This window comes from Streptomyces sp. NPDC050161 (assembly GCF_044460025.1).
Taxonomy (GTDB): Bacteria; Actinomycetota; Actinomycetes; order Streptomycetales; family Streptomycetaceae; genus Streptomyces.
Genome location: NZ_JBITJM010000017.1, coordinates 1 through 55,881 on the forward strand (window position 1 = coordinate 1; position 55,881 = coordinate 55,881).

52 protein-coding genes and 1 pseudogene (1 of these 53 only partly in view) are annotated in these 55,881 nt (G+C 71.3%); 27 read left to right on the plus strand and 26 right to left on the minus strand.

Annotation, left to right across the window (positions count from 1 at the left end; all coding sequences use genetic code 11):
- The first annotated feature begins 158 nt into the window (after positions 1-158).
- The 3 genes from ACIBK8_RS25085 to ACIBK8_RS25095 all read left to right on the plus strand — a co-directional run bounded on the left by ACIBK8_RS25085 (position 159) and on the right by ACIBK8_RS25095 (position 3,961).
- A complete protein-coding gene (locus tag ACIBK8_RS25085) occupies positions 159-1,391 on the plus strand; it encodes a protein phosphatase 2C domain-containing protein (RefSeq protein ID WP_399044103.1) in 1,233 nt (410 codons plus the stop codon).
- Between the two features lie 176 nt (positions 1,392-1,567).
- Positions 1,568-3,310, plus strand: coding sequence for a pyruvate dehydrogenase (locus ACIBK8_RS25090; RefSeq protein ID WP_399044104.1), 1,743 nt, complete (start codon positions 1,568-1,570; stop codon positions 3,308-3,310).
- Between the two features lie 276 nt (positions 3,311-3,586).
- Complete coding sequence (locus ACIBK8_RS25095; protein ID WP_399044105.1) at positions 3,587-3,961, plus strand: ATP-binding protein; 375 nt, start codon at positions 3,587-3,589, stop codon at positions 3,959-3,961.
- A 36-nt stretch (positions 3,962-3,997) separates the two neighbouring features.
- On the opposite strand, the gene ACIBK8_RS25100 is transcribed toward ACIBK8_RS25095, so the two are convergent.
- The 6 genes from ACIBK8_RS25100 to ACIBK8_RS25125 form a co-directional block, all read right to left on the minus strand.
- Positions 3,998-5,083: a DUF2637 domain-containing protein gene (locus ACIBK8_RS25100; protein ID WP_399044106.1), complete on the minus strand. Its 1,086-nt coding sequence runs from the start codon at positions 5,081-5,083 to the stop codon at positions 3,998-4,000.
- 221 nt (positions 5,084-5,304) lie between these two features.
- Entirely contained in the window at positions 5,305-6,213 is a 909-nt protein-coding gene (locus tag ACIBK8_RS25105) for a universal stress protein (RefSeq protein ID WP_399044107.1), read from the minus strand.
- Between the two features lie 179 nt (positions 6,214-6,392).
- Positions 6,393-7,262: a universal stress protein gene (locus ACIBK8_RS25110; protein ID WP_399044108.1), complete on the minus strand. Its 870-nt coding sequence runs from the start codon at positions 7,260-7,262 to the stop codon at positions 6,393-6,395.
- A 184-nt stretch (positions 7,263-7,446) separates the two neighbouring features.
- A complete protein-coding gene (locus tag ACIBK8_RS25115; protein ID WP_399044109.1) occupies positions 7,447-8,619 on the minus strand; it encodes a cytochrome P450 in 1,173 nt (390 codons plus the stop codon).
- A gap of 397 nt (positions 8,620-9,016) precedes the next feature.
- A complete protein-coding gene (gene trpS / locus ACIBK8_RS25120; RefSeq protein ID WP_399044110.1) occupies positions 9,017-10,129 on the minus strand; it encodes a tryptophan--tRNA ligase in 1,113 nt (370 codons plus the stop codon).
- A 219-nt stretch (positions 10,130-10,348) separates the two neighbouring features.
- Positions 10,349-10,738, minus strand: coding sequence for an ArsR/SmtB family transcription factor (locus ACIBK8_RS25125; RefSeq protein ID WP_399044111.1), 390 nt, complete (start codon positions 10,736-10,738; stop codon positions 10,349-10,351).
- A gap of 206 nt (positions 10,739-10,944) precedes the next feature.
- Between ACIBK8_RS25125 and ACIBK8_RS25130 the strand changes: the two genes are divergently transcribed.
- A complete protein-coding gene (locus ACIBK8_RS25130) occupies positions 10,945-12,102 on the plus strand; it encodes an MFS transporter (protein WP_399044112.1) in 1,158 nt (385 codons plus the stop codon).
- A gap of 96 nt (positions 12,103-12,198) precedes the next feature.
- On the opposite strand, the gene ACIBK8_RS25135 is transcribed toward ACIBK8_RS25130, so the two are convergent.
- Positions 12,199-13,038, minus strand: coding sequence for a (2Fe-2S)-binding protein (locus ACIBK8_RS25135; protein ID WP_399044113.1), 840 nt, complete (start codon positions 13,036-13,038; stop codon positions 12,199-12,201).
- Positions 13,039-13,168: 130 nt separating this feature from the next.
- On the opposite strand from ACIBK8_RS25135, the gene ACIBK8_RS25140 reads away from it, so the two are divergent.
- On the plus strand, positions 13,169-13,957 hold the full coding sequence (locus tag ACIBK8_RS25140) for a GntR family transcriptional regulator (RefSeq protein ID WP_399044114.1): 789 nt from the start codon (positions 13,169-13,171) through the stop codon (positions 13,955-13,957).
- A gap of 346 nt (positions 13,958-14,303) precedes the next feature.
- Positions 14,304-15,098: an SDR family oxidoreductase gene (locus ACIBK8_RS25145; RefSeq protein ID WP_399044115.1), complete on the plus strand. Its 795-nt coding sequence runs from the start codon at positions 14,304-14,306 to the stop codon at positions 15,096-15,098.
- A gap of 250 nt (positions 15,099-15,348) precedes the next feature.
- Here ACIBK8_RS25145 and ACIBK8_RS25150 read toward each other — a convergent pair whose 3' ends face one another.
- From ACIBK8_RS25150 to ACIBK8_RS25160, 3 genes are all read right to left on the minus strand, one after another.
- On the minus strand, positions 15,349-16,215 hold the full coding sequence (locus tag ACIBK8_RS25150) for a hypothetical protein (RefSeq protein ID WP_399044116.1): 867 nt from the start codon (positions 16,213-16,215) through the stop codon (positions 15,349-15,351).
- A 319-nt stretch (positions 16,216-16,534) separates the two neighbouring features.
- Positions 16,535-17,359 (minus strand): hypothetical protein, encoded by an 825-nt coding sequence (locus ACIBK8_RS25155; protein ID WP_399044117.1) that lies wholly within the window; start codon positions 17,357-17,359, stop codon positions 16,535-16,537.
- 369 nt (positions 17,360-17,728) lie between these two features.
- Positions 17,729-19,393, minus strand: a complete 1,665-nt coding sequence (locus ACIBK8_RS25160; protein ID WP_399044118.1) for a PucR family transcriptional regulator — start codon at positions 19,391-19,393, stop codon at positions 17,729-17,731.
- Between the two features lie 273 nt (positions 19,394-19,666).
- Between ACIBK8_RS25160 and ACIBK8_RS25165 the strand changes: the two genes are divergently transcribed.
- The 5 genes from ACIBK8_RS25165 (at position 19,667) to ACIBK8_RS25185 (ending at position 26,520) form a co-directional block, all read left to right on the plus strand.
- Entirely contained in the window at positions 19,667-20,554 is an 888-nt protein-coding gene (locus ACIBK8_RS25165) for an FAD binding domain-containing protein (protein WP_399044119.1), read from the plus strand.
- Complete coding sequence (locus ACIBK8_RS25170; protein WP_399044120.1) at positions 20,545-21,150, plus strand: (2Fe-2S)-binding protein; 606 nt, start codon at positions 20,545-20,547, stop codon at positions 21,148-21,150. Before ACIBK8_RS25165 ends, ACIBK8_RS25170 begins: the two co-directional genes overlap by 10 nt.
- 5 nt (positions 21,151-21,155) lie before the next feature.
- Positions 21,156-23,540, plus strand: coding sequence for a xanthine dehydrogenase family protein molybdopterin-binding subunit (locus ACIBK8_RS25175; RefSeq protein ID WP_399044121.1), 2,385 nt, complete (start codon positions 21,156-21,158; stop codon positions 23,538-23,540).
- 284 nt (positions 23,541-23,824) lie between these two features.
- Positions 23,825-25,282 (plus strand): NCS2 family permease, encoded by a 1,458-nt coding sequence (locus ACIBK8_RS25180; protein WP_399044122.1) that lies wholly within the window; start codon positions 23,825-23,827, stop codon positions 25,280-25,282.
- Positions 25,283-25,326: 44 nt separating this feature from the next.
- Positions 25,327-26,520 (plus strand): XdhC family protein, encoded by a 1,194-nt coding sequence (locus ACIBK8_RS25185; protein ID WP_399044123.1) that lies wholly within the window; start codon positions 25,327-25,329, stop codon positions 26,518-26,520.
- A 199-nt stretch (positions 26,521-26,719) separates the two neighbouring features.
- Here ACIBK8_RS25185 and ACIBK8_RS25190 read toward each other — a convergent pair whose 3' ends face one another.
- Together ACIBK8_RS25190 and ACIBK8_RS25195 are read right to left on the minus strand one after the other, a co-directional pair.
- Positions 26,720-27,178, minus strand: coding sequence for a hypothetical protein (locus tag ACIBK8_RS25190; RefSeq protein WP_399044124.1), 459 nt, complete (start codon positions 27,176-27,178; stop codon positions 26,720-26,722).
- A gap of 224 nt (positions 27,179-27,402) precedes the next feature.
- On the minus strand, positions 27,403-27,813 hold the full coding sequence (locus tag ACIBK8_RS25195) for a DUF6415 family natural product biosynthesis protein (protein WP_399044125.1): 411 nt from the start codon (positions 27,811-27,813) through the stop codon (positions 27,403-27,405).
- A gap of 63 nt (positions 27,814-27,876) precedes the next feature.
- Between ACIBK8_RS25195 and ACIBK8_RS25200 the strand changes: the two genes are divergently transcribed.
- Positions 27,877-28,335, plus strand: coding sequence for a DNA-processing protein DprA (locus tag ACIBK8_RS25200; protein ID WP_399044126.1), 459 nt, complete (start codon positions 27,877-27,879; stop codon positions 28,333-28,335).
- 25 nt (positions 28,336-28,360) lie between these two features.
- On the plus strand, positions 28,361-29,707 hold the full coding sequence (locus ACIBK8_RS25205; RefSeq protein WP_399044127.1) for a hypothetical protein: 1,347 nt from the start codon (positions 28,361-28,363) through the stop codon (positions 29,705-29,707).
- Between the two features lie 39 nt (positions 29,708-29,746).
- Here ACIBK8_RS25205 and ACIBK8_RS25210 read toward each other — a convergent pair whose 3' ends face one another.
- On the minus strand, positions 29,747-30,118 hold the full coding sequence (locus ACIBK8_RS25210; protein WP_399044128.1) for an OsmC family protein: 372 nt from the start codon (positions 30,116-30,118) through the stop codon (positions 29,747-29,749).
- A gap of 160 nt (positions 30,119-30,278) precedes the next feature.
- A complete protein-coding gene (locus ACIBK8_RS25215) occupies positions 30,279-30,698 on the minus strand; it encodes a MarR family winged helix-turn-helix transcriptional regulator (RefSeq protein ID WP_399044129.1) in 420 nt (139 codons plus the stop codon).
- Between the two features lie 58 nt (positions 30,699-30,756).
- On the opposite strand from ACIBK8_RS25215, the gene ACIBK8_RS25220 reads away from it, so the two are divergent.
- Positions 30,757-31,281: a DUF6790 family protein gene (locus tag ACIBK8_RS25220; RefSeq protein WP_399044130.1), complete on the plus strand. Its 525-nt coding sequence runs from the start codon at positions 30,757-30,759 to the stop codon at positions 31,279-31,281.
- A gap of 22 nt (positions 31,282-31,303) precedes the next feature.
- Positions 31,304-31,957, plus strand: a complete 654-nt coding sequence (locus tag ACIBK8_RS25225) for a TMEM175 family protein (RefSeq protein WP_399044131.1) — start codon at positions 31,304-31,306, stop codon at positions 31,955-31,957.
- Between the two features lie 399 nt (positions 31,958-32,356).
- Here ACIBK8_RS25225 and ACIBK8_RS25230 read toward each other — a convergent pair whose 3' ends face one another.
- Both ACIBK8_RS25230 and ACIBK8_RS25235 read right to left on the minus strand, forming a co-directional pair.
- Positions 32,357-34,354, minus strand: coding sequence for a protease pro-enzyme activation domain-containing protein (locus ACIBK8_RS25230; RefSeq protein ID WP_399044132.1), 1,998 nt, complete (start codon positions 34,352-34,354; stop codon positions 32,357-32,359).
- Positions 34,355-34,756: 402 nt separating this feature from the next.
- Positions 34,757-34,984: a hypothetical protein gene (locus ACIBK8_RS25235; protein ID WP_399044133.1), complete on the minus strand. Its 228-nt coding sequence runs from the start codon at positions 34,982-34,984 to the stop codon at positions 34,757-34,759.
- A gap of 421 nt (positions 34,985-35,405) precedes the next feature.
- On the opposite strand from ACIBK8_RS25235, the gene ACIBK8_RS25240 reads away from it, so the two are divergent.
- Genes ACIBK8_RS25240 through ACIBK8_RS25250 form a run of 3 tightly spaced genes read left to right on the plus strand, consistent with a single transcriptional unit; the run spans position 35,406 to position 38,678 of the window.
- Entirely contained in the window at positions 35,406-35,675 is a 270-nt protein-coding gene (locus ACIBK8_RS25240) for a hypothetical protein (protein ID WP_399044134.1), read from the plus strand.
- Between the two features lie 28 nt (positions 35,676-35,703).
- On the plus strand, positions 35,704-36,282 hold the full coding sequence (locus ACIBK8_RS25245; protein WP_399044135.1) for a DUF6879 family protein: 579 nt from the start codon (positions 35,704-35,706) through the stop codon (positions 36,280-36,282).
- A 2-nt stretch (positions 36,283-36,284) separates the two neighbouring features.
- A complete protein-coding gene (locus tag ACIBK8_RS25250) occupies positions 36,285-38,678 on the plus strand; it encodes an ATP-binding protein (protein WP_399044136.1) in 2,394 nt (797 codons plus the stop codon).
- Here ACIBK8_RS25250 and ACIBK8_RS25255 read toward each other — a convergent pair.
- Together ACIBK8_RS25255 and ACIBK8_RS25260 are read right to left on the minus strand one after the other, a co-directional pair.
- A complete protein-coding gene (locus tag ACIBK8_RS25255) occupies positions 38,675-39,532 on the minus strand; it encodes a methionyl-tRNA formyltransferase (protein ID WP_399044137.1) in 858 nt (285 codons plus the stop codon). The two genes, ACIBK8_RS25250 and ACIBK8_RS25255, sit on opposite strands and share 4 nt — an antisense overlap.
- A gap of 74 nt (positions 39,533-39,606) precedes the next feature.
- Positions 39,607-40,158, minus strand: coding sequence for a GNAT family N-acetyltransferase (locus ACIBK8_RS25260; RefSeq protein WP_399044138.1), 552 nt, complete (start codon positions 40,156-40,158; stop codon positions 39,607-39,609).
- A 133-nt stretch (positions 40,159-40,291) separates the two neighbouring features.
- Between ACIBK8_RS25260 and ACIBK8_RS25265 the strand changes: the two genes are divergently transcribed.
- Positions 40,292-41,269, plus strand: coding sequence for a LysR substrate-binding domain-containing protein (locus tag ACIBK8_RS25265; protein WP_399044139.1), 978 nt, complete (start codon positions 40,292-40,294; stop codon positions 41,267-41,269).
- Here ACIBK8_RS25265 and ACIBK8_RS25270 read toward each other — a convergent pair.
- The gene (locus tag ACIBK8_RS25270) at positions 41,235-42,080 is read right to left on the minus strand and encodes a response regulator transcription factor (RefSeq protein ID WP_399044140.1); all 846 of its coding nucleotides are present in this window, start codon (positions 42,078-42,080) and stop codon (positions 41,235-41,237) included. The genes ACIBK8_RS25265 and ACIBK8_RS25270 overlap by 35 nt on opposite strands.
- A 93-nt stretch (positions 42,081-42,173) precedes the next feature.
- Here ACIBK8_RS25270 and ACIBK8_RS25275 point away from each other — a divergent pair, with 93 nt between their 5' ends.
- Together ACIBK8_RS25275 and ACIBK8_RS25280 are read left to right on the plus strand one after the other, a co-directional pair.
- On the plus strand, positions 42,174-43,877 hold the full coding sequence (locus tag ACIBK8_RS25275; protein ID WP_399044141.1) for an AMP-binding protein: 1,704 nt from the start codon (positions 42,174-42,176) through the stop codon (positions 43,875-43,877).
- The gene (locus tag ACIBK8_RS25280; RefSeq protein ID WP_399044142.1) at positions 43,874-45,511 is read left to right on the plus strand and encodes an AMP-binding protein; all 1,638 of its coding nucleotides are present in this window, start codon (positions 43,874-43,876) and stop codon (positions 45,509-45,511) included. Before ACIBK8_RS25275 ends, ACIBK8_RS25280 begins: the two co-directional genes overlap by 4 nt.
- A gap of 20 nt (positions 45,512-45,531) precedes the next feature.
- On the opposite strand, the gene ACIBK8_RS25285 is transcribed toward ACIBK8_RS25280, so the two are convergent.
- From ACIBK8_RS25285 to ACIBK8_RS25315, 7 genes and pseudogenes are all read right to left on the minus strand, one after another.
- On the minus strand, positions 45,532-45,906 hold the full coding sequence (locus ACIBK8_RS25285) for an MmcQ/YjbR family DNA-binding protein (protein WP_399044143.1): 375 nt from the start codon (positions 45,904-45,906) through the stop codon (positions 45,532-45,534).
- Between the two features lie 119 nt (positions 45,907-46,025).
- A pseudogene (locus tag ACIBK8_RS25290) lies at positions 46,026-46,550 on the minus strand (GNAT family N-acetyltransferase); the annotation flags it as partial.
- A 45-nt stretch (positions 46,551-46,595) separates the two neighbouring features.
- Complete coding sequence (locus ACIBK8_RS25295) at positions 46,596-47,333, minus strand: hypothetical protein (RefSeq protein ID WP_399044144.1); 738 nt, start codon at positions 47,331-47,333, stop codon at positions 46,596-46,598.
- A gap of 507 nt (positions 47,334-47,840) precedes the next feature.
- Positions 47,841-49,298: a catalase gene (locus tag ACIBK8_RS25300; protein ID WP_399044268.1), complete on the minus strand. Its 1,458-nt coding sequence runs from the start codon at positions 49,296-49,298 to the stop codon at positions 47,841-47,843.
- Between the two features lie 215 nt (positions 49,299-49,513).
- The gene (locus ACIBK8_RS25305) at positions 49,514-50,686 is read right to left on the minus strand and encodes a thiamine pyrophosphate-binding protein (RefSeq protein WP_399044145.1); all 1,173 of its coding nucleotides are present in this window, start codon (positions 50,684-50,686) and stop codon (positions 49,514-49,516) included.
- Positions 50,687-50,691: 5 nt separating this feature from the next.
- Positions 50,692-51,588 carry a 2-hydroxy-3-oxopropionate reductase gene (locus ACIBK8_RS25310; RefSeq protein WP_399044146.1) on the minus strand — a complete coding sequence of 299 codons (897 nt, stop codon included), beginning with the start codon at positions 51,586-51,588 and terminating at the stop codon, positions 50,692-50,694.
- A gap of 68 nt (positions 51,589-51,656) precedes the next feature.
- Complete coding sequence (locus tag ACIBK8_RS25315; protein WP_399044147.1) at positions 51,657-52,496, minus strand: TIM barrel protein; 840 nt, start codon at positions 52,494-52,496, stop codon at positions 51,657-51,659.
- A 136-nt stretch (positions 52,497-52,632) separates the two neighbouring features.
- Here ACIBK8_RS25315 and ACIBK8_RS25320 point away from each other — a divergent pair, with 136 nt between their 5' ends.
- From ACIBK8_RS25320 to ACIBK8_RS25345, 6 genes are all read left to right on the plus strand, one after another.
- A complete protein-coding gene (locus ACIBK8_RS25320) occupies positions 52,633-52,911 on the plus strand; it encodes a hypothetical protein (RefSeq protein WP_399044148.1) in 279 nt (92 codons plus the stop codon).
- Positions 52,908-53,288 carry a helix-turn-helix domain-containing protein gene (locus ACIBK8_RS25325; protein ID WP_393682086.1) on the plus strand — a complete coding sequence of 127 codons (381 nt, stop codon included), beginning with the start codon at positions 52,908-52,910 and terminating at the stop codon, positions 53,286-53,288. Before ACIBK8_RS25320 ends, ACIBK8_RS25325 begins: the two co-directional genes overlap by 4 nt.
- A gap of 167 nt (positions 53,289-53,455) precedes the next feature.
- Positions 53,456-53,977 (plus strand): 2-oxo-4-hydroxy-4-carboxy-5-ureidoimidazoline decarboxylase, encoded by a 522-nt coding sequence (gene uraD, locus ACIBK8_RS25330; protein WP_399044149.1) that lies wholly within the window; start codon positions 53,456-53,458, stop codon positions 53,975-53,977.
- Positions 53,974-54,405 carry a hydroxyisourate hydrolase gene (locus ACIBK8_RS25335; protein WP_399044150.1) on the plus strand — a complete coding sequence of 144 codons (432 nt, stop codon included), beginning with the start codon at positions 53,974-53,976 and terminating at the stop codon, positions 54,403-54,405. The genes uraD and ACIBK8_RS25335 overlap by 4 nt, the downstream gene beginning before the upstream one ends.
- 7 nt (positions 54,406-54,412) lie before the next feature.
- Positions 54,413-55,369, plus strand: a complete 957-nt coding sequence (gene pucL / locus ACIBK8_RS25340) for a factor-independent urate hydroxylase (RefSeq protein ID WP_399044151.1) — start codon at positions 54,413-54,415, stop codon at positions 55,367-55,369.
- 84 nt (positions 55,370-55,453) lie between these two features.
- Positions 55,454-55,881 carry the beginning of a nucleobase:cation symporter-2 family protein gene (locus tag ACIBK8_RS25345; protein ID WP_399044152.1) on the plus strand. The gene runs 970 nt beyond the window's last position, so only the first 428 of its 1,398 coding nucleotides appear in the window; the start codon lies at positions 55,454-55,456; its stop codon lies off the right edge, out of view.

Genomic DNA, 55,881 nt, shown 5'->3' on the forward strand with positions numbered 1-55,881 from the left:
ACCCCCCCCCCCCCCCGCGCCCCCGCCCCGCGGCCCCCGCCCGGGGGGCCCCCCCCCCGCGGCCCCCCGCCGGGGCGGCCGGGGGGGGGGGCCCCCCCCCGGCGGAATGCGCCCGCACGCCCCGTTTCCCGGGCCGCCCCGCTGCGCAGAATCCGTCCATGAACCAGCAGGGTGCACGACGTGGCCACGAGGACCACTGGTGGCGGCAGCTGTACGGCGAAGCCGACACCGGCAGGGGCGCCGCCCCCGGAGCCCCGAACGGCCACGCCCCGCACCCGCCGCCCCGCGACACCGGTCCAGGCAAGTCCCCCGACACCCTGGACGAACGGGTCAACTCCGCACTCCGGGCGGTCGGTTGCCCACCGCGACCCGCCCCGCCGCCCGCGCCCGCCTCGCCCGCACCCGCCGCACCCCGGGCAGCCCCGCCCCGAGCCGCCTCCGCCGCCGCCCCGCAGGCGAGCCCGCTCCCCGCCCCCCGCCGCACACCGCCCCCGCATCCGGCCGTCGGCTTCATCGGGGACCGGCCGCCGACCTACGCACCCGAGCCGGTGGCGCTGCCGCCCGCCGACCCGGAGGCGCTCGGCGAGCTGGTACCCGACACGGTCCTGGACGGTGCCCAGTACGGCTCGCTCACCCTCAGAGCCGCATCGCAGCGCGGGGACTCCGCCCGCTACCGGGGCGAACCCCGCCGCGACGCACTGCTCGTCACCCGCTTCGGCACCGGCCGGCACACCCTGATCCTGGTCGCCGTCGGCACCGGCACACCCGCCGTCGCCGGCGCCCACCGCGCCGCGCACGACGCCTGCGCCTGGATCGGCGGCGCGGTCGGCCGCAGCTGCACCCATCTGGCCGATGACCTGCGCACCGACAACCGCAGCGCACTCAAGTCCGGGCTGCAACGGCTCACCGACCGCAGCTACGGCAGGCTGCGGTCCCGCGCCGCCGAGCTGGACCGCGCCCCGCAGGAGTACACGGCGTCGCTGCGCTGCCTGCTGCTGCCCGCCGACCCGGAGTGCCGGCTGCGGGTCTTCTTCGGCGTGGGCGAGGGCGGCACCCTACGGCTGGACGGCGACGGCTGGCAGGACCTGGAGCCCACACCCTCGGACCCCGGTGCGCCGCCCGCCGAAGCCCCTTCCTCCGGCGCCCCCGAGCCCGCGCGCCCCGACCCGTTCGTCTTCGGCACCGTCACCGCCCGCCGCGGTGACACCCTGCTGCTGTGCAGCGCCGGTCTCGCCGAGCCGCTCGCCGACGAGCCCGCCTTCGCCTCCCGCCTCGCCACCGACTGGTCGGCCCCGGAACCGCCCGGCCTCACCGCCTTCCTCGCCACCGCACAGATACGCGTCAAGGGCCACGCCAAGGACCGCACGGCCGTCGCCGTGTGGGACACCTAGGACGCACGAGCGGCTCAGACCAGGGAACGACGGCGACGCCATACGGGTGAGCCGCCCCGGCGCGGGTACCCGGCGATGGCGGGCGGGCCGCGCGGCCAGCGGAGGCGGAGCGCGGACGCTCGTGGGTTGATGAGGAGGGAACCGCCCACCGAAGGCGTCGAAGGAGCGAGCGCGACATGGCGAAGCAGACCGTGGCCGAGCAATTCGTGGACATCCTGGTGCGGGCCGGCGTGCAGCGGCTGTACGGGGTCGTCGGCGACAGCCTGAACCCCGTCGTCGACGCCATCCGCCGCACACCCGACCTCGACTGGATCCAGGTCAGACACGAGGAGACCGCCGCGTTCGCCGCCGGGGCCGAGGCGCAGATCACCGGCAGACTCGCGGCCTGCGCCGGCTCCTGCGGGCCGGGCAACCTGCACCTGATCAACGGCCTCTACGACGCCCACCGGTCCATGGCCCCGGTGCTCGCCCTCGCCTCGCAGATCCCGTCGAGCGAGATCGGCACCGGCTACTTCCAGGAGACCCACCCCGACCGGCTGTTCGCCGAATGCAGCCACTACAGCGAGCTGATCTCCAGCAGGCAGCAGATGCCGCGGGTCCTCCAGACCGCCATCCAGCACGCCGTCGGGCAGAGCGGCGTCGCGGTCGTCTCGCTGCCCGGCGACATCGCTGCCGAGGCCGCACCCGACCGCGCCGTCGAGCACGCCCTGGTCACCTCGCGCCCCTCGGTACGCCCCGGCGACGCCGAGATCGACCGGCTCGCCGAGATGATCGACGCGGCCGGCAAGGTCACCCTGTTCTGCGGCAGCGGCACGGCGGGCGCACACACCGAGGTGATGGATTTCGCCGAGCGGATCAAGGCCCCGGTCGGGCACGCGCTGCGCGGCAAGGAGTGGATCCAGTACGACAACCCGTACGACGTCGGCATGAGCGGCCTGCTGGGCTACGGCGCGGCGTACGAGGCGACCCACGAGTGCGATCTGCTGATCCTGCTCGGCACGGACTTCCCTTACAACGCGTTCCTGCCGGACGACGTCAAGATCGTCCAGGTCGATGTCCGCCCCGAACACCTGGGCAGGCGCTCCAAACTCGACCTCGCCGTCTGGGGAGACGTCCGCGAGACGCTGCGCTGCCTGACACCCAAGGTGCAGATCAAGTCACAGCGCACCTTCCTGGACCGGATGCTCAAGAAGCACGCCGACGCCCTGGAAGGCGTGGTCAGCGCCTACACCCGCAAGGTCGAGAAGCACATCCCGATCCACCCCGAATTCGTGGCGTCGGTCCTGGACGAAGAGGCCGCCGACGACGCGGTGTTCACCGTCGACACCGGTATGTGCAACGTCTGGGCGGCCCGCTATCTGAGCCCCAACGGCCGCCGCAGGGTGATCGGTTCGTTCACCCACGGATCGATGGCGAACGCGCTGCCGCAGGCCATCGGCGCCCAGTTCATCGACCGCGGGCGGCAGGTCGTGTCGATGTCGGGCGACGGCGGATTCACCATGCTGATGGGCGACTTCCTGACCCTGGTCCAGTACGACCTGCCGGTCAAGGTCGTGCTGTTCAACAACTCATCGCTGGGCATGGTGGAGCTGGAGATGCTGGTCGCCGGGCTCCCCTCGTACGGCACCACCAACCACAACCCGGACTTCGCGGCGCTCGCCCGTGCGGCCGGCGCGCACGGCGTGCGGGTGGAGAAGCCCAAACAGCTGCGCGGCGCGCTGCGGGACGCGTTCGCGCACAAGGGCCCGGCGCTGGTCGACATCGTCACCGACCCCAACGCGCTGTCCATCCCGCCGAAGATCAGCGCCGAGATGGTGTCCGGCTTCGCGCTGTCGGCCGGCAAGATCGTGCTGGACGGCGGAGTCGGCCGGATGCTCCAGATGGCACGCTCCAACCTCCGGAATATTCCCCGGAGATGACGTCCGGCATACCGCGATCCGGCCTGCTGATGGCCGGATCCGGCGCCTCTCCGCGTGCCCCGCGGCCCGCCGCCGCAGAACCGTGAAACCGCAAGCATGTCGCCTTGCCCCGTGGGCATGCATCACCGTGAGGCTGTTCGAGAGAGCGGTTCTGAGGGGACGTTCGGGGCGGGGGAGATGATGCGGCACCCTGTGTGGCGCCAGGAGCGGGACGGACGGGAACGGACGACCGGGGGGAGCCGGGGGACGGCAGTTGCCGCACGCGAACCGTGGGTGATGGAACGCAAGGTCCAGGAGGCCGACCTGAGCGCGGTGGCCGACGTACGCAGGGAGCTGCGCCGGATGCTGAGTCGCTGGGACGCACCCTCGCACGGCGATATATCGGACGTCGCGTCGTTATTGATCAGCGAGTTGGTCACCAACGCCCTCGTGCACACCACGGGCGGCGCCGTCGTCACCGCGACGGTCACCGACCGGCTGCGCGTCGAGGTCCGCGACTGCGCCACCACCCGCCCGGAGCCGCGGGCGCCGACCGGCGACGGTACGTCGGGCCGTGGCCTGTTCCTGGTCCGCACCCTCGCCGACGCCTGGGGTGTACGCACCCACGGCCTCGGCAAAAGCGTCTGGTTCGAGCTGGGCGGACCGGCCTGACCCGGTGACGTGAGGGCCGGGCGGGCCCGCCGTGTCTCAGCCGAACTGCCGCTCGATCGCGGCGAGTTTCTCCTCCAGCGAGTCCAGCCGGGGGAGGGTCTGGGTGTCGTCCTCCGCCGTGAGGTCGAAGGACTGCGGACGGGCGGCGGCGGGGTCGCCGTCGGCGCCGCTCACCGCCTTGAGGGCAGGCCGGGAACGCAACGGCAACTCCCCCGCGGGCAGCGAGGGCGGTCCGTCGGTTATGGCGGGGTCAGGACCCGGCACCTCCGCGGTCGCGGTGGCCGTCGCGCCCTGGGGAACCGCCAGCTGACGCCCCTGCCTGCCGACGCCCCAGGAGCGGTGCTGCCGGTTGATGGCCTTGATCCTGGCCCGGTCGAGCTTGCCCTGCTCCCGCCTGCGCAGCCGGTTCCGCTCCTTCTCCTTGCGGTCCTCCCTGACCTCTTCGACGGCCTCGTCCAGCGACCGCACCCCCTCCAGCAGCATCAGCGACCAGGCGGCGAACGTCTCCCGAGGGGCCCGCAGCCAGCGCACGATCCGGATCTGCGGCAGCGGGCGGGGCACCAGACCCTGCTCGCGCAGCGCCGCCCGCCGGGTCTGCTTCAGCGCCCGGTCGAAGAGCACCGCGGCCGACAGCGACATCCCGGCGAAGAACTGCGGCGCGCCCGCGTGGTCGAGCCCCCGGGGCGCGTGCACCCAGTTGAACCAGGCAGCCGCACCGGCGAACGTCCACACCAGCAGACGCGAGCCGAGCGCCGCGTCACCGTGGCTGGCCTCGCGCACGGCGAGCACCGAGCAGAACATCGCCGCGCCGTCGAGCCCGAACGGCACCAAGTACTCCCAGCCTCCGGAGAGGTTGAGGTTCTGCACGCCGAAGCCGACCAGACCGTGGAAGGACAGTGCCGCGGCGACCGCGGCACAGCAGAACAGCAGCAGGTACGAGGCCATGGCGTAGACGGCTTCCTTGCGGCGCCTGCGATCCTCGCTGCGCTCCCAGGAGTCGTCGCCGGACGGACGGCCCGCCGAGCGCCTGCCGCGCGCGACCACCGCGACGGCCACCAGGATGCCGACGAGCAGCAGCGCCGCCGGGACCAGCCAATCCAGCGATATGTCGGTTGTTCTCATGCCGGGATTCCTTGCCTCGCGTTCCGCGCTTCCGCGCGCCATCCTGGCGGAACGCCCGGCCGGTACAGGGGGATTCGGCACAAGAGAACGCCAATGAGCGCGATGCGGCGGGCATGCACCACTTTGGCGTCGAACTGCTGGACGTGGCAGGTGAGTTGAGTTCGAAGGAAGTCACCCTGACGGGTGGGTGCGTGGGCCGCCCCGGACCCCGGGCCCCCACCTCAGCTGTACGGAACCACCGCCACAGGACAGGTCACGTGATGGATGGCGGCGTGTGCGACGGGGCCGATACGGGGTGCGGGAAGCGGGTGGTGCAGCCGTCGGCCGACCGCCACCAGCTCGGCTCCGGCGGTGGTTCCGACCAGGGCGTGCGAGGGGCTCTCCGGCAGCACCGTCAGCTGGAGCGGTACATCGGGGAAGCGCTCCCGCCATGGGGCCATGGCCTGCTGCAGCTCCTTCTCGGCGTCCTCGGTGACCTCCGCCGCGACGTCCGGCTCGATTCCCCAGGGCACGTAGGCGTGGACGGGGAGCGGGCGTCCGTGCAGGACCTGGAGCGGAACGCCGCGGCTCGCCGCGGCGTCGAAGGCGAAGGTGAGCAGCGCGTCGCACGGCCTTTTGAGGCCGACGCAGACGACGACCCTCGGCCCGGCCGACTTCGGCGTGCCGCGCGCGGATTCGGTCCGTGCCTCCGCCGCCGCTGCCTTTGCCGACCAACTGCCGCGGACCAGCACGACGGGCCGCTCCGCCCGGCCGATCACGTCCCAGCCGACATCGCCCAGTACGTAGCCCTCCCACGCCGTGAGGGCGCGCGACCCGAGCACCACCATCCGCGACGTGTCCGCCGCGCGCAGCAGGGCCGGCACCGCTTCGGATCCCACCAGCTCCTCCATGATCCCGAGGCCGGGGTGGCGCGTACGTACCTCCTCCACGGCCCGGCGCACGATCTGCCGGGCGCCGGCGTTCTGGTCGCGCTCCGGGGGTGTGTCCTGGGCCTCGGCAGCCAGCAGTATCCAGGCGTGCAGCAGCCGCAGCACCGCCTGGCGCCGGTCTGCTTCATCGGCCGCCCACCGTGCCGCGGCAAGGCTCTCCACCGACCCGTCGAGGCCCACAGCGATCGTTTCCGGCTCCATGGTGACCTTCTTCCGGTACAGGGCGAGGCGCGCAGGCCCGGCGGACCCGCCCCGGGCACGTCAAGCCTGCGCGTCGCCCCGCCCGGTGCTCAATGAGCCGACCAGCGCTGCCGGGGACCGAACGGCCCCTACGGCCGACGGCCGCCCGGCCCCTCGGACGCGTCGTGCCGCGCCCGCGCTCACCCCCGCCACGGCACGATGGCCACGGGGCACGCCGCATGAAAGAGCGCGGTACGGGCCACCCGCCCGAGATGCGGTTCGCCGTGAGCGCGGCGATGCCCGCCGATGACGAGGACATCAGCGGTGGTCGAGCGGTGCATCAGCGCCTTGTGCGCGGGCCCTTCGACCGCGAGGCGATGCACCGGTACCTCGGGCTGCTCGCCTGCCACGTCGTCGCGGAGACCGTCCAGCAGCCGCCACGCGTCCTGCTCGTGGCGGCTTAGGGCCTCCCGGTGGAGCGAAGGACCACCCGGCTCGTGCGCGGGGTGCTGCCAGGCGTGGACGGCCTCCAGCGCACAGCCGCGGGCCGCCGCCTCGCGCACGGCGAAGCTCACCGCGTCCGGCGCGTCGGCCGCCTTCGCCACACCGAGCAGCACCCGCGCGTGCGCCCCCGCGACGGCGGCGGGCTCTCCCCGCACCACGACCACCGGGCACGGCGCCCGGCCCGCAACGGCCAGGGTCACCGAACCCAGCAGCACCCCGGCCATCTTGCCGCGCCCCCGCCGGCCGAGCACCAGTACCGAGGCGTGGCGCCCTTCCCCGAGCAGGGCCGTGACCGGGTCGGCGGCGAGGACTTCCGTCGAGACCCCGAGGTGCGGGTGGCGGCGGCGGGCGCGGTCGGCGGCGGACCGCACGATGTCATCCGCCAGCACCTGCTCCGTGGGACGCAACGGGCCCCGGTCCTGTCCCCCGCCCTCGTAGCGTTCCCACAGGGAAGCGTGCACGATCCGGAGCGTCGCCCCGTGGCGTGCCGCTCCGTCCGCCGCCCAGTCCAGCGACCGCACCGCGGGATCCGATCCGTCCACTCCCACGACCCAGGGGCGCTCCATGGCCCTCACCTCCGCTCACGCACCGGCATCCGCCGAATCGGAAACCGTGCTGCCGATCGTGAGCGTCAGTGATCGCGATCTGTGGGACGTGCGGCCCCGGATACGCCCGTGTGCGCTCAACGGCGACGGCGACGGCGACGGGGCCGGTGGCAGCGGCGGCCGTGGGGCGGGGCGCCGCTGCTGCCTACCAGGTGACGGGCAGGTGCAGCGGGCTGCGGGTGATGGTGCCCAGACGCCACTGGACGGCGTCGTCCGATGTGGTCAGGCGCAGGCCGGGGAGGCGGGCGGCGAGGCGGTGCAGGCCGAGGTGCAGTTCGGTGCGGGCCAGCCAGGTGCCAGGGCAGTAGTGGCGGCCTCCGCCGAAGGCCAGGGTCGGGCTCTCCAGCGGTGCGAACAGGTCGCTGAAGGGATCGTCCGAGAACACCGCCGGATCCCGGTTGGCCGCGGCGCGGTCGACGACGACGATCTCGCCGGCCCGGACGGTGACGCCGCCGACGTCGATGTCCTCGTGTGCCCGGAGCGGGTTGGGCCGTTCGTCGGGGTCGCCGAGCGGGATCAGGTGCAGCATGCGCTCGGTCAGAAGGCGGGCCGCGGCTTCGTCGGAGCCCAGGCGGGCCCAGACATCGGGGCGCTCGCCCAGCAGGTAGAGCAGGGAGTTGCTGAGCATGGTCATCGCGGTGTCGTGGCCGCCCACGACCAGCGTGCTGACCAGGTTGACGAGTTGCGGCTCGGTGATACCCCCCTCCTCGTCGGTGGCCTGGACCAGGGAGCTGACGAGGTCAGGGCCCGGTGTGTGCCGCCGCTCGGCCAGCAGCTTGAGGGTGAACTCGGTGAACTCCCGGGTGGCTTCGGTGGTCTTCGCCAGGTCCGTCGTGGCACCGGCGAAGGCGTGCTCGGCCCAGTGGAGCAGGCGGGCGTTGTCGACGTCGTGGACGCCCGTCAGCCTGCGCATGACCGCGATGGGCAGCGGTTGGGTGTAGTGGGTGACCAGGTCCGCCGGCGAGCCGTGCTCGACGAGCGCGTCGAGCAGCTGGTCGACGACGCCGGCCACCCACGGCGTCATGCGGGCGATCGCACGGGGGCTGAACGCGCGCTTGATGGCGCGGCGCAGCCGGAGGTGCTGGTCGTCGTGCACGTTGGCGACCGCGTCGGGGGCGTCCACCAGGTTGGTGGTGTCGTCGTCCGCTGCGGTCGGCGCGTCGCGTTGGAACGTGGCGTGGTTGATGACGAAGCGGACGTCGGTGTAGCGGCTGAAGTGCCAGGCGGGGGTGCCGTCGGGCAGGGTCGTGCGCCGCGGTGGTGCGGGTTCGGCGGTGGTCAGACGGTGCAGGGGGAGGATGGTGTCGGTGCTGGGCATACATCTCCCGTCGGCGCGCCGGAGCGGCGGGCTGTTGACGTGGCCGGTTCGTTGTCGCCGACCGCACCGTGGATCCGTCGACCGGGCCGTGCGCGAAGCCGTGCGTGGTCAGGATCCCCGCGCTCGCCGCGGGCCGGATGCGGGCCTTGGCCTGTTCACGTACCGCCTCGCGCTGCCGGATCGATGCGCGTTCGGCTGGAGATCTTTCGCCGGGCCCCGGGGCCGGAGCCTGCCGGAGGTCCCCGGTCATCCTGACCGCAGTAGTCGATCAAGTGCCAATGGATCATGGGGAATTCACCCGCACGTGGGGTGTGCGCCGAGCAGGGCGGCCCGGTCCCGGAACGCGCCTCCCGCCTGCTGACGGTCAACTGCCCGTCACCGAACGGGCATGGAACCGTCAGTAGTCGCTCTTCATCGCCCTGCGCACTTCGCCGAGCGTGGTATCGGCCACGTCCCTGGCCCGCTCGTTGCCTTCGCGCAGTATCCGACGGAGATGGCCGCGGTCCTGTGCGTACCGGGCGCGGCGGGCCCGGATCGGTGCCAGGTACTCGTTGACGGCTTCGGTGACGGTCTTCTTCAGGGCGGCGGCTCCCGCGGAGCCGATGCCGTCGGCGATCTGCTGGGGTGTGCCGCCCTGGCAGAGGGCGGCGAGCAGCAGGAGTGAGGACACCTCGGGGCGGGTGGCCGGGTCGTAGGTGATGTGGCGGTCGGAGTCGGTCCTGGCGCGCCGGATCAGTGCGGCGGTCTCGTCGGCGTCGGCGGCCAGAGCGATGGCGTTGCCCCGGCTCTTGCTCATTTTGGTGCCGTCGGTGCCGAGCAGCAGCGGCGCGTCGGACAGCAGGGCGTCGGGCTCGGGGAACACCGGACCGCCGTTGCCGTAGCGGTCGTTGAAGCGGCGCGCGAGGGTCCGGGTGAGTTCGAGGTGGGGGAGCTGGTCCTGGCCGACCGGGACGAGGTTGGCCTTGCAGAAGAGGATGTCGGCCGCCTGATGGGCGGGGTAGGTGAACATCAGGCCGCTGACGGAGGACTGCCGCGAGTGGGCGATCTCGTCCTTGACCGTGGGGTTGCGGCTCAGCTCGGCGACCGAGACCAGGCTGAGGAACGGCAGCAGCAGCTGGTTGAGCGCGGGAACGGCGCTGTGCGTGAAGATCGTGCTGCGGCTCGGATCCACGCCGATGGCGAGATGGTCGAGCATCAGCTCCTCGACGTGCCCGGTGAGGTCGTCCGCCACGTCGCGGTCGGTCAGCACCTGGTAGTCCGCGATGATCACGAACAGGTCCACCCCGAGGTCCTGGAGCCGTACCCGGTTGTGGAGGGTGCCGAAGTAGTGGCCCACGTGCAGCCGCCCGGTCGGACGGTCGCCGGTCAGCACGCGGAAGCGCCCCGGGTCTTCCTGGATGAGCTTCTCCAGCTCCGCGCTGCGGGTTTGTGCGGCGGACGTCCCGATCGCGTCCGCCGGTGAACCGGCTGCGGGGGAGGCGGTGCCCGGGGTCGGGGAAGTGGTGATCATGAACTCTCCTGGTCTGGGTCGCTGCCGTCATCGGGACGGCGAAACCCCTGATCCAGGGAAGACGAAAGGGCCGTCCGGTGAACGGCCCGGTCATGCGTGAGAGGTGGCCGCTCCTACGAGGAGCGCCACCAGGTCAGGCATGAAGAACGATGCATGCACACATCATAACGTCGGTCGTACGCGGCGGCAGGCGCGTCCGCGGGCCGTCGCCGCGGCGGCTCACTTCCCGGGGCTCGTGTCCGGTGTCCAGGCGGCGATCAGGTCGAGCAGGCCGGGGAAACGGGTGTTGAGGTCGTCGACGCGTACGTGGCTGCGGCGTTCCAGGCCGTACTGGCGCTGCCGGGTGATGCCGGCGTCGCGCAGGGCGCGGAAGTGATGGGTGAGCGAGGACTTCGGGCGGTCGAGCCCGAACCAGCCGCAGGGGTGGTCGAATTCCTCGCGTTCCACCAGGAGCGCGTGCACGATGCCCATCCGCAGAGGGTCGCTCAGGGCGCCGAGCACGGTTTCCAGGCGGAGGTCGGCCACGGCCGGTTCCGGCAGCGGTTCCGGCAGGCCGGGGGGTTCCGGCAGGACCTTGATGGCTGACTCCGGCGGCTCGGTGGACGGCATGGCCACCCCTTTCTTGCGACGTCACCCGTTAGTACGAGTTCAATCGTACTGCATGCTAAGTTCGACTCAACTCGTACTGGACGGTGGAGGGAATGCCCATGTCGGTGAGTTCAACGGTGCCCCGGGGCGCGGTACGTGAGCGGGATGCCGGGCGAACGGGTGTGGTTCCAGGGGGCGTTGACCCGGCCCCCGTGTGGTGGATCTGGATGGCGGCATGGCCGGTCACCGCGATTTTCGTGCTGTCCAATGCGGCCACTCCGCTGTATGTGCTCTGGCAGCGGGACATCGGCTTCTCCAAGGGCATGCTCACCGTGATCTTCGCCTGCTACATCGTGGGGCTGCTGGGATCGCTGCTGGTGTCGGGTGTGGTCTCCGACCGGTTGGGCCGCAAGCGGGTGCTGCTGCCGGCGCTCGCTCTGGCCCTGATGGCCTGCGGGATCTTCGCGACCGCGTCATCGGTGGCCGCCCTCGTCGTGGCGCGGCTGCTGACCGGCATCGCCGTCGGCGCGGCCGTCTCCGCGGGCATGGCGGCGGTGACGGACGTGGCGGGGCAGCGGCGCAAGCGGCTGGCGGCCCTGCTCGCGTCCTGCGCGATGGTCCTGGGGGCGGGGCTCGGCCCGTTCCTCTCCGGTGTCCTGTCCGAGACGCTCCCGGCGCCGACCGTCACGGTGTTCCTCGTCGAGGCGGTGCTGCTGGCGACCGCCGCCCTCGTCGTGGTGCGGATGCCGGTGCCGCGTCCCGCCGCGACGGGCGGCGGGGCCTGGATACGCGTCCCCGGGGTGCCGCGCGAGAGCCGTACGCAACTGGTGCTCGGCATCGCCGCGTTCGGCCCCGGCATCACCGCGACCTCGTTCGTGCTGTCGCTCGGACCCTCGCTGCTGTCCGGCGCGCTGCACACCACCAGCCGGGTGGTCGCGGGAGGCATGGCCTTCGTGATGTTCCTCGTCGCGACCGGCGTCCAGTTCGCGGTGCAGCGGCTGCGGAGGCGCACGGTCCTCATGGCCGGAGCCGTCAGTACGGCACTCAGTACGGCGGCGCTCGTCGTCGCGGTGCACGCCTCGTCCGTCCCGGCGCTCACCGCGTCCGCCGTGCTGGCGGGCGCGGGCCAGGGATTGGGCCAGCTCGGCGGCCTCTCCCTGCTCAACTCCGCCGTCCCGCCGCGGCGTCTGGCCGAGGCCATCGCCGCGCTCAACGTCGGCGGCTACCTGCCGGCCGGTTCCCTGCCGGTGGCGGCCGGTTACCTCAGTGACGCCACGGGGCTGACGACCGGGGCGACGGTCTTCGCCGCCGTCCTCGCGGCCCTCGCCGTCGCCGGCGGTCTGGTGGTGGCCGCCGCCCGCCGCCGGATCCCGGAACCGGCCTGAGGGAGGGGAGCGGGGGAGTGCGCGGCGTCAACCGAACGTCCCTGTGGGGGCCGGGAGTTGAGGGTTGCCCCGGCCGCCCGGGAGGCCGGGTGTGTGTCAGGCGGTCGCGCTGAGGCGGCTGATGCGGTCGGCGTCGCAGGTGCGCGGGCAGGTCACGCAGGTGTCGTCGGGGCGCAGCGTGTAGAACATGCAGCAGCTCGCGCGGTCCCGGGTCGGCAGTGCCTCGCCGGAGGGACCGGTCAGCTCGCGGAAGGCCGCGCTGCCGACGTACGGGGCGGTGGCACCGGGCAGCAGCTGCTCCAGCTCGGCCATCGCGCGCGGTTCCTCGCCCAGGAGGTGCCCGAGATACCACAGGCCCTCGACGATCTCGTCCGTCGCCATGCCCCACAGGGCGCGCGGGCCGCGCCGCATCCGGGGGCGGAACCCGTCGAGCACGGGCGCCAGATGCTCGGCGACCGCGTCCCGCACCTCGGCGCGCAGCGCCTCCTCGTCCGGCACCACACGGGCCCCGGGCAGACCGGCCGCCGGGTCGCCGGGAAGACACGCGAACGAGCGCACCCGTACGGCCATCCGGCCCAGCTCGCGCTGGAAGGTGACGTCCGCCACCGGCAGCCGCGGCACCCGGCGGTTCAGGAACCACGGCATGGTGATGAGCAGGCAGGCGGGCCAGGCGTAGCGGTGCAGCGCGAAGCTGGCGATGACGTCAGGCCGGGCGCGGGTGTGGTAATCCCGCAGGACCTGCTCGTCGTCCCAGGCCAGGAAGGCGTCCAGGGCTTCGTCGCCGGCCGCGAGTGCGGCGGCTGGCACCCAGCCGGGGCCGCTGGGCGCGGCCGTGTCCCACTCGGTCACCCGCAGGCCGGGGAACACCTCGGTGAGCCTGGCGTAGGCGCCCGCGAACGGTGAGGTCAGGGCAGGCGCGGCAAGGGCAGGAGTCATGCGGGAGACCACCGAATCGGGATCGTTGGCAGGTAAGCCTTACCTTACCTGAAGACATTACCCCGACTCCGCGAGGTGTGAACCCCGGTTCCGGACGCCTAAAGTGCTGGGGATGTCAGGAGGAAGCACCATGGAGCAGGGCAGAGCGGAAGCGCAGACCCCGGTCCGGGCACGGGTGCCCGCGCAAGCCGGTTCCGCCGCGCCGCACGGCGATCACGTCGTCCATGAGCGTGCCACGGCGGTCCACGCGGCGAGTGCCGCGACACCCGACGCCGCGGGGCAGGGCGCGCCGCGCCTGCGGCGGCACTCCGTACGCGGCCAGGTGCTCGCGGCGCTGCGGGAAGCGCTGCTCGCCGGTGAACTGACGCCGGGCGAGGTCTACTCCGCGCCCGCGCTCGGCACGCGGTACGGCGTCTCGGCCACCCCCGTCCGCGAGGCGATGCAGCAACTCGCGGGCGAGGGCGCCGTCGAAGTGGTCCCCAACCGCGGCTTCCGGGTCGCCGAGCGCAGCGCGCGTGACCTCGCCGAACTCGCCGAGGTCCGCGCCATGCTGGAGATCCCGGCGATCGTCAGGCTGGCCAGGGCGCTGCGCCCGGAGCGCTGGGAGGAACTGCGCCCGCAGGCCGCGGCCTGCGTCACGGCCGCGGCGCACGGCGACCGGGTCGGCTACGCCGAGGCGGATCTGGCCTTCCATCACGCCCTGATGTCCCTGACCGGCAACCGCCGCCTGGTGGAGGTCGCCGACGACCTGCTGCGCCGCACCCAGCGCCCGGCCGGCGGCTCCCGGCTGCGTACCGCGGAGCTGCTGGCCGACGCGTCGGAGCACACGGCACTCCTGGACGCCCTGGCCGCGCAGGAGTACGAGGTCGTCGAGCGCATCGCCCGCGCGCATCTGTCGGTGGCCCGCCACCCGCACTGACCGGTCGTGGCGCCGGGGGGGGCGGGCCGTGGCGGCAGAGTCCGTGTCCGGAGCCTGCGAGCCGGACCTGATCCGGACCGGCAGGCCCCTGGGTTCTGTTGTGAAAGCGCTGGGCACAGCCACTCGTTGAGAACTGCGACCAGCGCGGTCGCCTCGTAGCGGACCGCGGGCGTGTCATACCTCGTGGCTACAGCCCGGTGGCGCTTGAGGCGGTTGCGGGCGCGGTCCGTCGGGACCGGGATCCGCTTGCTTGGAGTGCACTCCAGGGTCATAGCGTTGAGACAGCTGAACCGAACACCCGACGCGTCGACGCATCATCCCGCACGACCAACGAGAGTGACGGCAAGTGACGGACAACCAATTCACCACGCATGCAGAACTTTTCGATCTGTGCGGAAAGCGCGCGCTCGTCACCGGTGGCACCAGAGGCATCGGAATGATGATCGCGCGTGGCCTTCTCCAGGCGGGCGTCCGCGTGGTCATCAGCTCACGCAACGCAGAAGCGTGCGCTCAGGCGCAGGAACAGCTTTCCGCATTCGGTGAGGTGCGGGCCATCCCCGCCGACCTGTCCCGCCACGACGAGTGCCGGCGACTGGCCGACCTCGTCACCGCCGACTCGGAACGTCTCGACATCCTCGTCAACAACGCGGGCGCCATGTGGGACGAGCCGCTGGCGACGTTCCCGGACGCGGCCTGGGACACGGTCGTCGACCTCAACCTGAAGTCGCCGTTCTGGCTGGTCCAGGCGCTGCTGCCCGCACTTCGCGAGGCGGGCACCGCCGACGATCCCGCGCGGATCATCAACATCGGCAGCATCGCCGCCATCCACATCCCCCAGCGGCCCAACTACTCGTACTCCAGCAGCAAGGCCGCACTGCATCAACTCACCAGAGTGCTCGCCAAGGAACTGGGACCGCAGCACGTCACCGTGAACGCCGTGGCGCCGGGACCGTTCCCGTCGGCGATGATGGCGGCAACCCTCGATGAGCTCGGCGAGGCGATCGCGGCGTCGGCCCCACTGCGCCGGATCGGCCGCGACGACGACATGGCGGGTGTCGCCGTGTTCCTCGCCAGCCGGGCAGGCGCATACCTCACAGGCACCGTGATCCCCGTCGACGGCGGCATCGCCACCACCGCGTAGGCCGCCTGGGCGATGTGGCGTCAGGGGTGGGCTTCCCCGCCGGGCTGAACCGCCGCCGGGCGCAGGTGAGTTCAAGATCTGGCGTGACCCGGCTGGAGCGGTGTGCGCGAACAGCTCTCCCTTTCCGCGTGATCGGGATTGATGCCCTATCGGATGGGCATCCGCGGGCCCCGGAAGTGCGTCAGCCGGTTTCGACGCCGACGGAACCTCTGTCTGCGCCGTGCGGCGCAGACAGAGGTGGACGACGAGCTCAGTCCGGAATCAGCTCGCTCATCGGCAGGAGGGCGACGTCGGCCGCGGGCCGGGAGAGGTACAGGTCGGCGTGGTAGAAGCCGTCGGCTTCCTTGCCGTGCGTCGTCAGGCCGTGTCCGGCCAGCGCGGTGAAGGCCGCCCGCCGCTCGTCGCCGTCGGCGAAGCGCCGCTGGCGGAAGGTGCGCGTCGTCAGTTTCTCGGTCACCAGGCCCGCGCGGGCCAGCAGCGCGGACACCGGCCGGTAGGAGACCGTGCGCAGCACGAACGCGGCCACCCAGGGCGGGCTGTCCATGGAGTCGATGAGGTGGCCGAAGGTGCGCTCCGAGATGTAGCCGACGCCGCCGGTGACGGTGATCAGGTCGGTGCCGGCCAGTGCGGCGCGCAGCTGCGGGCTCGGCTCGTCGGTCTCCAGGTTCTCCGCGAACCCCTGGTCGAGCACGCCCGCTGACCTGGCGTAGCCGACGGCCTGGTCGGCCACGTCGAGGCCGGTGACGTGCGGTGCGTCGGGGAGGATCCGGGCGGCGAAGTACGCGCGGTCGTCCTGCGGCAGGCGCGGCGCGTCCTGGTCCTGCCGGGCGTACCGGTCGTAGAGGTCGGTGAGGGTCAACCGGTGTTTGAGCAGTGCGGCGTTGATGCCGTACGAGCAGCAGAGGTCGACGACGTTCAGCGGCGGCCGGTCCGCGCGGCGCCGGCGCAGGGCGTCGACGGCGGCGCGGAACACGGCCTGGCCGTGGTGCGGGATCTGGTAGTCGAGCGGCTGGAGGGTGGTGAAGTAGCGCTGTGGATCGGGGCGGTTGTAGATCGCCTCGAAGTCGGCCTTGCCCCAGTCGGATGCTGCGGTGGTTTCGGTCGTTCCGGGTGCCACGGGGGCCTCCTGACAGGCTCTGCGAATGGGGGGACCGGCTCCGGCCCTGGACCAGCTTCCAGTCCCCGTCATCGCGCCGCAGTGCGACTTGCGGCCATTTTCGGCACCTCGGGCACCGTCCCCGAGGTGCCAACATCACCCCGTTGTACGGGAGTTCCGCCTGGTCATGGCGTCACGCCGGTGCGGTCCGGCAGCTGTTCCGGCCCCGGCACAGGGCAGATCCGGCCAATATTCGCCGGGGCGGGCATGGCCGGTGGCCAGTGGTTGACGGCCCGGCCGCGGCGGCCAGGGCACCGGCCGGGGCCGCCGCGGCGGGTCGCTACGGGGTGACCGCCGCCACCGTGAACCGGCCCGCGAGCCAGGTGGGCAGACCGCCCATCAGACGGAAAAGCCGGGCGGCCTCGGCGACCAGACGGTCCTTCTCGTCATCGGGCGCGGCGTCGGACAGGGCCACCAGCGCGGGCGCCGTCCCGACGAGGAAACCCAGCTCCTCGCGGATCCGCAGCGACTCGGTGAAGCCGTGCCGCGCCTCGGTCAACTCGCCGTCGCGCAGGGCGAGTCCGGCCAGATGCCGCCAGGTGGAGGAGAGCAGCAGCAGGTCACCGGCGGCGGTGGCGCCCGCGTGGGCGCGGCGGTACGCGGCACGGGCGGACTGCGGGCTGTCGGCGACGTGCTCGGCCATCAGCCCGCGGCGGAAGTCGAGCAGTGGACGGCCGGCCGCTCCCGGCGCGAGCAGTGCGGCGGCCCGGCCGAGCGCCGAACGCGCCTCGTCGGCCCGGTCGCGTACGCCGAGGACCGTTGCGGCGTAGGCGAGTTGGCCGCGTTCGCAGGCCGCGGCGCCGCGTTCGTCGTCGTCGCCCGCGAGCGCCTCGGCGGCGCGCAGCGCGTCCTCGGCGCCGGCCCAGCCGTCGGCGGTGTACATGCAGCCCTCCACCAGGAGGGCCGCGCGGCGCAGTGCGGACGGCGCGTGACGGGCGGCGTGCACCTCCAGCAGTGCGGCGGCGTCGTCCCAGCAGCCGCGGGAGCGCAGTCGCCATACGGCGCGGTCGAGTGGATCGTCCCCCTCCGCCGTCCTGGCTCCCGGAACCGCTGGTACCGGTTGTGCCGGCCGACGTGATGCCGCGGAATCCGCGGATCCTGACATGGCGGTATCCGCCACATTGCCCTCCCCGAGCGCGCCTTTGAGCTGGATGGTGGAGCCGTGCGCGCATCTCAGCACGGTTCCGGCGCCCGGCCAAGGGGGTGGGTGAATGAATTCACAATCTTCGCGGCGCCTTCCGGCCACCGGCCGGGGCCGGTGATCGGCCGCGCTCCCGGCCGGGCCGCGGGCGGGGCCGTCCGGCGCGGTACGGGGCGATGCCGCCCGATCGGATGACCCCGGGCGGCGGTGCGCGGTTGCCGGCGGCGGCGCCGGGTCGTGCGCCGAGGAGTGCGCCGGGGCCCGCCGGGGCGCGGGGAAGGCGCACGCCGGGGTGCGCGCGGAGCCCTCGGTGCCGTCAGCCCCCGGCGCCCGTCAGCTCATCCGCAGGGCGAGGAAGAAGTCCAGCTTGTCCTCCAGGCGGGACAGATCGCGGCCGGTCAGCTGCTCGATCCGGCCCACCCGGTAGCGGAGCGTGTTGACGTGCAGGTGGAGGCGGCCCGCGCAGCGGGTCCAGGAGCCGTCGCTGTCCAAGAACGCCTCCAGGGTGGGGATCAGCTCGGCGCGGTGCCTGCGGTCGTAGTCGCGCAGCGGGTCCAGGAGGCGGGCGGTGAAGGCACGGCGGACATCGTCGGGGACGAACGGCAGCAGCAGGACGTGCGAGGCCAGCTCCTCGTGGCCAGCCGCGCAGACCCGGCCGCTGCGGGCGGCGGCGACCCGGCGGGCGTGCCTGGCCTCCTCCAGGGCGCCGCGCAGTCCCTCGGCCGAGTGCACCGCAGCGCTGACGCCGACCGTCAGCCGGCCGTCGTCCGCCAGGCCGTGGCCCAGCGGTTCCCGGATGACGGAGAGCAGCGATCCGGCGTGCAGCCCCGTCGCCGCGCCCTCGCCCGCCGCGTCGGCCGTGGCGGGCAGCGGAACCAGCGCCACCGCCTCGTCGCCGGTGTGTGCGACGGCGATCCGGTCGGACGGCTCGGGCCCGAACGTGCCGGGATCGACCAGCACCTCTTCCAGGAGGGCCTGTGCGACCGGGCCGCCCGGTACCCCGTCGCCGTCCCACTCCACCCGGGCCACCACGATCTGCCAGTGCGGCGCGGCGCCCAGACCGGGCAGCAGCACCGGTGCGGCCACCCGCAGCCTGGCCGCGATCTCGGCGGGCGGCGCGCCCGTCTGCACCAGCTCGATGACCTCCTGGGCGAGCCGCCTGCGCACCGTACGCGCCGCGTCGCGCCGGTCGCGTTCGACGGCGATCAGCTGGGTGACGCCCTGGAGCAGGTCGAGCCGTTCCGCCGGCCAGTCGCCGGCGTCCGCCTCGACGGCGAGCAGCCAGTCGGAGAGCAGCGTCTCGCGCAGGTCACGGCCCTCGTGCCGGATGGGGAAGAGCGAGTACGTGGTGCCGCCGAGCGTGACGCGGTACGGGCCGCGCCGGCCGCCGCGGGAGGCCGCGAGGTGCTCGCCCGCCAGCTGCGCGGCCAGTTCCCCCGGCAGTTCGGGGCCTGCGCCCGCCAGCGTCGATCCGGCGATCTGCCGGCCGGTGGGGGAGAGCACCCAGGCCCGCAGGTCGAGGTCGGAGCCGAGGAGGTCGAGCACCACTTCGGGGCCGCCGCCCGCGGGCCCCGACGTCATCAGCCGCCGGTGACGGTCGACGACGGCGGCGAGGTCACCGGCCCGTTCGCCGGAGACCTGCCGGACCACGTACTCGGTGATGGAGGCGAACGAGACGTCCTCGACGACGGAGAACAGCGGCAGCCGGTGCCGGGCGCACGCCTGCACGAGATCGTCCGGCACCGAGCCCAGCTCCGCCTCGCCCGCCGCGAGCCCGGCGACACCGGCGGCGGCCAGGATCCGGACGAAGCGCTCGGAGTCGGCCGCCTCGCGGCGCCAGGCGAGGCCGGTGAGGACCAGTTCCCCGCCGGACAGGTAGCGGCTCGGGTCGCGCAGGTCGGTGGTCATCACGCCGCGTACGGAGCGCTCCAGCTCGTCCTCGCCCCCGAGCAGGCGCAGGCCCAGGGATGTCGTGTCCAGGAGTGCGCGGAGCCGCATGACCTCGCCCGCCGATCTTTGCTGTGTCTTGTGGTGCCGGTGGAATGCCGCGAGGTTTCCGCACCCCGCTATTCGTTCGAATCTACAAGACACAGGTGCTGGCCAGCCAACCGCTTCATGGTTTCGGTGACTGCACCGGCCGGGCCGTGAGCGGTTTCACTGGCCCCAACAGCATGAACAAGACATGAACGGCTCGATGGCGACGAGGGCCGAAGGTCCTCACCACGAGCAGCGGACGCCCCCATTTTCAGAGAAGATAGAAGAGAGCCTCGTATGGACTTCCTTCGCCCCGCCAGCTGGGAGGAGGCGCTCGCCGCGAAGGCCGAGCACCCCACAGCTGTACCCATCGCGGGCGGCACGGACGTGATGGTCGAGATCAACTTCGATCACCGCCGCCCCGCGTACCTGCTCGACCTGAACCGCATCGGTGACCTGTCGGAGTGGGAGGTCGGGGAGGAGACCGTACGCCTCGGCGCGTCCGTGCCGTACACCATGATCATGGAGAACCTGCGGGCCGAGCTGCCCGGCCTCGCGCTGGCCTCGCACACCGTGGCCTCCCCGCAGATCCGCAACCGCGGCGGCGTCGGCGGCAACCTCGGCACCGCGTCCCCGGCCGGCGACGCGCACCCCGCGCTGCTCGCGTCCGGCGGCGAGGTCGAGGTCGAGTCGGTACGGGGCCGCCGCATGATCCCGGTCGACGACTTCTACGTCGGCGTCAAGCGCAACGCCATGGAGCAGGACGAGCTGATCCGCGCGGTGCATCTGCCCAAGGCCGACGGTCCGCAGCAGTTCTCCAAGGTCGGCACCCGCAACGCCATGGTCATCGCGGTGTGCGCCTTCGGCCTGGCGCTGCACCCCGAGACCCGCACGGTCCGCACCGGCATCGGCTCCGCGGCGCCCACCCCCGTACGGGCCCGCGAGGCCGAGGAGTTCCTGACGGCCGCGCTGGACGAGGGCGGGTTCTGGGAGTCGGGCAGCACCATCCCGCCGTCCGTCGCCAAGCAGTTCGCGCAGCTCGCCACCGGCGCCTGCAACCCGATCGACGACGTGCGCGGCAGCGCCAAGTACCGGCGCCACGCCGTGGGCATCATGGCGCGCCGCACCCTCGGATGGACCTGGGAGTCCTACCGGGGTCAGGAGAGGAGCAACCGGTGCGCGTGAACTTCACCGTCAACGGCCGCCGCCAGGAGGCCGACGACGTCTGGGAAGGCGAGAGCCTGTTGTACGTCCTCCGCGAGCGGATGGGCCTTCCGGGCTCCAAGAACGCCTGTGAGCAGGGCGAATGCGGCTCCTGCACGGTCCGTCTCGACGGTGTGCCGGTGTGTTCGTGCCTGGTGGCCGCAGGGCAGGCCGAGGGCCGCGACGTGGTGACCGTCGAGGGCCTGGCCGACTTCGCCAAGCAGCGGGCCGAGCACGGCGGTTGCGCCTCCGGGGCCTGCGGTACGAGCGTGGACGCCGCCAAGCGGTGGCAGGCCAAGCCCGCGTCCGCCGACTCGCAGACCGGCGGGAACGTCGAACTCTCCCCGATCCAGCAGGCGTTCATCGACGCGGGCGCGGTCCAGTGCGGCTTCTGCACCCCGGGCCTGCTGGTCGCCGCCGACGAACTGCTGGAGCGCAACGCCTCCCCGTCGGACGCCGACATCCGCGAGGCGCTGTCGGGCAACCTGTGCCGCTGCACGGGCTACGAGAAGATCCTCGACGCGGTACGGCTCGCAGCCGCCCGCGGCGAGAACCTGACCGCAGGACAGGGGGCCTGACCACCATGGGCGTCACACGCACACCCACCGACCTCACGCAGGGCGGAAGGACCAGGGCCGGCATCGGCGAGTCCACGCTGCGACCCGACGGCACCCTCAAGGTGACCGGCGAGTTCGCGTACTCGTCGGACATGTGGCACGAGGACATGCTGTGGGGCTTCACGCTGCGCTCCACCACCGCGCACGCCGAGATCCGGTCGATCGACACCTCCGAAGCGCTCGCCACCCCCGGTGTCCACGCCGTTCTGACCTACGACGACCTGCCCACCGACGTGAAGCACTACGGCCTGGAGATCCAGGACACGCCGGTCCTCGCGCACGGCAAGGTCCGCCACCACGGCGAGCCGGTGGCGCTCGTCGCCGCCGACCACCCGGAGACCGCCCGCCGGGCCGCGGCGAAGATCAAGATCGACTATGCCGAGCTGCCGGTCGTCACCGACGAGGCGTCCGCGACCGCCGACGGCGCGCCGCTGGTCCACGAACACCGCGACGACCACCACGCGGGCCACGTCCCGCACCCCAACATCGTGCACCGCCAGCCGATCGTGCGCGGCAACGCCGACGAGGCCGCCAAGAGGGCCGACGTCATCGTCACGGGCGAGTACGTCTTCGGCATGCAGGACCAGGCGTTCCTCGGCCCGGAGTCCGGCCTCGCGGTGCCCGCCGACGACGGCGGCGTCGACCTGTACGTCGCCACCCAGTGGCTCCACTCCGACCTGCGGCAGATCGCGCCGGTCCTGGGCCTGCCCGAGGACAAGGTCCGGATGACGCTGTCCGGCGTCGGCGGCGCGTTCGGCGGTCGCGAGGACCTGTCGATGCAGATCCACGCCTGCCTGCTGGCGCTGCGCACCGGCAAGCCCGTCAAGATCGTCTACAACCGCTTCGAGTCCTTCTTCGGACACGTTCACCGGCACCCGGCCAAGCTCAGGTACGAGCACGGCGCCACCCGCGACGGCAAGCTGACGCACCTGAAGTGCCGCATCGTGCTGGACGGCGGCGCCTACGCGTCCGCCTCGCCCGCCGTCGTCGGCAACGCCTCCTCCCTCGCCGTCGGCCCCTACGTCGTCGACGACGTCGACATCGAGGCCATCGCGCTCTACTCCAACAACCCGCCGTGCGGTGCGATGCGCGGCTTCGGCGCGGTCCAGGCGTGCTTCGCCTACGAGGCGCAGATGGACAAGGTCGCCGCCGAACTGGGCCTGGACCCGGTCGAGTTCCGGCAGCTCAACGCCATGGAAGAGGGCACGATCATGCCGACGGGGCAGCCGGTCGAATCGCCCGCCCCGGTCGCCGAACTGCTGCGCCGCGTCAAGGCGATGCCGCTGCCGCCCGAACAGCAGTGGCTGGCGGCCGGCGAACGGGCGGACGTCCGCGCGCTGCCGGGCGGCCTGTCCAACACCACGCACGGCGAAGGCGTCGTGCGCGGGATCGGCTACGCCGTCGGCATCAAGAACGTCGGATTCTCCGAGGGCTTCGACGACTACTCCACCGCCCGGGTGCGGATGGAGGTGGTCGGCGGCGAGCCGGTCGCGACCGTGCACACCGCGATGGCGGAGGTCGGCCAGGGCGGCGTCACCGTCCACGCGCAGATCGCCCGCACCGAGCTGGGGGTCCAGCAGGTCACCATCCAGCCCGCCGACACCCGGGTGGGCTCGGCGGGTTCCACCTCCGCGTCCCGGCAGACGTACATGACCGGCGGCGCGGTGAAGAACACCTGCGAGGCGGTGCGCGAGAAGGTCCTGGAGATCGGCCGCGGCAAACTCGGCACCTACCACCCCGCGTGGGCCACCGCAGAACTGCTGCTGGAGGGCGGCAAGGTCGTCACCGACGGCGGCGAGGTGCTGGCCGATATCGCGGACGTCCTGGAGGGCGAGGCCGTCGACCTGGAGCTGGAGTTCAGGCACCGGCCGACCGAGGCGTTCGACCTGCGCACAGGGCAGGGCAACGGCCACGTCCAGTACTCCTTCGCCGCGCACCGCGCGGTGGTCGAGGTGGACACCGAGCTGGGCCTGGTCAAGGTCGTCGAGCTGGCCGTCGCCCAGGACGTCGGCAAGGCGCTCAACCCGCTGTCCGTCGTCGGCCAGATCCAGGGCGGCACCACGCAGGGTCTTGGTGTCGCGGTCATGGAGGAGATCGTCGTCGACCCGAAGACGGCGAAGGTGCGCAACCCCTCCTTCACCGACTACCTCATCCCCACCATCCTCGACACCCCGACCATCCCGGTCGACGTGCTCGAACTCGCCGACGAGGCCGCCCCGTACGGGCTGCGCGGCATCGGTGAGGCCCCGACCCTGTCGTCCACCCCGGCCGTCCTCGCGGCGATCCGGAACGCGACGGGCCTGGAACTGAACAAGACGCCGGTACGCCCCGAGCACCTCACCGGCACCTGACCGTCCGGGCAGCCGCCCCGGACACCGGTACTCCGGGCGGCGGGCCGCAGGATGTCCTGCCCGTTCCTCCTGTGCCCACCGCCCGGAGCCGCCCCGGCCACATCGCCCCTCTCCGTCAAGGGAGTTGATGCCGCACCACGCAGTCGCTGTCCGCACCGCACCGCACCGCGCCGGGCAGCACCCACCGTTCGCCTCGGGCCGTCCCCCGGGTCGTGCAGCCGCATATCCATCCCAAATCTCGCAGCGTTGCGAGTGCACCTATGAACCTTGGGAGTTAAGGCACCATGACCCAGCAGTCCACAGCGCCGCAGACGGCGGCGGAAGACGCGGGCGAGGGCTCGCGGCCACCCGCCGGCCGCTCGTGGCTCGACCGGTACTTCCACATATCCGACCGAGGCTCGACGATCCCCCGTGAGGTACGCGGCGGCATCACCACCTTCATGGCGATGTGCTACATCCTCCTGCTCAACCCGCTGATCCTGTCGACACCCGACGTCGACAAGCACACGCTCGGGCACGCCGGTGTGGTCACCGCCACCGCGCTGGGCGCCGCGGTCTGCACGCTGCTGATGGGCTTCGTCGGCAAGGTACCGCTGGCGCTGGCGGCCGGGCTCAACGTCTCCGCGGCGCTGACCACCCAGGTCGTCCCGCACATGACCTGGCCGCAGGCCATGGGGATGTGCGTGCTGTACGGCGTGGTGATCATGCTCCTGGTGGTCACCGGGCTGCGCGAGATGATCATGAACGCCATTCCGCTGGCGCTCAAGCACGCCATCACCATGGGCATCGGCATGTTCGTCGCCCTGCTGGGTCTGGTGAAGGCCGGCTTCGTCGGCAAGGGCGAGGGCGGCCCGGTCACCCTCGGACTCACCGGCAACCTCTCCGGCTGGCCGGTCCTGTTCTTCTGCGTCACCCTGATCCTGATCTTCATGCTCCAGGCCCGCAGGGTGCCCGGCGCCATCCTCATCGGCATCGTCGCAGGCAGCGTGCTGTCCATCGTCGCCACCGAAGCGGGCGGCCTCACCGACAAGGACTGGCAGGGCGCCGCCCCCGCCCTGCACGGCAGCGCCGTCTCGGCACCCGACTTCGGCCTCTTCGGACACGTCGAATTCGGCGGCTGGGGATCCATCGGCGCCCTCAGCGTCGGCATGATCGTCTTCACCCTCGTGCTGGCCGGGTTCTTCGACGCGATGGCCACCATCATCGGCGTCGGCACGGAAGCGAAGCTGGCCGACGACAAGGGCCGGATGCCCGGCCTGTCCAAAGCGCTCTTCGTGGACGGCGCGGGCGGCGCCATCGGCGGCGTCACCGGCGGCTCGGGCCAGACCGTGTTCATCGAGTCGGCGAGCGGCGTCGGCGAGGGCGCCCGTACGGGCCTGTCGGCGGTCGTCACCGGCCTGTTCTTCGCGGCCTGCCTCTTCTTCACGCCGCTCACCCAACTGGTGCCCGCCCAGGTCGCGTCGGCGGCCCTCGTCGTCATCGGCTCGATGATGATGAGCGCGGCTGCGCACGTCGACTGGAGCGACCGGGCGACCTCCATCCCGGTCTTCCTGACCGTCGCCCTGATGCCGTTCACCTATCAGATCACCGCAGGCGTCGGCGCCGGTGTCATCGCCTACACGGCCATCAAGACCGCGCAGGGCAAGTGGCGCGAGGTCGGCGGCTTCATGTGGGTGCTGACACTGGTCTTCGTCGTCTACTTCTCCCTCCACCCCATCGAGAACTGGCTGGGCGTCAGGTAACCCCCGCCAACTCCCGCCCACCCACCGCCCGTTAGGAGAACGACATGCTGGACATCGCCGAAGAGCTGCACCGGTGGGTCGAGCAGGGACGCGACTTCGCGGTGGCCACCGTCGTGGCCACCCACGGCAGCGCGCCCCGCCAGCCGGGCGCCGCGCTCGCCGTCGACGCCGACGGCACGGCGATCGGGTCGGTCTCCGGCGGGTGTGTGGAGGGCGCGGTCTACGCACTGTGCCAAGAAGCGCTGGAGACCGGCGAAGCGGCCACCGAACGCTTCGGCTACAGCGACGAGGACGCCTTCGCCATCGGCCTGACCTGCGGCGGCATCATCGACATCCTCGTCACGCCGGTACCCGCGAGCACCCTCGCACCGGCCCCCGACGGCCGACACGAGGCACAGCCGGTGGACAGCAACCCCGCCACGCTGGCCGCCGCGCTGGCCGCCGCCGCCCAGGGGGAGGCGGCGGCGGTCACCCGCGTCGTACAGGGCCCGCCCGAACTCCTCGGCCGCGCCCTGCTCGTACGCCCCGACGGCAGCCACACCGGCACCCTCGGCGGCCACCCCGCCCTGGACCGCACCGCCGTCGCCGAAACCCGCGCACTGCTGGACGCAGGGCGCACCGCCACCACCGAGATCGGCGCGGACGGCGCCCGGTGCGGAGCGCCCGTCGTCCTCCTGACCGAATCATCCGTCCCGGCCCCCCGCATGATCGTCTTCGGCGCCATCGACTTCGCCGCCGCCCTGGTCAAGGTCGGCAGGCTGCTCAATTACCACGTCACCGTCTGCGACGCCCGCCCGGTCTTCGCCACCAGGCAACGCTTCCCCGACGCCGACGAGATCGTCGTCGACTGGCCGCACCGCTACCTCGACTCCCAGGACCTGGACCCCCGCACGGTGCTGTGCGTCCTCACCCACGACGCCAAGTTCGACGTACCGCTCCTGGAACGTGCGCTCAAACTCCCGGTCGCCTACGTCGGCGCGATGGGCTCCCGGCACACCCACACCGACCGGCTCCGCCGCCTGCGCGACGCCGGCCTCACCGAACTCGAACTCCACCGCCTCCGCTCACCCATCGGCCTCGACCTCGGCGCCCGCACCCCCGAAGAGACCGCCCTCTCCATAGCCGCCGAAATCATCGCCGACCGCCGCGGCGGCACCGGCGTCCCCCTCACCGGCGCCCACACCCCCATTCACCACGACAACCCGCGAGGGCTGGGGCGGATCGGGTCGGTGGCGTGAGGAGACGGGCTCACGGGAGGCGGGCCCACGGGAGGCGGCAGCGCTCCTTCCGTCCCGTCCACGCTCCCGTCCACCGTCCCGTCCGGCCCCGGCGCGCACCGGCCGCAGAAGGTCCGGACGACGCAGGGCCCGGACGCGGTGTCGAAATAGGCGTCCCGCAGATTCCAGGTGGATCCGCAGTCACAGCGCTCGGAGAACGTCACCGCACCGCACCTCCCCGATTGCCGACCCGGAACGCGTCGGCCCGCTGCGCACGCGGGTGCGCCTCGACACCCACATCGAGCGGCCGTCGCTGCGGACCGCGCGCACACGGCTCGCACAACACCAACTCCCAGCCGGGCCCGGAAGCGGAATGCTGATAGACCTCGGCGACGTCATCGGTGGTGCCGCAGGTCTCGCAGCGATCGGTGTCGGTCATAACGCCCTCTCGTAACGGGAAGTTCGGGAAGCCGCCACGTGCATCCGCGACAGGACTCCTCACCGTGAGGGTGTCCCGGGCACGCCGGTCGGACTCATCGAAGGTGGTCGAAGTGTGGCCCCCCGCACCGACGATGTGGCGCTGGAAGGCCGGGCGGACGGTGTGTTCCCGGCTGAGACGGTCCCAGTTGTGGATGAGGCATACGGCGGGGCGGCCGAACGCGTGGGTGTCGACGGCCATCTGCCGAGCGAGACGCATGAACTCAGCCCGTTTGCCAGGAACTTCGGCCAGAGCATCGCCCCCACGATCGATCCAGACGCCGACCACCTCCCACCCATACCGTTCGGCGGTGTTCCGGCACCCGAGGAGGCGCTGCTCCAGCAGCCGATGGGAGTGACGGGCGGTGGCACGGTCGTAGACGTAGGCGTAGGCGTGACCGTCCGCGCGGCCGTCGAGGGGCCCGCTCACGAGGCACCGTCCGCCCGTCGGGCCAGGCCCAGCAACCACGCGCAGTCGCGGGCGAGTTGCTGCACCTGAACGTGCGCGGAGAGCGGGCCCGGCCCGAGCCCCTGGCGGGCCTGGTGGGCGATGGCGTCCAGGCGCGCCGTCAGCCGATGCGCCTCGCCGCCGTGACGGAGGCGGCTGACGGATTCACGGGCGTTGGGGAGGAGACGGGCGATGTGAGCACGCAGTTCCTGCTCAAGCTCGGCGAGTACACCGAGGTCGGGACGGGCGGTGCGGAGGTGGAGGGCTTGGTGGATGGTGGTGTTGATCGTCTCCACGGTGAGGGCTGTCGAGTCGATGCGGATCGCGTCGGCCCTGTGCTCTCGGAGGCGTTCGGCCAGAATGGCGGTCGAGTCGGTTCTCACGTCCATGCCCTCAGTGGATCGCGCAGCGGGCCGGCGCGGCATCCGACAACCTATGACACGGACTTGATCATGGCTTTGAGCATTGCCGTCACCGGAACCCGGTCAACCGGCCACCACGAACTCACCTGGTACGGGGACCTCTTCGCGACGTATCTCGGTCCGTTTGCCACCGAGGAGGCACGCTTCTACATCGGCGGCGCGAAGGGAGTGGACACCCTGGCACTGCGATGGATCGCGGATCACTCGTCAGCGTCGATCACTGTCGTCGTCCCGGGGACCGTCGCTGAACAACCCGACGAGGCTCGGCAGGCGGTCGACCAGTACAGGGGCCGCATCACAGAAGTCGTCGAGCTGCGCGCCCCGGAACTGCAATCACGCGCCTACCACGCACGCAACCGATACATGGTCGACCGATCCGGCATGGTGATCGGCTTCCCTCTGGAGGAGAGCGAGAGCATGTCCGGCACGTGGCAGACGCTCAACTACGCGGCGGAGCAAGGGAAACCACGCCTGATCGCCCCTGTGTGACCCGGGGCATGGGCATGATGGAGGTATGAGCGAGCACGGTCGCCACGTCGGCGCTGCCACACTCAAACGGCTGCGCCACAGCCGTGGCCTGTCCCTGGCCGGCACCGCCCGCGCGTTGGCCGCTGTTGCCGCACGCTTGGGGCTGCCCCTCGACAGCAGTGCCGCCAGTGTGCAGCGGTCCGTCGCCCGCTGGGAGAGTGCTCGTCCGATCCTGCCGAGCGAGCGGTATCAACTGCTGCTTGCTCACCACTACGCCAGGAACGGAGGCGAGACGTCCCTCGGTCCGGGCTCCGATGTCGCCGAGCTTCTCGACGCGCTCAGGTACCTCGGTGCGAGCGAGCGGGCCATCGGCGAGCTGCGTCGGCTGCTCGTGCGCACCACCACCGATACCGGCCTCGACCTGCTGTCGCTGCTCGGTCCGCAGGCCGGCGCCGCCCTCGCCGGGGCGCTCGCCGACCCGCAAAGAACCGACGCCATGGTCCTCGATGTGCTGCGCACCGCGATCGGTGACGTGAACCGCGAGGTCGGGAGCCTGCCGTTCGTACGCCTGCAGTTGCTTCTCGCGCCCGTTGTCGAGTCGTGCAGACGACTGCTCGACGGTGACGTACCCGGGCCACTGCTTCCGGGCTTGCGGACGGTCGCCGCACACGCCTACACCCTGGCGGGCCGGCTTGCCTTCGAGACGCGTGACGATGCCGCGTCGCGCGGCCTGTACGCCGCCGCCACCGAGACCGCAGGACACATCGGTGCCCCGTGGCATCGCGCGGTGGTGCACATGAGTCATGCCCTGGTCACCTTGTATGCGACGCCCGGCATCGAAGCGGCACAGCGTCTGGTCGCCGCCGCGGTACGTGACGCACGTGCCGGTCACAGCGTCACCGTCCGCGCCCGCTCGCACGCCCTTCAGGCGGAGTTGAGCGCCCGCGGCGGAGGAGAGCACGCCGAACGGCAGGCGCGCTCCGCGCTCGCCCTTGCCTGGTACGACCTCGACCGGGACCGCGCGGACGACCCGTCCGGTGTGTCGTTCACCGCTGCCCACCTGCGGGGATTCGAGGGCGTCGTAGCCCTGTACGTCGGTGACGCGGCAACGGCACACGAGGAGTTCGCGCAGTCGGCGTCGGCACTCACGCAGAGGCGCGAGCGAGTGCAGCGGTCGATCGTCACGTCGGACCAGGCCCTCGCTCAACTCCGCCTGGGCGACCCACAGTCGGCAGCCGCTCTGCTGCACGACTGCGTCGACGCGGCGTCAGCGAGCGGCGGCCGAGTGGCAACGATCCGACTCCGCCGAGCCCGCCGCGAACTGCGACCGTGGCGCCGGGAGGAATGGGCTGCCGCACTCGATGATCACATGATCGAGTCCTTGGGGGGTTAGCGGGACGAGCAGACCTCGGCTCCGCCTGAGGGGCATCGCTCACACGGCCTCGAATACCAGCCGCCTGCTCAGCGTGGAACGTACGGGGGAGCACTCGATGCGCTCCATGACCAACGCTCGGTGAGCCTCAAGCGCCGGGTCGAGAGCGAGTTCGTACCGGAACCGCGTCGTCGACTCCTCGCGCTCCAGATACACGCGCACGCTCACGTCGGCGTCGGCGATACCAAGGTCGGCCAGTGCCATGCGCGCCGAGATGGTCATGCACGTGGCCAGCGATGCCTCCAGCAGCTCATGAGGCCGCATCCCGGCAGAGCCACCGATACCGCTCTTGAGGGTGTCGGCGAGCCCTTCGTTCTCGCCCGCCCGGAACCTGACCTGCCAGGCCGCCGGAAGCGCCGTTGCCTCGATCATGTGCCCCATACCTCCCTGTCGGGAACCGATGGGCAGGAGCGTAGCGAGCAGCCCACATCATGAGAAGACGAATCCAGATACTGGAATCGGCGGTCCGGTGATGTGGCGAACGTCGCCTGAGGCGGCGCCAGGTGCTGTCGCGGTACGCGTAGCGGCGCTCTCAGTCGGATGCGAGGAGCTCGGCCAGCCGAAGGGTGTCGTGGAGGTAGCGGTCGTAGGGAAAATCGGCCGCGACGAGCCCGGCCCGGAACTCGTCGCCTAGCGGCTTTCCTGCGGTGTGGAAGGCGCTCCGGCCGGCCTCGGTGAGGCGGACCAGCCGCCGCCGCGCGTGTTCGGGGTCGACGGCGATCTGTACCAGACCGTCCGCTTCGAGTGGTCGTAGCGCCCGGCTGATCGCCGGGTCGGACACCGACAGCGCCTGAGCGAGCCGATGCTGCGTCGTCGGTTCGATGTCCTCCAGCGTGCCCAGAAGGCGTATCTGGCTGTACGTCAAGCCGTCGGGGCCATCGGTGCGCTGCCGGGCCGCCTCACCCAGCAGCATGACCACGCGGTGCAGCGCGTCTGCGAGTCCATCATCCACAGCTACCACTGTACCCGACCGTTGACAGGTTAATATTAACCAGTTAAGAATCAGGCTCATGGACAACTTCTCCTACCTCGCCCAGTCCGCCTTTCCGCTGGTCTGGATCCTGATACCGGCCATCGGGGCCTTCGTGCGGACCCGTCGCGCCCCGTCACCCCAGCAGGCGCTGGAAACCTGGCAGCGCTGGTGGGCCATCGGTGCCTTCGGCTGCGGCAGCCTGTGGATGACGGTCGCGTTCCTCGCCTTCCCGGATGTCATGGCCACAGCGATCGGCTTCGACCGGACGCCCTTCATGTTCGAGATCGCCTTCGCCAACCTCGGACTGGCCGTCATGGGCTTCCGGGCCGCCTCGGCGTCCGCGCGGGAGCGCATCACCATCGGGATCGGCGGCGGGATGTTCCTCTGGGGAGCCGTGGCCGGTCACCTCTACCAGTGGTTCGCAGGCGGTGACCACGCTCCCGGCAACACCGGCGGAGTCCTCGTCAACGACCTCCTGATCCCGGCGGTCATGATCATCCTGGCCGTACGGTCCCGGCGCCTGGCGGCCACGCCCCGGCCGGCCGTGGAAATCGGCGCCTGAGCCGCAGGAGCTGTCCCTCACCATGGCGACTCACACCAGCCACCAGCCCGACGACGAGACCGGCGAGGCGCGAGCGCTCTCCGCCGAGCGGCTCACCGCGTTCATCGACGCGGCAGTCGCGATCGCACTCACCTTGCTGGCGCTGGACCTCCCCGTCCCTGCCGGCGACACCACCGGCGCCGTGCTGCGTTCGGTGTCGGCCCACGGCAAGGAGTACCTGGCCTTCGCACTCAGCTTCGTGGTGATCGCCGCCCACTGGCGCGCCCACCACGAGATCTTCCGACATGTCCGCGCACTGAACAGCCGCCTGACCAGCCTCACCCTGGCATGGCTGTTCATGCAGGTCCTGATGCCGTTCGCGACCCGGGTGATCACCGCCGACGGCGCCTTCCCGCCCCGGTTCAGCCTGTACGCGATCGTGCAGGTCCTGGCGTCCGCGTCGTTCGCGCTGATCATCCGGGAGATCCGACGCGCACACCTGTACCGCACGGACGTCCCGCCCCGGGTGTTCGCCGAGAACCTGGTGCGCAGCATCTGCCTGGCCGCAGTGTTCGGGGCGTCCGTTCCCCTCTCGTTCCTGACCACGAGCTCCGGCGCGTACCTGTGCTGGCTGGCGGCGCCGATCGCGCTCGCCGTGGCCCGCCGCGTCCAGGGCCGCGCGCCGTCCGGTAGCTGATCGGGATGGTCCGGCCGGACGGATCGTCCGGCCGGACCTCGGGAGCGGTGTACACGCGCACGGTGCGGTGGCCGCGCGGACTTCCGTACGACCGGCAGGAGCGGCAGTGGAATTCCGCTCGCCGGAGCGAGCTGGACGCCCTCGCGGGGCAGTTGGCCAAGCAGCTTCATGAAGTCCAGTTCATGAAGTCCAGGTCGAGAGGGACGAACTGGCGGTCCCGGAGCGGGTGTTGAACCGCCTGGCCGAGCAGGTCCGGGCTGAAACGCGATCACCGACTCTGCGGAACTCGGGGCAGATCACGCGCCAGAGGGAGGCACAGGGCCTCTTGCCGCTCGCTGGAATTGACCACCGCGAGTCACCAAGAGGCCCTGTTTTCACGCGCGTACAACTTTATGTGCGTTACTTGCCTGCCAGGGCTTTGAAGAAGTTCCCTGTCGGTGAGCCCAGACCGGTGACCGTGTCATAGCCGGGGCCTGATACCAGACCCGAGTCGGCCGACTGTCCGAGAGTGAACAGCTGAGTGTACTTTTCTTGCGTGCGAGGGTTCACCATCTCCGCAGCGAAGGATTCCTTCTCGTGCGCCCCACTGGGGTGGTCGGTGATGTCACGGTAGGCCCCCGTCCCCTGCAGAGCGTAGAGAGCCGGATTCGCAAAACCCAGAGACTTTCCGCCTGCCGCTTGGACGGCCAGGGCCTCCATGCCGGCGATGAGGGGGGATGACAGACTTGTGCCTCCGTCGGATTGTTCGCGGTACTGGGGCTTTTGGCCGGTAGCGGATGGGTGTGACACGCCGACGCGGATGCCGGTATGGAAGTCGCCCACAGCAGCTATGTCGGGCATTGTCCGCATCGGCTTTTTGCCGTCCGGTGAACTCAGCGCGACAGGTACGGCATTGCGCTGGTAGGCAGGCTGGGCGAAAACAGTACTCACACCGCCGCCTGCACCGGCCGAGAAGGTTCCGGGCAAAGGCTGAGCCCAGGACTTACCGTCGGCGGCCAGTTTCGAAGCGTCACTCTCCCAACCGGTCTCCCACTCATACTCGTTCTTCGCCCCGATGGCCAGACTCGTCCCGCCGACAGCGGTGGTCCAGGGGCTGGAACTGGGATATTCCAGTTGCGGAGTCCCATGGGGGGAGGCGTTGCCGTCGTGGAAACCGCCGCCGTCGCCCGATGAGAAGTTCGTACTGATGCCTTCAACGGCGGCCTGCTGGAGGGACTGCTCGGTTGCCTTCACAATCGCCGGATCCACCCGGTCCTCATCCTGCTGTCCACCGGGCAGAACGCCCTCCACGTAGGAGCTCGTCAGCACATCGGCGAGCCGGTGGTCGACGACGTCGGTCAGCGCGTCCAGCACCGCGTTACCGGTCACGTCGCCTGTCCCGACATCGAAGGTGACCGCGGCGTCCGGAGCGACGGCATGCACCGCTTCGAGATCCATCGCCCCTTCGTCGTCACCCACGACCTGAGGCGCGCCCTGCGGCAGGCGCATGGTCAGCTGTCCTGGGGCGAAGGGCTGCTCACCGTGATGAGCGGCGTAGGTGTTGGCGTCCTTCAGAAGGGTGGGAGAGACCAGGGCGGCGAGGATCGCGACCTTGGCGCCTTTGCCGGTGAGACCGGTCCCCTTGATGCCGTAGGCGCTGCGTATCTGCGCCGGCGTGTAGCCGCACGGTTCCCATGAGACGGTCCGCCCGTAAGCCTTCGGGAGGTTGGCCGCTGGTTTTTCCCCGTAGAACGACGAGCATTTACTGCCGGTTGTGGAAGGGGCGTTCGTTGTGGAAGGAGCGTTCTTGTGAACGCTCATAGGATGCGCCAGCCGCCTCGTGTCCAGTCCGGTTATTCCGAAGACGTCGCCTGCGAGGGAGTGCGGAACGCTGACGGAACGGGCGGGCGCCCGCACTGTACGTCCGTCGACGCGGTACTTGTCGATGCGGGTGCCGAAGGCCGCCTCAATCCGGCTTGTGTTTCCCCGCACGGAAATCGAGTGAGGTCCGCTGACCGTAGCCTTCAGGCCCGCGGCACGCGCCCACTTTGTGACCCGTTCCCACTGCACATGGCTGGTCCCATACCGGTCAAGAGCTTGCTGTGCGGTCAGGAAATGCCGGTAGGAGGGACTGTGCGGATCCGAAACCTCTTGAGCATGACGGGCCAGCCCTGCGGGATCCTGGCCGGCCAACAGCATGGTTGCTTCAAGAGTCCCGCCCGGGTCCGCATGCCCGAGGTGCTCAGCCGACGCGGTCCACGGGGGCGGGTTTCCCACCACGGCCCGCTGGGTCATATCCGTTGCAGCGCCGGCTGTTCCTTCACCCGTCGCTGTAAAGGCCAGCCCGGCAACGGCAGCCAGCGCCAGCCATCTACTTTTCCGCAAAATGATGTCTCCATCCGGATGTCTCGATCCCATGGGGGCAGCTCGTCGACCGTGCTGTTGACCGGTGCCGCGGCACGCTCCGACCGTAGGCCGCAAATGTCAGAAACGTGTCAAGAAGTTTTAGGGATATCGCCTCCGCCGCGACCGAGGTACACGACCGCCGCGATTGCGGAAGGATCGATAGGGGTGGTCCACGTCATCCACGTCATCCGCGGCATCCGCGTCATCCACGTCATCCGCGACGACGCGCGGACCCGGGCCCCTGACCGGTGACTCGGCAGCAGCCCGAACCGGGGCCGACGCTTATTGAGCACGGTGCATCGTGAAGACTGCACGTCAGCCGGCCTGGTGTGCGTAGGTGTCGGGAGGCTCGGGCAGGCCCGGGTCGGAAGGCCACCGACAAGGTCATCCCTCAGCGGGCGACTTCCTGGTTCGTCAGCACCAGCAGGGCCGTACCAGCGCGGTCGCCCACCTCGGATTCGTGCGGACTTTGTCGAGGACGCGCCAGTTCTTCAGACGGGCGAAGCGGTGCTCGACCGGGGCGCGCACGGCGGCCAGCAGGCCGACGGCCTCACGCACCCAGCGGCCCACGGTGGTGCGGTGGACGCCGTTGCCGCCGGCCAGATCGCCGGGCCGCTGGTCGCAGCGCAATGAAGACAGCACACGCCAGGCCCGCGAGCTGCAACTTCACGATGCACAGTGCTTAGTGTGCGGCGCCGCCCCAGAATCCGTGGACGAGAACAATCGAGGGCTTCTCCGCCATGATCGTGCACCGTTCTTCGCGAGGGCTGTGCCACGGACGTGCTCGTCCCCCCCGGGGCTTCCCGGATCGCGCTAGTTGGGCGGTGGTGAGGCCGCCACCGCCGAGGCCGGCTCCCCCCTTGCCGGGCCAGGCACGAGCTCTGGACCGGAGCGATCCTCGCCAGGCACCCGTCCACTGGTCATGCGGGAAACGTCGGACTCGTGTGGAAGGCCCATGTTGGCGGGAAACGGATGACAGTTCACGGTCGAACGAACACTGTGAGCGATAACCTTGATGGGTTCGCAACTGAGATGGCGTCAAATGCCGCCGTATGGAGGAGACATGGCGAAGAAATGGGAGGCCGATCCCGAGGCGTCCTTCGTGCGACGGCTGGGTAAGTCGTCGCACGAGCTGGGGCAGACGTCCGGCAATGCCAGCTGCCCGGATGTCTGGGAGTTGGACAACGGGGACGTCGTGGTCATCGGGGCGGACCTGACCACCTCCTACGAGGGGCGGCTGCCGGACGGGGTGAGTGTCGACCCCGGGGAGCGGCTGGTCGTCATCCCGAGGGCAACGATCGTGGCGGCCAAGGCGGACATCCCGGATGCGTAGTCTCCTCGGCGGCGCCACAGGGGAGCGTATGGCGCTCGACGCCTACTACACGGACTTCGAGAAGCACTTCTGGAACAGTGCCGACCTCGGATTCTGGAAGCTGGAGCGGCAGCAGAGCTTCAAGGAACCCGGCTACGACAGCTGGGAAGCGTTCGCGCGCGGTGAGTGGGGCGAGTCCATGCGCCTGTTGGAAGCGGGCCGTGCGGACATGGCCGAGTATCACCGCAAGGTCGACAGGCACGGCTTCGAGGCCCGGCGGATCCGTGTGGTCGACGAACCACTCACCGACTACATGCAATGGGAATTGCACGCTCTGCGCATCCGGGAGCAGTGCGGGGGCCCCGTCCACATCATCGGGGCGGACCAGGTGGCGCAGTTCGAGGGTGACGGTCCGCTTCCGGAGATCTACACGCTCGGCTCGCACGTGATGTACCAGGCGGTCTATGACGGCCAGGGCATTCTGGAATCCGTGCGGAAGTTCGTCGACCGCCAGCTCATCCTGCAATGCCAGAAGTTTATTCACCGTCTCTACGACTCGGGTGAGCCGCTGGAGGGCTGGTTCGACGCGCGCGTGGCGCCCCTGTCGCCCCCGCCGCGCCAGCCTTAGGGATGGATGAGGAAGCGGGGCACATCAACCGGTTCGAAGGCTCGGCATCGGCGCACACCGTCGTGCAGGCAGGAGAAGTCCACGGCGGGGTGCACTTCCATCAACAGCCAGCCCTCGCCCCGACCGTCGTACCCCATCAACTCCGGGGTGCCGTCCGCCATTTCGTGAACCGGTTCCACGAGCGGGCCCGCCTCGGCAGTCTCATGGCGAGCGATCATGATGAACCGCACGTCGTACGTGTTGCGGTCATCACCGGAACAGCCGGGGTCGGCAAGACCTCGCTCGCCCTGCACTGGGCGCACAGCATCCGGACGCACTTCCCCGGTGGCGAGCTCTACGCCAACCTGCGCGGCCATTCCGCCGGTTCTCCGGCGTCGCCGCAGGAGATACTGGGGAATTTCCTCGAAGATCTCGGCGTCCCCTCCGCCCGTGTGCCGGCCGAACGGGAGCGGCGGGAGACGATGTTCCGGTCGCTGCTGGCGGACCGGCGCATGCTGATCGTCCTCGACAACGCGGCTCACAGCACGCAGGTCCGCCCGCTGCTGCCGGCGACCGCCGCGTGCCTCGTCGTGGTGACCAGCCGGGACGATCTGTCCGGCCTGGTCGTGCAACAGGGCGCACTGCGCTTGGAGCTCATGACCTTCCCGACCACGGACGCCGTGGCGCTGCTCCGCGCCACCACCGCTGACTACCGGACCCGTGACCGGCGCTCCGAACTGACGGAGCTGGCCCGGCTGTGCGCGGGACTGCCGCTGGCGCTGCGCATCGCCGCCGAACGCGCAGCGGGGCGGCCGGCGCTGCCGCTCGGCGAGCTGATCGACGAACTGCGCGATGAGTCGGCACGATGGAGCATCCTGACAGCCGATGCCGAGGAGGGGTCCGACGCGATGCGCAGCGTGTTCGAGTGGTCGTACCAGGCGCTGCCCGGTCCCGCGGCCCGATTGTTCCGTCTTCTGGGCCTGCACCCCGGAAACGAGTTCGGTCTCCCGGCTGTCGCGAACCTTGCCGGGTCCGAACTGCAGGAAACACGCGTGCTGTTGGACACGCTGGTCCGCGCGCATCTGCTGGAGCGGCGCCCTGCGGGGCGCTACGAGTTTCACGACCTTCTGCGGGCGTACGCGGCCGAGCAGGTCCGCCAGGAGGAGAGCGAGGCGGACCGGGCCGAGATCCTCGGACGTTGTCTTGCCTGGTATCTCCACACCGCGTACGCGGCGCAATGCGCCATCGCGCCGTTCGACCGCTACGACCTCGACGACCGGATCCCCGCGCCCGCCACGCAACTCCACTTCGACGGCTATGACGCCGCGTTCCAGTGGTACCGCACGGAAAGCGCCAACCTGGTCACCGTTGTCCACGTCGCCGCCGACACCGAATTCCCCGGCATCGCCTGGCGACTCGCCGTGGTGCTGCGGGCCGTCTATATGCACCACAACGCGTTCGAGGACTGGGTGACGACCGCCAGGATCGCCGTTGATGCCGCGGCGCGTGCCGGCGAGCAGACCGGCGAGGCGGAGGCGCTCGAAAACCTGGGCAAGGCCGCCTTCCAGGCACTGCGGCTCGACGAAGCCGAGGAATGCCACCGCGCCGCACTCGCCGTGCGCCGACGCATCGGAGACAAGCGTGGCACGGCGGTGTCCATCAACGCACTCGGTCTGCTCGCCCTGCGCCGCCGCCGACTCGACGAGGCCACACGCCACTTCGAGGACAGCGCGGAGATCTTCCGCGAACTGGGAGACCGTCGCTGGACGGCGCTGATGCGGAGCAACCTCGCGGAGACCCTGTGTGAACTCGGCCGGGGCACGGAGGCCGGAGAGATCGTTGAGCAGGCGCTCGCCGACTTCCGCGCACTCGGCGACCACTTCGGCGAGGGCAACGCTCTGTTCCTGCTCAGTTGGGCACGGCGGGAAGCAGGAGACCTTGAAGCGGCCTGCCGCGCAATCGGCGCGGCCTTGTCGATCGCCGACGATGAGGACAACCACGTCTGGCGGGGGCACTGGCTGGCGGAGTCGGCGAAGGTTGAACGCGCGCGCGGGAATCCTGAGGAGGCACTGCGCCTCTTCCGGGAGTCGGCCGCCGTGCAGCGGCGGCTCGGCGACGCCGCCAGGGAGGCTGCCGCGCTGGACGGTGCAGGCGAAGCGTGCCAGGTGCTGGGGCGTTTCGAAGAGGCAGCGAAGCTGAACCGCCGTGCGGTTGCCACCTACCGTGGGCTCGACGCCCGCTGGCAGCTCGCGAACGCTCTGGAACACCTCGCCGGCGCACTCGGCCCTCCTGGCGAGCACGAAGAGGCCCGAGCCGTCCGGCAGGAGGCGCTGATCCTCCTCGGTCCGTTCAGTGATCCGCAGGCGGTCTCGCTGGCCGAGCGTGTGGCGCGGAGCTTGGGTGGCGACGGGCCCTAACAGTGTGCGGCCACGGGCTCCGATGCGGTGATCCAGATGGGGGCGTCGGCGCAGTCGAGGCGGAGGCCGTCGGCTGCGGTGAGGCTGGTCCGCAGGACCTTCAGGGGGCGGCCGTCGATGACGGTGACAGGGCCGAGGTGCGGGCCCATGAAGTGGAAGGTCCGCACCTGGTTGTGCACCTCGCGTGCGGTCTTGGCCGGGTCGACGACGGAGAACTCCGGCTCCAGCAGCCCCGCGTGGCTGACGCCGTCGGGGGCCTGCGGTTCACCGGCAGACGGGTCCGGTACCCGCTCCAGGGCGGTGCTGAGCAAGCTGCGCAGCACCGGGGACAGTCCGGTCCACAGGCTCTGGGGGGTCACGTCGTCCGGAAGGGGAATGCCGTCCTGCTGGGCGAGGACGGGACCGGCGTCGAACTCCTCATTCATGCGGTGGACCGTCATGCCGAGATGCGTGTCACCGTTGCGGATCGCCCACAACACCGGAGCGGGGCCACGGTACTTGGGAAGCATCGAGCAGTGGATGTTGACCGCGCCGTAGCGCGGGATGCGCAGCACGGAGCGTGGCAGCCGCCATGAGAACCCGTAGCAGACGAGAAGATCGATGGCGTATCCGCGCAGTGCGGCGCCAAGACCTTCGGAGCTGCCCGGCAGCAGCAGGTCCGTTCCCGCGGGTAGCGCGGCGGTGATGCGGCCTGCGGTCCGGGACGCTTCCTCGTCTGTAGGCGTACGGGGGCGCATCGAACGGGAGTAGGCGTAGACGACGGGATCGTGGCCGCTGTCGACGCACGTCTCACGCAGCGTGGCGAACTCCGCTACGCCGAAGGAGATCAAGCCGATGCGCATGCCGTCCGTCATGTGGCTCAGCATAGTGGGACGGCTGGGGGAGAAACGGGATCCGTCGTCTGCTTGCGCGGACTCCAACTGCCTCCCTACGAGCTTCGGTTGCTCACCACCCCCATCACCCACACGTCATGCCACTCCCCACCCCAGAACAGTGCCTGCCGCATCCGGCCCTCCACCTCGAAGCCGCAGCGTTCGTAGGTGCGGCGGGCCCGTTCGTTGAAGGTGAAGACCTCCAGTTGGACGCGGTGCAGGCGGACGCGGTCGAAGGCGTACTCCAGGAGGAGGCGGATGGCTTCGGTGCCGAGGCCGCGGCCGGTTTCGCCGGGGACGAGGAGGATGCGCAGCGTGCCGTGGGCGTTGTCGGGGTCGATGGCCATCAGGGCGAGGTCGCCGAGGTAGCGGCCGGTTTCGCGGTCCTCGATGGCGAGGTCGAGGCGGTCCGCGCGGTCGGCGGAACCTGCGCACCACTGCTGGACCTCCTCCAGCGTGAACTCGTGGTGGCAGCCGGTCAGCCGGCGGGTCTCCGGGTCGAGCGCCGCGGCGTGGAAGGCGGTCGCGTGGCGTATGGACAGCGGCGCGAGCCGGATGCGGGCACCGGCCAGCACCGGCTTCTCGGAGAGTGCGGTGGCATCGATCATGAGGGGATGATGGCGGGGAGCGGGTGCCGCGGCAATGGGAATAGCGGCGGTGGCCGGGGAATCGACCGGGGTGTGTCCGGCGCCGTAGCAGGCGTTCGGTGCCGGGAGCGGGGGCGTGTGCCCAGGGGGAGTTATGGAACTGCGGCAGGTGCGGTATTTCGTCATGGTCGCGCAGGAACTGCACTTCGGGCGGGCGGCCGAGCGGCTGCACATCGTGCAGTCCGCGGTCAGCCAGCAGGTCAGGAGGCTGGAGCGGGAGCTGCGGGTCGAGTTGTTCGACCGGTCGGCGCGGCAGGTGCGGCTCACCGAAGCGGGGGCGCGGTTCCTGCCGGGGGCGCGGGCGCTGCTCGCCGCGGAGGAACGCGCCCGCGCGACCGTCGCCGGCCTGGCGGCCACCCGGTCCTGCACCCTGCGCCTGGGCACCAGCACCGGCCTCGGCGCCCATCTCGACCGGGTGCTGGACGCACTCGCCGAGCGGGCGCCGGAGTGCGCCGTGCAACTGGTCTCGCTGCCCGCTTCGCAGCGGCTCGACCGGGTCGCGGCCGGTGAGCTGGACGCCGCGTTCATCCGCGGCGAGCCGGCCGGTGGCGGGCGGGACGGGCTGCGTGCCATCCCGCTGTGGCAGGACCCGCTGGTCGCCGTCGTCCCGGCCCGGCATCCGCTGGCCGCGTCGCCCGGCAACGTCTCGCTCGCCGAACTCGCGCCGGTGCCCCTGATACTGACCGAACGCCGCACCAACCGCGCCCTCGTCGACCTGGTCGTCACCGCCTGCCACGACGCCGGTTTCGCACCCGTGCCGGGCCCGGCCCCCGGCGCCCTCCAGGACACCCTGGCGGCGATCGGCGCCTGCGGGCCCGACGACGGCCTGTGGACCGTCGTCTACGCCGCGCACGCCCGCAGGCTGAGCGTCCCGCGGGTGGCGTTCCTGCCCTTCCGCGACCCGGGCATGGAACTCACCACCCATCTCGTGGTGCGCAGGGCGTCGCCGCCCGCGGGGATCGCGGAGCTGCTGGCGGCGTGCGCGCCGGAGGGGGAGGAGGGGGCAGGCGCCGGGGACGCGTCCCCGGCGCAGCGCGTCACGGCAGCAGCCCCGCCCGTCGCGCCGCGATGACCGCCTGCATCCGGGTGTGTGCCCCCAACTTCCGCATGGACGAGCGCAGATAACACTTCACCGTTTCGGGGCGCAGCCCGAGCTGCTCGCCCACCTGCGCGTTCGTGGCGCCGGACGCCACGCACGTCAGGACGTCGACCTCGCGCGGTGCGAGCGCGGGGCGTTCGCCCGCCGGTGCGGTGCCGCCGGACGAGGCCGCGGCGAGCCGGCCGCAGGCCGCCAGCATCTCCTGGCGCAGCAGCGGATCGGTGACCCGCTGAGCCAGGGACCGCAGGTCGCCGTGTGCCTCGCGGACCTCCTCCCACATGGCGGGGTCGGCGGCGGTCGGCTGCTGGGACACCGACAGCAGCCGGGCCGCCTCGTCCTGGAGCAGCAGCGCCTGTTCCAGCTCGCGGGCCGCCTCCATCGCCGCGGACAGCGGGCCGTCACCCAGCCGCAGCGGGTGGCGCAGCGCGCCGTACAGCACCCCGCGCACCCGCCGGCGCACCACCACCGGCACCGCGAGCACCGACCGCAGGCCCTCGGCCGCCACCGCCGCGTCGTACTCGTGGCTGATCACCGACGAGGCGCGGTAGTCGGTCACCGCGAACGGGCGGCACAGCACCACCGCCTTGCCGCCCAGGCCGTTGCCGTGGTGGATGCTGAGTCCGCGCAGCGCGGTGGTCGCGGTCCCGGACAGCTCGTTGATCCGGAAGCGGCCACCACCGGCCAGCAGTCCGCCGAACGCCACCGGTACCCCGCTGGCCCGGCGCAGCCGCGCCAGCGCCGCCCCTACGTCAACGGACTCGTCCGACCCCGACCCGACGCGCACCTCGACACCTCCGCTTCCCCCCGTTCGGGGGTGGTGAGACCTATGTCACTGATTACACGATGACACGGAGTCGCGGGGCAATGAGGAGGACGCATGACGGACACGGACAGCACAGTGATGGGCCACTCGCCGGGCGCGACACGGGAGTTCCGGGCGGCCCGTGACCTGTTGCTGCGGCACCGTGAGGATTACGACGCCGCGCGCGCGCAGTTCCGCTGGCCCCGGCCCGTGCACTTCAACTGGGCGCTGGACTGGTTCGACGACATCGCCCGCGGCAACGACCGCACCGCCCTGCACCTCGTCGAGGAGGACGGCTCCGAGACCCGGGTCACCTTCGACGCCATGCGCAGGCGCTCCGACCAGGTCGCCAACTGGCTTGCCGGCAAAGGGGTACGGCCCGGCGACCGGATCCTCGTCATGCTCGGCAACCAGGTGGAACTGTGGGAGACCGCGCTGGCCGCGATGAAGCTGCGCGCCGTGGTCATCCCCGCGACTCCCCAGCTGGGCCCCGCTGACCTCGCCGACCGGATCACCCGGGGCAAGGCACGGCACGTCGTGGTGCGCGCCGATGACACCGCGAAGTTCGCGACCGTGCCCGGCAGTTACACCCGGATCGCGGTCGGCGGCGCGGCGGCCGGCTGGCTGGCGTACGAGGAGACCGCGGAAGCCTCCGACGCTTTCCGGCCGACCGGGGAGACCCGGGCCGACGACTCGCTGATGCTGTACTTCACCTCCGGCACCACGGCCCGCCCCAAGCTCGTCGAGCACACCCACGCCTCCTACCCCATCGGGCACCTCGCGACGATGTACTGGACCGGACTCCGGCCCGGCGACGTGCACTTGAACATCTCGTCGCCGGGCTGGGCCAAGCACGCCTGGTCGAACCTCTTCGCCCCGTGGAACGCCGAGGCGACCGTCTTCATCCACAACTACACGCGCTTCGACGCGGCCCGGCTGATGGCCGAGATGGACCGGGCGCGGGTGACCAGTTTCTGCGCCCCGCCCACGGTGTGGCGGATGCTCATCCAGGCCGACCTGACGGCGCTGCGGCACCCGCCGCGGGAGATCGTCGCGGCCGGCGAACCGCTCAACCCGGAGATCATCGAGCAGGTCAGGACGTCCTGGGGCGTCACGATCAGAGACGGCTTCGGGCAGACCGAGACCGCCGTCCAGGTCGCCAACACCCCGGGCGAGCCCGTCACTCCCGGCTCGATGGGCCGCCCCACCCCCGGCTACGACGTCGTCCTGCTCGACCCGGTCACCGGCGCACCGGCCGACGAGGGCGAGATCGCGCTCGTCCTCTCCAGCCACCCGGTGGGCCTGATGGCCTGCTACCACGGCGACCCGGCCCGCACCGCCGAGGCGATGGCGGGCGGCTTCTACCGCACCGGCGACATCGGCTCCCGCGACGCGGACGGCCGGCTCACCTACATCGGGCGCGCCGACGACGTCTTCAAGGCGTCCGACTACAAGATCTCGCCGTTCGAGCTGGAGAGCGCCCTGCTGGAGCACGAGGCGGTCGCCGAGGCCGCGGTCGTCCCCGCCCCCGACCCGCTGCGGCTCGCCGTACCGAAGGCGTACATCGTGCTGGCCGACGGCTGGGATCCGGGCCCGGAGACCGCCAAGCTGCTCTTCGCGCACTCCCGCGAGGTGCTCGCGCCCTACAAGCGCATCAGGCGGCTGGAGTTCGCCGACCTGCCCAAGACCGTCTCCGGCAAGATCCGCCGCATCGAACTGCGCGAACGCACCGCGCTGGGCGACGGCGGCGCCGAGTACCGGGAGGAGAACTACCGTTGAAGGCACCGGACACCGCCCTGTCGTACGCGAGCGGGGCAGGCGAGCAGCCGCTGATCGGCCGCACCATCGGCGCCGATCTGGATCACACCATCGCGCGCTTCGGCGACCGGGAGGCGCTGGTCGAGGTCGCTTCGGGGCGGCGCTGGACGTACACCGAACTGGGCCGGGCGGTCGACGAGGTGGCCCGGGGGCTGCTCGCCAAGGGCATATCCACCGGCGACCGGGTCGGCATCTGGTCGCCCAACTGCGCGGAATGGGTCCTCGTCCAGTACGCGACCGCCCGGATAGGCGCGATCCTCGTCAACATCAACCCGGCATACCGGGTGCACGAGTTGGCGTACGTCCTGGGGCAGGCCGGGATCCAGGTCCTGGTCTCCGCGACCCGCCACAAGACCAGCGACTACCGGCGGATGACCGAGCAGGTGCGCGCCGACTGCCCGGCCCTCCGCGACGTGATCTACATCGGCGACCCGACCTGGAGCGGACTGCTGACGGCCGGCGCCGCCGTACCGCAGGAGCGGCTCGACGCGTGCGCGGCACGGCTGTCCGCCGACGACCCGGTCAACATCCAGTACACATCGGGCACCACCGGCTTCCCCAAGGGCGCCACCCTCTCCCACCACAACATCCTCAACAACGGCTACTGGGTGGGCGAGACCGTCGGCTACAGCGAACAGGACCGGGTGTGCCTGCCGGTGCCCTTCTACCACTGCTTCGGCATGGTGATGGGCAACCTCGGCGCCACCTCGCACGGCGCCTGCATCGTCATCCCCGCACCGTCCTTCGACCCCGCCGCGACCCTCCGGGCCGTCCAGGACGAGCGCTGCACCTCGCTCTACGGCGTACCGACGATGTTCATCGCCGAGCTGGACCACCCCGACTTCGCCGCGTACGACCTGACCTCGCTGCGCACCGGCATCATGGCCGGCTCGCCGTGCCCCGAAGAGGTGATGAAGCGGGTGGTCGCCGAGATGCACATGGCGGAGGTCTCCATCTGCTACGGCATGACCGAGACCTCGCCGGTCTCCACCCAGACCCGGCGCGACGACGACCTGGAGCACCGCACGGCGACGGCGGGCCGGGTCCTGCCGCACATCGAGGTCAAGGTCGTCGACCCGGCGACCGGCGTGACCGTTCCCCGCGGCGGCACCGGCGAACTGTGCACCCGCGGCTACAGCGTGATGCTCGGCTACTGGGAGGAACCGGAGCGCACCGCCGAGGTGATCGACGCGGCGCGCTGGATGCACACCGGTGATCTGGCGGTGATGAACGACGACGGCTACGTGCGGATCGTCGGCCGCATCAAGGACATGATCATCCGGGGCGGCGAGAACGTCTACCCGCGGGAGATCGAGGAGTTCCTCTACTCCCACCCCAAGATCGCCGACGTTCAGGTGGTCGGCGTGCCGGACGCGAAGTACGGCGAGGAGATCGCCGCCTGCGTCATCCTCCGGGACGCCGAAGCCCCGCTGACCCTGGAGGAGTTGACGCTCTTCTGCCGCTCCCGGCTCGCCCACTTCAAGATCCCGCGCCGGCTGGAGATCCTCGACGCGTTCCCGATGACGGTCAGCGGGAAGGTCCGCAAGATCGAGCTGCGCGAGCGGCTGGCGGCGGGGCGGGGCGCGGCGTCGTAACGGACGGGGCGGTGCCGCCGTCAGCGTTCGCCCGGCCAGTCCAGACGCAGCCGCTGTGCGCGCGGCAGGGACGCGACCACCAGGTCGTAGGAGTCCTCGATCATGTCGAGCACCGCGCGGTCGGCGAGGCCGCCGTCCAGGTGAACGGTGTTCCAGTGCCGCTTGTTGAGGTGGTGTCCCGGCACCACCTCCGGGTGGGCCTCGCGCAGCTGCCTGGCCACCTCGGGGTCGCACTTGAGGCCGACGGTCGGCGGCACGGCTCCGACGACGGTCAGCGCGAAGATCTTGCCGCCGACCTTGAAGGTGCACACGTCGGGGTTCCGGGGGAACGGGAACTCCTCCGTCGCCCCGTTGAGGTCCAGGCAGGCGGCCCGCAGCGCTTCGGCATCGATCATGACCGCATTATGGCGTGCCCGTAGCGTTCGCTGACGTTCCGTCAGGCGTCCGGGCCTGGTGACCTGCGCACCCGGCCCGCACCCGGCCCGCACCCGGCACCGCAACGGCCCCGTCGCGGTCAGCTGTCCTGCTCGCGGCGCATGCAGCCGCGCGGCCAGCGGTCCAGGCCCAGCGCCGCCTCCTGCGCGCGGATCGCCCGCAGGCCCGGTGTCAGCTCCGCGTCGTCGAGCAGCCGGAAGCCGATCCTGGCGTAGTAGGGCGCGTTCCACGGCACGTCGAGGAAGGTGGTCAGGGTCAGCGCCGCCGCGCCGCCGTCCCGCGCCGCCCGGTCGATCAGCGCGCGGCCGATACCGCGGCGGGCGTGCCGGGGATCCACCGACACCTGCTCGATGTGGGTGGCGCCGTCGACCGGCTCCCACATCAGATACGCCAGCGGCGCCCCGCCCTCGCACGCGACGAGCAGCCGCCCGGCGTCCCGGCTCGCCGCGAGCTGCGCGAGCGACGGCGGCTCGTCGTCCGCGACCGATGCCATGCCCAGCTCGCGGAAGGGCGCTCCGGCGGCGCGTTCGATGGCGCGCAGGGCGGGGAGTTCGGCCGACGTGGCGGTACGGATGATCATCCGGCCAGTGTCGCCGCGACGGCCGTACCGGCGCGACCGGTTTTCCGCCGCTGCCCCGCTGCCCCGCCGTCAGCGTCCCGCTGCGCCGTGCCTGATCAGGTCGTCGGCCGGGTCGTTGACGGGCTGCGGGGTGCCCGTGAGGTCCATGACGAACAGCGGGAGGTAGAGGTCGTCGGCCCGGGAGCGGGCGTCGCGCGCGTAGCCGGCGAGGGAGAAGAAGACCGCGACGGCCGAGTCGTGGAGGCCGTTGAGCCAGACGCACTCGATCTCGCGGAGCGCGGTGGAGCGGGTGGTCGGGTCGACCTGCGCCACCACTCCGCTGCCGCGCAGGTCGAGACCGGACGCGGTCCGTTCCTGGGTTCTGCCGACGTCCGTGAACCCCAGCCATTTCAGGTACTGCGCGGCGGCCGTGACACAGTCCCTGGCCGTACGGATCGTGACCGGGCGGAAGGCCGGCCTGAGCACCGCGGGCGGCGCGGTGGCCGACGGCGCCGGGGTGCGCGGCCCGCGTCCGGGGGAGCGGCGGGCGACGGGCGGCGGCGCGGGCGCCGGCACGACGGGGATGCGCACGACCGTGCCGCAGACGCAGCCGGACTCGGGCGCCGGCCATTCGTCCTGACGGCCGCAGCTGTCGCACTGCACCGCCACCCACGAGCCCTGCCAGGTGCGGTGCACGATTTCGACGGGCACGCCGCCGCGCAGCACGGGCAGGGTCAGCGGGGCCCCGCAGGCGCAGGGGAAGGTGGGCGGGGTGAAGGCGTTCTCGCGGCGGCACGTCGGGCACCGCACCGGCACGCTGTCGGCCATGGTCGCTCCTGGCGGTAGGTCGGCAGGCAGGCGGCTCTGCTCTGCTGTTGACCTCCATGGTCTCTCCAAATGCAGGAGCCGGAGGCACATTCGCGCCGATCGCCACGGGGGGCAGGAGACACCGGGGGAGCATGGTGCGGCCAGGAAGCGATGTGCGGCGCACACGGCGCATACGCGGGCGCTTGCCGCGCGCCGGTGCCCGGCAGCGCCAACAGCCGGGCGCCGGGGGCCGGTTCACGGGAACCGGCTGCCGCCCCGAAGGGGTACCGCCCGGTGGCGCGCATCGGGCGCGACAGGACATCGCGCCACCGGACGGAGTCGTGGGGGAAGCTGCGGAGGAGGCGGGCTCCGCGGCGGAGAGTGCCCGCCGCTTTCTGCCGGGCGGGCCGCTGCCACCGCACCGGTGCTCCCGGATGCCGCGGAGCGCCGCGCTTCCCCCCCTCCGTGCCGGACGGCCACCCCTCAGCGGACCGTCCGGCGCGGATGCGCGAGGGTGCTGACCTCCCGTCAGTCCTCGCGCAGTTCGCGGATCCTGGCCTCGACGCGCTCGCCGTACTCCTGGTCGGCCGCGCGGAAGTGGTCCAGGTTCTTCTCGATCACATCGTCCCGGCCGACCTGCGCGAGGCCGCCCGCGATGTTGTCCACCAGGCGCCGCTTCTCGTCGTCCGACATCAGCCGGTACAGCTCGCCCGCCTGGAAGAAGTCGTCGTCCTTGGCGTGTGCCGGTGCCTCGTGGGTGCCGACGTGACCGGCGACGGCGAGCGGGGCGGAGAGCGCCTTGTTCGTCTCCACGGGGCCGCTGTACGAGTTGGGCTCGTAGTTCTTGGCGTGCCGGTCGTAGGCGTTGGTGGCCATCAGGCCGTCCCGGCCGTAGTTGTCGGCGCGGGTGGCCCGGGGCGCGTTCACCGGCAGCTGGGTGTGGTTGATGCCCAGGCGGTAGCGGTGCGCGTCCGCGTAGGCGAACAGCCGGCCCTGGAGCATCTTGTCCGGGGACGGGCCGATGCCGGGCACGAAGTTGTTCGGCGAGAAGGCGGCCTGCTCGACCTCGGCGAAGACGTTGTCCGGGTTGCGGTCCAGGACCAGCCGGCCGACGCGCTGGAGCGGATAGTCGCGGTGCGGCCACACCTTGGTCAGGTCGAACGGGTTGAAACGGTAGTCCGCGGCCTCGGCGGCCGGCATGACCTGCACGTACAGCGTCCAGGACGGGTAGACGCCCCGCTCGATGGACTGCAGCAGGTCGGTCTGGTGGCTGTTCGGGTCGGTGCCGGACAGCGCGGCGGCCTGCTCGGCGTCGAGGCAGCGGATGCCCTGGTTCGTCTTGAAGTGGTACTTGACGAAGAAGGCTTCGCCCGCGGCGTTCGTCCACTGGTACGTGTGCGAGCCGTAGCCGTTCATGTGGCGGTAGGAGGCCGGGATGCCGCGGTCGCCCATCAGCCAGGTGACCTGGTGGGTGGCCTCGGGGGAGTGCGCCCAGAAGTCCCAGACGTTGTCCGGCTCCTGCTTGCCCGTGAAGGGGTCGCGCTTTTGCGAGTGGATGAAGTCGGGGAACTTCATCGCGTCCTTGATGAAGAAGATCGGGGTGTTGTTGCCGACCAGGTCGTAGTTGCCCTCTTCGGTGTAGAACTTCACGGCGAACCCGCGGGGGTCGCGCGCGGCGTCCGGGCCACCGAGGTTGTCGGCCACCGTCGAGAAGCGGATGAACAACTCGGTGCGCTTGCCGATGGTGTTGAGGAAGTCGGCGCGGGTGAAGCCGGTGACGTCGTCGGTCACCTCGAAGTGGCCGTACGCGCCGGACCCGCGGGCGTGCACCACGCGCTCCGGGATGCGCTCACGGTTGAAACGGGCGAGCTTCTCCAGCAGCTGCTGGTCCTGGAGGAGCATCGGGCCACCGACGCCGGCGGTGGCGGAGTTCTGGTTGTCGGCGACGGGGGCGCCAGCCTCCGTGGTGAGCGTGCGCGCCGTCAGCGTGGGCTTCGTCATGGTGACCTTCCGTACGAGAGCGCGGAAGTTGGCTTCCGCGTGTCGGAGCGTAAGAAGCGCTCCGACCAAACGTCAACAGTTTGTTGAAACAAAGCCGAGGGGTGTTCCGGGCGGTGGCCGCGCCTGGGCGCGACAGGACAGGTGTCAGCGCGACCACCGCCCGGAAGTCCGGGTCCGGGGCCGAGGTCCCGGGGGTGAACTCAGGTGCAGGACCCGGCCGCAGCCCCGCACCGGGCCCGCTCCGCCGGGTCGTAGCCGACCTCCACGAGGACCGGACGCCGGGTGGAGAAGGACTCCTTGCGCGCCCAGGTGACCGCCGACCGCAGCTCGGCCGGATCCGCGACCCGGCGGCCCGCGCAGCCGTACGCCGCCACGAGCTTCACGTGGTCCGTGAGGAACGCGTCTTCGACGTCACCGTCCGGAGGGCCGGGCCCGAGGCCGTGCAGCGCGGGGTGCAGCATCAGCAGGACGAGCGGGACGCCGTACCGTGCCGCGAGGGCCAACTCGCCTGCCAGCGCCGGGAATTGCTCGTCGATGACGGCCACCACCTCGGCCGCCCCGCCGTCCGGCGTCGCGGACCGGTCGCCCAGAGCCGTACGGACGCCGATGGCCGTCGGCACCTCCCAGCCCGGCGGGCCACCGGGGCCGCCGACCGCTCGGCGGCGCGGTCCTGGCCCGTCCGTCGCGCAGGCGGGCGCCGACGCCCCGACGACATACGCGTCGTTCTCCGTGCCGAACAGCTCGCAGACCTCCCGCACCACGGCGGGCGGCGGTACGGCGTCCGGCACGGCCGCGGGGGACGGACCGGCCGACGGACAGGGCCGTGCCTCCCCGGCGGGCGGCCAGGCGTCCTGCCCCGCCGCCCCGGTCTCCGCCGCTGCCACCTCGGCCGGCAACTCGATCAGGACCGGCCCCTGCCGTCCCTCCTGCGCGGTCCGCAGGGCCTCGCGAAAGGCCCACGGAATCCGGGCGGGCCCATCGACCCGTACCGTCCACTTGCACAGCGGGCGGGCGAGCCGGACCAGATCCGGCGCCCCGGCGGCGCGCTCGCCACCGGAGCCGGGGGCGCCGACGACGCACACCAACGGCACCGCGTCGGCCAGCGCGAGGGCGAGCCCCGGCAGCACCCGCGTGGCACCGGGCCCGGCGGGCACCGCCGCGACCGAGGCCCGTCCCCGCGTGCGGGCCCAGCCGATCGCCATGTGCGGCGCGCTTTCCGCGTGCCGCACCCGCAGGTGCGCGATGCCCTCCGCGGCCAGCGCCGCGTACAGCGGCCGGAGCGTGGGCCCGTGGCAGCCGAAGACGGTGTCCACGCCGGCCTGCCGCAGGGAGCGCACGGCCGCGCGGAGTGGGGGAACCCGTTGCGCCGTCATGCCGCTCAGGGCGCGGTCGGGTGTCCGGAGAGCCGCTCGACGCCGCGGAGGAGTGCGGAGTGGTCGAGGCTGCCGTCGCCCTGGGCGCGGAGCGAGGCGACGAGGCTGGCGACGAGACTGCCGACGGGCAGCGCGGCGCCCACGGTGCGGGCCGCGTCGGTGACGATGCCCATGTCCTTGTGGTGCAGGTCGATGCGGAAGCCGGGGGCGAAGTCGCGGCGCGCGAAGTTGTCCTTCTTGCGGGTCAGGACCGTGGAGCCGGCCAGACCGCCGTTGAGGACGTCGAGGGCGGCGCCCAGGTCGACGCCGGACTTCTCCAGGAAGACGACCGCCTCCGCGCAGGCTTGGATGTTGACGGCGACGATGAGCTGGTTGGCGGCCTTGACGGTCTGCCCCGCGCCGTGCGGTCCGCACCGCACGATGGTCTTGCCCAGCGCCTCCAGGACGGGCCTGGCGGCGTCGAAGTCGCTCTGCTCACCGCCGACCATGATCGACAGGACCGCTTCGACGGCGCCTGCCTCACCGCCGGAGACCGGGGCGTCCAGCACCCGGATCCCGCGGGCCGCCGCGGCCTGCGCCAGGTCGATGCTGGTCTGCGGGGTGATCGAGGACATGTCGATCAGCAGCGCACCGGACCTGGCGTTCTCCACGATGCCGTCGGGCCCGTAGGCGATGGCCTCGACCTGCGGGGACGCAGGCACCATCGTGATCACCACGTCCGCGGTGGCCACGGCTTCGGCGACGGAGCCGGCCACGGTGCCGCCGGCCGCGGCCAGCCGCTCCAGCTTCTCCTGCTCCAGGGTGTAGCCGGTCACGTGATAGCCGGCCTTGATCAGGTTCTCGGCCATGGGGGAGCCCATGATGCCCAGACCGATCCACGCGATCTCGGGAAGACTGCTCATCGAAAAGCCTCTTTCAGCATCCAGCGGTCCGAAACGACAACGCGGGCCCAACTGCCCGCGGATGGCGGCTACTTCGCTGCGCGCAGCGGCGCCGGGAGCCAGCCGAAGGCGCCGGCCGACGGGCCGTCGCCCGGCTTGTACTCCAGGCCGGTCCAGCCCCGGTAGCCGTTCTTGCGCAGCCGCTCCAGCAGCGCGGAGAAGTCCAGCGACCCGGTGCCGGGTGCGCCGCGGCCGGGGTTGTCGGCGATCTGCACGTGCGCGGTCCTGCCGGTGTGGCGGTCGATGACCTCTTCGAGGTCCTCGCCGTTCATCGACAGGTGGTAGAGGTCCATCAGGAAACGGGTGTTGTCGAGGCCCGTCGCGGCGTTCACCGCGTCGACGACCTCGATGGCCTTCGGTGCCGACACGATCGGGCAGGCCGGCGACTCCGGCGCGTTGAGCGCTTCGATCAGCATCGTCCCGTCCACCGCGCCGACCGCTCGGGCGGCGAAGGCGAGGTTCTCCAGGGCCAGTGCGTCCTGCTCCGCGGCCGGCACGCCCTCGACGCGGTTGCCGTAGAGGGCGTTGAAGGTGGTGCAGCCGAGCGACCGGCCGAACTCCACGGCCACCGGAACGTTGGCCCGGAACTTCTCCGACTCCGCCCCCGGCACCGACAGGGCGCCGCGGTCGGGTCCTGGCAGCTGCCCGGCGTAGAAGTTCAGGCCCACCAGGCGGGTACCGGCATCGTTCAGCGCGTCACGCAACGCGTCCAGCTCCGCCTGCTCGGGCACCGGTGCGTCGACCCACGGCCACCACAGCTCCACCGCCGTGAAGCCCGCGGCCCGCGCCGCGGCCGGGCGCTCCAGCAGCGGCAACTCGGTGAACAGAATCGACAGGTTGACGTTGAAGCGCGTCTCCGTGAAACCCATAAGACCCGGCGCCCTTTCCGGATAGTGGAACTTATTTTCTACGTAACGGAACTCTGCCTCGCCGTCGCGGGGGCTGTCAAGAGGGGGGCGGGCGGATTTCTGGTGGTGGGGGCGGCGCCCGCGTAGGTTGAACGGCGTGCGATTGAGAGTGGAGTTCACGACGGAACCGTTCGACCTGGACGAGGCGCCGGCCCATGCGGTGGTGGCGCGGGAGATCGTCACGGGCGCCGGTCTCGACGCCGTCGACGTCGGCCCGTTCGGCAATACCGCGGAAGGCGGCGCGGAGCGGGTGCTCGACGCGGTGGGCGCCCTGCTGCGGGACACCCTGGAGGCGGGTGCCACCCGGGTCTCCCTCCAGGTCAACGTGATCGCGGAGTCGGCTGATGCGGCACGGTCCGAGGGGAGCGCCAGGTGACGGAGCCCGCCGACCACCCGTTCGTCCAGGCGGTCAAGCCGCTGGTGGACGCGATGGGCGGCCAGATGGTCGCGCCCGGCCTCGCCCGGGGTGACGACGTCGTGCTGGCCTGGGAGGGTGAGGAGCGGGTCGCGGTGCGCCTGCCGCATCTGTCGGACTCGCTGGATCACCTTCTCGCCGAATTGCAGCGCAGGCACGGCATGCCGCTGGCCGATCTGGACCGGAAGACCAAGCAGTCCGTGGTGCGGATCCTGGAGGCGCGCGGGGCGTTCTCCGTGCGGCACGGCGTGGAGACGGTGGCCGGCGCGCTGGGTGTCAGCCGGTTCACCGTCTACAACTACCTGAACAGGGAGAACGCGGCGAAGCAGGAGGAGTGAGGCCAATTGCCGCCCGGTGGCGGCCGATTGGCGCGCGCCGCCGTCCGGAACTTCCGGACGGCGGCTTTTCTGTTGCCGAGTTTTCAACAAAGTGTTGACGTGATGTTGCCTGAGGTCTTAGCTGTTTCCAGCCAAGCAGAGCCAGCACCAGGCCACGGAGGCTTCCCGTGTCTTCGAGTACGACCCCGGGCCTCGCCCGGTTCAACGCTGCCGACGACGGCGGCGCCGAGGCCGCACTGCACGAGGTGTGCGCCAGCCGGGCGTGGGGGCGGGCCCTTCGCGCCCGGCGTCCTTACGCCACCACCGAAGCCCTGTTCGCCGCGAGCGACGCCGCCATGGCGGAGCTGACCGCGGCGGATCTGGCGGAGGCGATGGCCGGGCACCCGCCCATCGGCCGGCCGAAGCCCGGCGACCCGACGTCCTCGCGGGAGCAGAGCGGTATGGCCGCGTCATCCGACGCGCTCAAGGCGGAGATGCTCGAACTGAACCTGGCTTATCAGGAAAAGTTCGGGCACGTCTTCCTGATCTGCGCCTCCGGACGCACCGGCGAGCAGATGCGGGACGCCGTCCGTAACCGCATCGACAACTCCCCGGAACAGGAACGGGAGATCGTTCGCAGGGAGCTGGGAAAGATCAACCGCATCCGTCTGGCCCGCATGACGGACACCGCAGAAGGAGACGCAGCATGAGCAGCGAGACGGCCGCACCGACGTCGGTGTCCACGCACATCCTGGACACCAGCGTGGGCCGCCCCGCAGAGGGCGTCGCCCTCACGCTCTCGGTGCGCTCCGGGAGCGGCGCCGCCTGGAGCGCCCACGGCGCGTCCGCCACCGACGCGGACGGGCGCTGCAAGGACCTGCCGGCCCTGCCGGACGGCACCACCCACGTACGCCTCGACTTCGCCGTCGAGGAGTACTTCCTGTCCGAAAAGCATCGCTCGCCGGACCAGAACCGCCCCGACCAGCAAGCCGAGGAACAGCAGGACGCCCCCCGCGTAAGGGACAGCGGAGCTTTCTTCCCGGAGGTGGCAATCACCTTTGCCGTCAAGCCGGGCGAGCACTATCACGTACCGCTGCTGCTCAACCCGTTCGGCTACTCCGTATACCGAGGGAGCTAGCACCGACATGACTGCCCATTCCCGCCCTGCCCGCCCGGTACTTCTCGGCCAGAACCAGTACGGCAAAGCGGAGAACCGCGTCGTCAAGATCACCCGCGACGGCGACACCCACCACATCAAGGACCTCAACGTCTCCGTCGCCCTCTCCGGCGACCTGGAAGAGGTACACCTCTCCGGCTCCAACGCCAACTGCCTGCCCACCGACACCACCAAGAACACCGTGTTCGCCTTCGCCAAGGAACACGGCATCGAGTCGGCCGAGCAGTTCGGCATCCACCTGGCCCGGCACTTCGTCACCAGCCAGGAGCCGATCAAGCGGGCCCGCATCCGCATCGAGGAGTACACCTGGGAGCGGATCGCCACATCCGACAACAACTCCCGCTTCATAGGCGCCGACGACGTACGCCACTCCTTCGTCCGCAAGGGCCAGGAGACCCGCCTCGCCGAGATCACCTATGACGGCGAGAGCTGGCAGGTCATCTCGGGGCTGAAGGACCTCGTCGTCATGAACTCCACCAACTCGGAGTTCTGGGGCTACATCAAGGACAAGTACACGGTCCTCAAGGAGGACTACGACCGCATCCTGGCGACCGAGGTCTCCAGCCGCTGGCGCTTCAACTGGACCGACGACGAGCAGCGGATGCCCCCGTGGGAACGCTCGTACGCGCAGGTCAAGAAGCACATGCTGGAGGCGTTCGCGGAGACCTACAGCCTCTCCCTCCAGCAGACCCTGTACCAGATGGGGTCACGCATCATCAACAACCGTGCCGAGGTCGACGAGATCCGCTTCTCGCTCCCGAACAAGCACCACTTCCTGGTGGACCTGGAGCCGTTCGGCCTCAAGAACGAAGCCGCCGACGGCGCCGTCTACTACGCCGCGGACCGTCCGTACGGACTGATCGAAGCCACTGTTCTGCGCGACGGTGTCGAAGCCAGGATCCCGCTGGATCTGACCAACCTCTGATCGGCTCCGACGCAGCGCCGTGCCTCGCGTCCCCTCCCCGCCCCGCAGCGGGGAGGGGGACGCGATTCCTGAGGGGACCGACCCATGGCACAGCACCCGCACGTTGACCCTGCTCCACCGGTGCACCCGGTGGACGAAAAGCCGGCGCCCAAGCGGCTGATCCCCGCCGCCCTCCAGCACATCGCTGCCATGTACACCGGCGTCGTCACCCCTCCGCTCATCATCGGACAGGCCGTCGGCCTGGACGCCGCGGGCCGCACCCGGCTCATCGCCGCCGGCCTGCTGATCGCGGGCTGCGCGACCCTGCTCCAGACGCTCGGCATCCGCAAGGCCGTCGGCAACCGGCTGCCGTTCGTCAACGCCGCCAGCTCCGCCGGCATCACCCCGATGCTCGCCATCGCCGAGACCACCCACAAGGGCCACCAACTCCCCGCCATCTACGGGGCGGTGATGGTCGCCGGCCTCTTCTGCCTCGCGGTCGGACCGTTCTTCGGGAAGCTCCTGCGCTACTT

Excerpts from the sequence above, each read along its gene's own strand:
- ACIBK8_RS25315 (WP_399044147.1), bottom strand. The coding sequence starts at position 52,496 with ATGGGTTTCACGGAGACGCGCTTCAACGTCAACCTGTCGATTCTGTTC.
- ACIBK8_RS25130 (WP_399044112.1), top strand. The coding sequence starts at position 10,945 with ATGGCGGCATGGCCGGTCACCGCGATTTTCGTGCTGTCCAATGCGGCC.
- ACIBK8_RS25095 (WP_399044105.1), top strand. The coding sequence starts at position 3,587 with ATGGAACGCAAGGTCCAGGAGGCCGACCTGAGCGCGGTGGCCGACGTA.
- trpS (WP_399044110.1), bottom strand. The coding sequence starts at position 10,129 with ATGATCACCACTTCCCCGACCCCGGGCACCGCCTCCCCCGCAGCCGGT.
- ACIBK8_RS25275 (WP_399044141.1), top strand. The coding sequence starts at position 42,174 with ATGACGGACACGGACAGCACAGTGATGGGCCACTCGCCGGGCGCGACA.
- ACIBK8_RS25250 (WP_399044136.1), top strand. The coding sequence starts at position 36,285 with ATGGATGAGGAAGCGGGGCACATCAACCGGTTCGAAGGCTCGGCATCG.
- ACIBK8_RS25310 (WP_399044146.1), bottom strand. The coding sequence starts at position 51,588 with ATGAGCAGTCTTCCCGAGATCGCGTGGATCGGTCTGGGCATCATGGGC.
- ACIBK8_RS25190 (WP_399044124.1), bottom strand. The coding sequence starts at position 27,178 with ATGGCCGTCGACACCCACGCGTTCGGCCGCCCCGCCGTATGCCTCATC.
- ACIBK8_RS25285 (WP_399044143.1), bottom strand. The coding sequence starts at position 45,906 with ATGATCGATGCCGAAGCGCTGCGGGCCGCCTGCCTGGACCTCAACGGG.
- ACIBK8_RS25255 (WP_399044137.1), bottom strand. The coding sequence starts at position 39,532 with ATGACGGACGGCATGCGCATCGGCTTGATCTCCTTCGGCGTAGCGGAG.
- ACIBK8_RS25335 (WP_399044150.1), top strand. The coding sequence starts at position 53,974 with ATGAGCAGCGAGACGGCCGCACCGACGTCGGTGTCCACGCACATCCTG.
- ACIBK8_RS25265 (WP_399044139.1), top strand. The coding sequence starts at position 40,292 with ATGGAACTGCGGCAGGTGCGGTATTTCGTCATGGTCGCGCAGGAACTG.
- ACIBK8_RS25085 (WP_399044103.1), top strand. The coding sequence starts at position 159 with ATGAACCAGCAGGGTGCACGACGTGGCCACGAGGACCACTGGTGGCGG.
- ACIBK8_RS25240 (WP_399044134.1), top strand. The coding sequence starts at position 35,406 with ATGGCGAAGAAATGGGAGGCCGATCCCGAGGCGTCCTTCGTGCGACGG.
- ACIBK8_RS25135 (WP_399044113.1), bottom strand. The coding sequence starts at position 13,038 with ATGACTCCTGCCCTTGCCGCGCCTGCCCTGACCTCACCGTTCGCGGGC.
- pucL (WP_399044151.1), top strand. The coding sequence starts at position 54,413 with ATGACTGCCCATTCCCGCCCTGCCCGCCCGGTACTTCTCGGCCAGAAC.
- ACIBK8_RS25305 (WP_399044145.1), bottom strand. The coding sequence starts at position 50,686 with ATGACGGCGCAACGGGTTCCCCCACTCCGCGCGGCCGTGCGCTCCCTG.
- ACIBK8_RS25225 (WP_399044131.1), top strand. The coding sequence starts at position 31,304 with ATGGCGACTCACACCAGCCACCAGCCCGACGACGAGACCGGCGAGGCG.
- ACIBK8_RS25200 (WP_399044126.1), top strand. The coding sequence starts at position 27,877 with ATGGCTTTGAGCATTGCCGTCACCGGAACCCGGTCAACCGGCCACCAC.
- ACIBK8_RS25110 (WP_399044108.1), bottom strand. The coding sequence starts at position 7,262 with ATGGAGCGCCCCTGGGTCGTGGGAGTGGACGGATCGGATCCCGCGGTG.
- ACIBK8_RS25295 (WP_399044144.1), bottom strand. The coding sequence starts at position 47,333 with ATGGCCGACAGCGTGCCGGTGCGGTGCCCGACGTGCCGCCGCGAGAAC.
- ACIBK8_RS25185 (WP_399044123.1), top strand. The coding sequence starts at position 25,327 with ATGCTGGACATCGCCGAAGAGCTGCACCGGTGGGTCGAGCAGGGACGC.
- ACIBK8_RS25160 (WP_399044118.1), bottom strand. The coding sequence starts at position 19,393 with ATGCGGCTCCGCGCACTCCTGGACACGACATCCCTGGGCCTGCGCCTG.
- ACIBK8_RS25140 (WP_399044114.1), top strand. The coding sequence starts at position 13,169 with ATGGAGCAGGGCAGAGCGGAAGCGCAGACCCCGGTCCGGGCACGGGTG.
- ACIBK8_RS25155 (WP_399044117.1), bottom strand. The coding sequence starts at position 17,359 with ATGTCAGGATCCGCGGATTCCGCGGCATCACGTCGGCCGGCACAACCG.
- ACIBK8_RS25125 (WP_399044111.1), bottom strand. The coding sequence starts at position 10,738 with ATGCCGTCCACCGAGCCGCCGGAGTCAGCCATCAAGGTCCTGCCGGAA.
- ACIBK8_RS25205 (WP_399044127.1), top strand. The coding sequence starts at position 28,361 with ATGAGCGAGCACGGTCGCCACGTCGGCGCTGCCACACTCAAACGGCTG.
- ACIBK8_RS25245 (WP_399044135.1), top strand. The coding sequence starts at position 35,704 with ATGGCGCTCGACGCCTACTACACGGACTTCGAGAAGCACTTCTGGAAC.
- ACIBK8_RS25100 (WP_399044106.1), bottom strand. The coding sequence starts at position 5,083 with ATGAGAACAACCGACATATCGCTGGATTGGCTGGTCCCGGCGGCGCTG.
- ACIBK8_RS25230 (WP_399044132.1), bottom strand. The coding sequence starts at position 34,354 with ATGGGATCGAGACATCCGGATGGAGACATCATTTTGCGGAAAAGTAGA.
- ACIBK8_RS25210 (WP_399044128.1), bottom strand. The coding sequence starts at position 30,118 with ATGATCGAGGCAACGGCGCTTCCGGCGGCCTGGCAGGTCAGGTTCCGG.
- ACIBK8_RS25180 (WP_399044122.1), top strand. The coding sequence starts at position 23,825 with ATGACCCAGCAGTCCACAGCGCCGCAGACGGCGGCGGAAGACGCGGGC.
- ACIBK8_RS25175 (WP_399044121.1), top strand. The coding sequence starts at position 21,156 with ATGGGCGTCACACGCACACCCACCGACCTCACGCAGGGCGGAAGGACC.
- ACIBK8_RS25115 (WP_399044109.1), bottom strand. The coding sequence starts at position 8,619 with ATGCCCAGCACCGACACCATCCTCCCCCTGCACCGTCTGACCACCGCC.
- ACIBK8_RS25165 (WP_399044119.1), top strand. The coding sequence starts at position 19,667 with ATGGACTTCCTTCGCCCCGCCAGCTGGGAGGAGGCGCTCGCCGCGAAG.
- ACIBK8_RS25220 (WP_399044130.1), top strand. The coding sequence starts at position 30,757 with ATGGACAACTTCTCCTACCTCGCCCAGTCCGCCTTTCCGCTGGTCTGG.
- ACIBK8_RS25260 (WP_399044138.1), bottom strand. The coding sequence starts at position 40,158 with ATGATCGATGCCACCGCACTCTCCGAGAAGCCGGTGCTGGCCGGTGCC.
- ACIBK8_RS25195 (WP_399044125.1), bottom strand. The coding sequence starts at position 27,813 with ATGGACGTGAGAACCGACTCGACCGCCATTCTGGCCGAACGCCTCCGA.
- ACIBK8_RS25090 (WP_399044104.1), top strand. The coding sequence starts at position 1,568 with ATGGCGAAGCAGACCGTGGCCGAGCAATTCGTGGACATCCTGGTGCGG.
- ACIBK8_RS25105 (WP_399044107.1), bottom strand. The coding sequence starts at position 6,213 with ATGGAGCCGGAAACGATCGCTGTGGGCCTCGACGGGTCGGTGGAGAGC.